Annotated in this window: 51 protein-coding genes and 1 tRNA gene (2 of these 52 running past the window's edge); 20 read left to right on the forward strand and 32 right to left on the reverse strand. The window is 62.8% G+C overall.

Annotated features, from left to right (window positions below):
* Both IRI77_RS30225 and IRI77_RS30230 read left to right on the forward strand, forming a co-directional pair.
* A protein-coding gene (locus IRI77_RS30225; protein WP_194448680.1) for an alkaline phosphatase crosses the window boundary here: on the forward strand, positions 1–647 show its final stretch. 1,366 nt of this gene lie to the left of the window's left edge; 647 of the gene's 2,013 nt are visible here — the last part of the coding sequence; its start codon lies beyond the left edge, outside the window; it ends in the stop codon at positions 645–647.
* Between the two features lie 13 nt (positions 648–660).
* Entirely contained in the window at positions 661–1,212 is a 552-nt protein-coding gene (locus IRI77_RS30230) for a hypothetical protein (RefSeq protein ID WP_194448681.1), read from the forward strand.
* 48 nt (positions 1,213–1,260) lie between these two features.
* Here the strand turns inward: IRI77_RS30230 and IRI77_RS30235 are convergent, their stop codons facing one another.
* On the reverse strand, positions 1,261–1,761 hold the full coding sequence (locus IRI77_RS30235) for a hypothetical protein (RefSeq protein ID WP_194448682.1): 501 nt from the start codon (positions 1,759–1,761) through the stop codon (positions 1,261–1,263).
* On the opposite strand from IRI77_RS30235, the gene IRI77_RS30240 reads away from it, so the two are divergent.
* Together IRI77_RS30240 and IRI77_RS30245 are read left to right on the forward strand one after the other, a co-directional pair.
* Entirely contained in the window at positions 1,756–2,484 is a 729-nt protein-coding gene (locus IRI77_RS30240; RefSeq protein ID WP_194448683.1) for an HAD family hydrolase, read from the forward strand. The genes IRI77_RS30235 and IRI77_RS30240 overlap by 6 nt on opposite strands.
* Positions 2,472–2,855: a hypothetical protein gene (locus tag IRI77_RS30245; protein WP_194448684.1), complete on the forward strand. Its 384-nt coding sequence runs from the start codon at positions 2,472–2,474 to the stop codon at positions 2,853–2,855. Before IRI77_RS30240 ends, IRI77_RS30245 begins: the two co-directional genes overlap by 13 nt.
* A gap of 7 nt (positions 2,856–2,862) precedes the next feature.
* Here IRI77_RS30245 and IRI77_RS30250 read toward each other — a convergent pair whose 3' ends face one another.
* The 6 genes from IRI77_RS30250 to IRI77_RS30275 all read right to left on the reverse strand — a co-directional run bounded on the left by IRI77_RS30250 (position 2,863) and on the right by IRI77_RS30275 (position 8,662).
* Entirely contained in the window at positions 2,863–3,870 is a 1,008-nt protein-coding gene (locus IRI77_RS30250) for a radical SAM protein (protein ID WP_194448685.1), read from the reverse strand.
* A 175-nt stretch (positions 3,871–4,045) separates the two neighbouring features.
* Complete coding sequence (locus IRI77_RS30255) at positions 4,046–4,624, reverse strand: BMC domain-containing protein (RefSeq protein WP_194448686.1); 579 nt, start codon at positions 4,622–4,624, stop codon at positions 4,046–4,048.
* A 32-nt stretch (positions 4,625–4,656) separates the two neighbouring features.
* Complete coding sequence (locus tag IRI77_RS30260) at positions 4,657–5,682, reverse strand: dihydrodipicolinate synthase family protein (protein ID WP_194448687.1); 1,026 nt, start codon at positions 5,680–5,682, stop codon at positions 4,657–4,659.
* A gap of 33 nt (positions 5,683–5,715) precedes the next feature.
* A complete protein-coding gene (locus IRI77_RS30265; RefSeq protein WP_194448688.1) occupies positions 5,716–6,798 on the reverse strand; it encodes a hypothetical protein in 1,083 nt (360 codons plus the stop codon).
* Between the two features lie 4 nt (positions 6,799–6,802).
* Positions 6,803–7,879 (reverse strand): GDSL-type esterase/lipase family protein, encoded by a 1,077-nt coding sequence (locus IRI77_RS30270; protein ID WP_194448689.1) that lies wholly within the window; start codon positions 7,877–7,879, stop codon positions 6,803–6,805.
* A 39-nt stretch (positions 7,880–7,918) separates the two neighbouring features.
* Entirely contained in the window at positions 7,919–8,662 is a 744-nt protein-coding gene (locus IRI77_RS30275) for a DUF3108 domain-containing protein (RefSeq protein ID WP_194448690.1), read from the reverse strand.
* Positions 8,663–8,809: 147 nt separating this feature from the next.
* Between IRI77_RS30275 and IRI77_RS30280 the strand changes: the two genes are divergently transcribed.
* Positions 8,810–9,028 carry a hypothetical protein gene (locus tag IRI77_RS30280; protein ID WP_194448691.1) on the forward strand — a complete coding sequence of 73 codons (219 nt, stop codon included), beginning with the start codon at positions 8,810–8,812 and terminating at the stop codon, positions 9,026–9,028.
* Between the two features lie 4 nt (positions 9,029–9,032).
* Here the strand turns inward: IRI77_RS30280 and IRI77_RS38200 are convergent, their stop codons facing one another.
* From IRI77_RS38200 to ppk1, 3 genes are read right to left on the reverse strand one after another with little or no spacing between them, the layout of a single operon-like run.
* Complete coding sequence (locus tag IRI77_RS38200) at positions 9,033–9,764, reverse strand: hypothetical protein (protein ID WP_228486398.1); 732 nt, start codon at positions 9,762–9,764, stop codon at positions 9,033–9,035.
* Positions 9,764–10,573 (reverse strand): polyphosphate kinase 2 family protein, encoded by an 810-nt coding sequence (locus IRI77_RS38205; protein WP_228486399.1) that lies wholly within the window; start codon positions 10,571–10,573, stop codon positions 9,764–9,766. The genes IRI77_RS38200 and IRI77_RS38205 overlap by 1 nt, the downstream gene beginning before the upstream one ends.
* Complete coding sequence (ppk1, locus tag IRI77_RS30290) at positions 10,567–12,711, reverse strand: polyphosphate kinase 1 (protein WP_194448692.1); 2,145 nt, start codon at positions 12,709–12,711, stop codon at positions 10,567–10,569. The genes IRI77_RS38205 and ppk1 overlap by 7 nt, the downstream gene beginning before the upstream one ends.
* A gap of 154 nt (positions 12,712–12,865) precedes the next feature.
* Between ppk1 and IRI77_RS30295 the strand changes: the two genes are divergently transcribed.
* Both IRI77_RS30295 and IRI77_RS30300 read left to right on the forward strand, forming a co-directional pair.
* On the forward strand, positions 12,866–15,007 hold the full coding sequence (locus tag IRI77_RS30295; protein ID WP_194448693.1) for an ATP-binding protein: 2,142 nt from the start codon (positions 12,866–12,868) through the stop codon (positions 15,005–15,007).
* 47 nt (positions 15,008–15,054) lie between these two features.
* Positions 15,055–17,046 carry an OPT family oligopeptide transporter gene (locus tag IRI77_RS30300; protein ID WP_194448694.1) on the forward strand — a complete coding sequence of 664 codons (1,992 nt, stop codon included), beginning with the start codon at positions 15,055–15,057 and terminating at the stop codon, positions 17,044–17,046.
* Here the strand turns inward: IRI77_RS30300 and IRI77_RS30305 are convergent.
* Positions 17,040–18,596, reverse strand: coding sequence for a serine hydrolase (locus IRI77_RS30305; RefSeq protein WP_194448695.1), 1,557 nt, complete (start codon positions 18,594–18,596; stop codon positions 17,040–17,042). The genes IRI77_RS30300 and IRI77_RS30305 overlap by 7 nt on opposite strands.
* A gap of 5 nt (positions 18,597–18,601) precedes the next feature.
* Positions 18,602–20,122: a histidine ammonia-lyase gene (hutH, locus tag IRI77_RS30310; protein WP_194448696.1), complete on the reverse strand. Its 1,521-nt coding sequence runs from the start codon at positions 20,120–20,122 to the stop codon at positions 18,602–18,604.
* 49 nt (positions 20,123–20,171) lie between these two features.
* Here hutH and IRI77_RS30315 point away from each other — a divergent pair, with 49 nt between their 5' ends.
* The 3 genes from IRI77_RS30315 to IRI77_RS30325 are packed head-to-tail and all read left to right on the forward strand — an operon-like array spanning position 20,172 to position 23,390.
* Positions 20,172–20,627 (forward strand): TrmH family RNA methyltransferase, encoded by a 456-nt coding sequence (locus IRI77_RS30315; protein WP_228486858.1) that lies wholly within the window; start codon positions 20,172–20,174, stop codon positions 20,625–20,627.
* The gene (locus IRI77_RS30320; RefSeq protein ID WP_194448698.1) at positions 20,624–22,387 is read left to right on the forward strand and encodes a gamma-glutamyltransferase family protein; all 1,764 of its coding nucleotides are present in this window, start codon (positions 20,624–20,626) and stop codon (positions 22,385–22,387) included. The genes IRI77_RS30315 and IRI77_RS30320 overlap by 4 nt, the downstream gene beginning before the upstream one ends.
* A gap of 31 nt (positions 22,388–22,418) precedes the next feature.
* Positions 22,419–23,390, forward strand: coding sequence for an alpha/beta fold hydrolase (locus IRI77_RS30325; protein ID WP_194448699.1), 972 nt, complete (start codon positions 22,419–22,421; stop codon positions 23,388–23,390).
* A gap of 2 nt (positions 23,391–23,392) precedes the next feature.
* On the opposite strand, the gene IRI77_RS30330 is transcribed toward IRI77_RS30325, so the two are convergent.
* On the reverse strand, positions 23,393–24,691 hold the full coding sequence (locus IRI77_RS30330; protein ID WP_194448700.1) for a sulfatase family protein: 1,299 nt from the start codon (positions 24,689–24,691) through the stop codon (positions 23,393–23,395).
* Positions 24,692–24,718: 27 nt separating this feature from the next.
* Entirely contained in the window at positions 24,719–25,555 is an 837-nt protein-coding gene (locus IRI77_RS30335) for an ABC transporter permease (RefSeq protein WP_194448701.1), read from the reverse strand.
* A gap of 74 nt (positions 25,556–25,629) precedes the next feature.
* On the opposite strand from IRI77_RS30335, the gene IRI77_RS30340 reads away from it, so the two are divergent.
* The 3 genes from IRI77_RS30340 (at position 25,630) to IRI77_RS30350 (ending at position 28,861) form a co-directional block, all read left to right on the forward strand.
* Positions 25,630–25,986: an NADH-quinone oxidoreductase subunit A gene (locus IRI77_RS30340; protein ID WP_194448702.1), complete on the forward strand. Its 357-nt coding sequence runs from the start codon at positions 25,630–25,632 to the stop codon at positions 25,984–25,986.
* Between the two features lie 92 nt (positions 25,987–26,078).
* On the forward strand, positions 26,079–27,695 hold the full coding sequence (locus tag IRI77_RS30345; RefSeq protein ID WP_194448703.1) for a hypothetical protein: 1,617 nt from the start codon (positions 26,079–26,081) through the stop codon (positions 27,693–27,695).
* Entirely contained in the window at positions 27,692–28,861 is a 1,170-nt protein-coding gene (locus IRI77_RS30350) for an alanyl-tRNA editing protein (protein ID WP_194448704.1), read from the forward strand. The genes IRI77_RS30345 and IRI77_RS30350 overlap by 4 nt, the downstream gene beginning before the upstream one ends.
* Here the strand turns inward: IRI77_RS30350 and IRI77_RS30355 are convergent.
* Positions 28,858–29,952 (reverse strand): hypothetical protein, encoded by a 1,095-nt coding sequence (locus tag IRI77_RS30355; RefSeq protein ID WP_194448705.1) that lies wholly within the window; start codon positions 29,950–29,952, stop codon positions 28,858–28,860. The two genes, IRI77_RS30350 and IRI77_RS30355, sit on opposite strands and share 4 nt — an antisense overlap.
* 647 nt (positions 29,953–30,599) lie before the next feature.
* On the opposite strand from IRI77_RS30355, the gene IRI77_RS30360 reads away from it, so the two are divergent.
* The gene (locus IRI77_RS30360; protein ID WP_194448706.1) at positions 30,600–31,703 is read left to right on the forward strand and encodes an acetate/propionate family kinase; all 1,104 of its coding nucleotides are present in this window, start codon (positions 30,600–30,602) and stop codon (positions 31,701–31,703) included.
* Positions 31,704–31,718: 15 nt separating this feature from the next.
* Here the strand turns inward: IRI77_RS30360 and nuoI are convergent, their stop codons facing one another.
* The 4 genes from nuoI to IRI77_RS30380 form a co-directional block, all read right to left on the reverse strand.
* Positions 31,719–32,228: an NADH-quinone oxidoreductase subunit NuoI gene (gene nuoI / locus IRI77_RS30365; protein WP_194448707.1), complete on the reverse strand. Its 510-nt coding sequence runs from the start codon at positions 32,226–32,228 to the stop codon at positions 31,719–31,721.
* Between the two features lie 69 nt (positions 32,229–32,297).
* On the reverse strand, positions 32,298–32,780 hold the full coding sequence (locus tag IRI77_RS30370) for a peroxiredoxin family protein (protein ID WP_194448708.1): 483 nt from the start codon (positions 32,778–32,780) through the stop codon (positions 32,298–32,300).
* 43 nt (positions 32,781–32,823) lie between these two features.
* Positions 32,824–34,101 (reverse strand): FAD-dependent oxidoreductase, encoded by a 1,278-nt coding sequence (locus tag IRI77_RS30375; RefSeq protein WP_194448709.1) that lies wholly within the window; start codon positions 34,099–34,101, stop codon positions 32,824–32,826.
* Positions 34,098–34,523 carry an STAS domain-containing protein gene (locus IRI77_RS30380; protein WP_194448710.1) on the reverse strand — a complete coding sequence of 142 codons (426 nt, stop codon included), beginning with the start codon at positions 34,521–34,523 and terminating at the stop codon, positions 34,098–34,100. Before IRI77_RS30380 ends, IRI77_RS30375 begins: the two co-directional genes overlap by 4 nt.
* A 23-nt stretch (positions 34,524–34,546) precedes the next feature.
* On the opposite strand from IRI77_RS30380, the gene IRI77_RS30385 reads away from it, so the two are divergent.
* On the forward strand, positions 34,547–36,544 hold the full coding sequence (locus IRI77_RS30385) for an alpha-amylase family protein (RefSeq protein WP_194448711.1): 1,998 nt from the start codon (positions 34,547–34,549) through the stop codon (positions 36,542–36,544).
* 17 nt (positions 36,545–36,561) lie between these two features.
* Positions 36,562–36,638: transfer RNA gene (locus tag IRI77_RS30390), tRNA-Val, on the forward strand.
* A 68-nt stretch (positions 36,639–36,706) separates the two neighbouring features.
* Here the strand turns inward: IRI77_RS30390 and IRI77_RS30395 are convergent.
* From IRI77_RS30395 to IRI77_RS30420, 6 genes are read right to left on the reverse strand one after another with little or no spacing between them, the layout of a single operon-like run.
* Entirely contained in the window at positions 36,707–37,555 is an 849-nt protein-coding gene (locus tag IRI77_RS30395) for a CheR family methyltransferase (RefSeq protein WP_194448712.1), read from the reverse strand.
* A 14-nt stretch (positions 37,556–37,569) separates the two neighbouring features.
* Positions 37,570–38,655, reverse strand: a complete 1,086-nt coding sequence (cheB, locus tag IRI77_RS30400) for a chemotaxis-specific protein-glutamate methyltransferase CheB (protein ID WP_194448713.1) — start codon at positions 38,653–38,655, stop codon at positions 37,570–37,572.
* 5 nt (positions 38,656–38,660) lie between these two features.
* Positions 38,661–39,032, reverse strand: coding sequence for a response regulator (locus IRI77_RS30405; RefSeq protein ID WP_194448714.1), 372 nt, complete (start codon positions 39,030–39,032; stop codon positions 38,661–38,663).
* A 13-nt stretch (positions 39,033–39,045) separates the two neighbouring features.
* The gene (locus IRI77_RS30410) at positions 39,046–41,022 is read right to left on the reverse strand and encodes a methyl-accepting chemotaxis protein (RefSeq protein ID WP_194448715.1); all 1,977 of its coding nucleotides are present in this window, start codon (positions 41,020–41,022) and stop codon (positions 39,046–39,048) included.
* Positions 41,023–41,054: 32 nt separating this feature from the next.
* The gene (locus IRI77_RS30415; protein ID WP_194448716.1) at positions 41,055–41,534 is read right to left on the reverse strand and encodes a chemotaxis protein CheW; all 480 of its coding nucleotides are present in this window, start codon (positions 41,532–41,534) and stop codon (positions 41,055–41,057) included.
* 4 nt (positions 41,535–41,538) lie between these two features.
* Positions 41,539–43,788: a chemotaxis protein CheA gene (locus IRI77_RS30420; protein ID WP_194448717.1), complete on the reverse strand. Its 2,250-nt coding sequence runs from the start codon at positions 43,786–43,788 to the stop codon at positions 41,539–41,541.
* A gap of 308 nt (positions 43,789–44,096) precedes the next feature.
* Here IRI77_RS30420 and IRI77_RS30425 point away from each other — a divergent pair, with 308 nt between their 5' ends.
* Positions 44,097–45,629, forward strand: a complete 1,533-nt coding sequence (locus IRI77_RS30425; RefSeq protein ID WP_194448718.1) for a glycoside hydrolase — start codon at positions 44,097–44,099, stop codon at positions 45,627–45,629.
* Positions 45,630–45,673: 44 nt separating this feature from the next.
* Here IRI77_RS30425 and IRI77_RS30430 read toward each other — a convergent pair whose 3' ends face one another.
* Positions 45,674–46,843, reverse strand: coding sequence for an esterase (locus IRI77_RS30430; RefSeq protein ID WP_228486400.1), 1,170 nt, complete (start codon positions 46,841–46,843; stop codon positions 45,674–45,676).
* Between the two features lie 151 nt (positions 46,844–46,994).
* Here IRI77_RS30430 and IRI77_RS30435 point away from each other — a divergent pair, with 151 nt between their 5' ends.
* Both IRI77_RS30435 and IRI77_RS30440 read left to right on the forward strand, forming a co-directional pair.
* Positions 46,995–48,128, forward strand: coding sequence for an MFS transporter (locus tag IRI77_RS30435; protein ID WP_194448719.1), 1,134 nt, complete (start codon positions 46,995–46,997; stop codon positions 48,126–48,128).
* On the forward strand, positions 48,128–49,534 hold the full coding sequence (locus tag IRI77_RS30440; RefSeq protein WP_194448720.1) for a class I adenylate-forming enzyme family protein: 1,407 nt from the start codon (positions 48,128–48,130) through the stop codon (positions 49,532–49,534). Before IRI77_RS30435 ends, IRI77_RS30440 begins: the two co-directional genes overlap by 1 nt.
* A gap of 199 nt (positions 49,535–49,733) precedes the next feature.
* Here IRI77_RS30440 and IRI77_RS30445 read toward each other — a convergent pair whose 3' ends face one another.
* The 6 genes from IRI77_RS30445 to IRI77_RS30470 form a co-directional block, all read right to left on the reverse strand.
* A complete protein-coding gene (locus IRI77_RS30445; protein ID WP_194448721.1) occupies positions 49,734–50,339 on the reverse strand; it encodes a hypothetical protein in 606 nt (201 codons plus the stop codon).
* Positions 50,340–50,351: 12 nt separating this feature from the next.
* Entirely contained in the window at positions 50,352–50,810 is a 459-nt protein-coding gene (locus IRI77_RS30450; protein WP_194448722.1) for a hypothetical protein, read from the reverse strand.
* A 90-nt stretch (positions 50,811–50,900) separates the two neighbouring features.
* Positions 50,901–51,092: a hypothetical protein gene (locus IRI77_RS30455; RefSeq protein WP_194448723.1), complete on the reverse strand. Its 192-nt coding sequence runs from the start codon at positions 51,090–51,092 to the stop codon at positions 50,901–50,903.
* Positions 51,093–51,372: 280 nt separating this feature from the next.
* Positions 51,373–52,512 carry an aminotransferase class V-fold PLP-dependent enzyme gene (locus tag IRI77_RS30460; protein WP_194448724.1) on the reverse strand — a complete coding sequence of 380 codons (1,140 nt, stop codon included), beginning with the start codon at positions 52,510–52,512 and terminating at the stop codon, positions 51,373–51,375.
* Positions 52,513–53,061: 549 nt separating this feature from the next.
* Complete coding sequence (locus tag IRI77_RS30465; RefSeq protein ID WP_228486401.1) at positions 53,062–53,745, reverse strand: phytanoyl-CoA dioxygenase family protein; 684 nt, start codon at positions 53,743–53,745, stop codon at positions 53,062–53,064.
* 175 nt (positions 53,746–53,920) lie between these two features.
* On the reverse strand, positions 53,921–55,117 hold the full coding sequence (locus IRI77_RS30470; protein ID WP_194448726.1) for a Gfo/Idh/MocA family protein: 1,197 nt from the start codon (positions 55,115–55,117) through the stop codon (positions 53,921–53,923).
* 419 nt (positions 55,118–55,536) lie between these two features.
* Here IRI77_RS30470 and IRI77_RS30475 point away from each other — a divergent pair, with 419 nt between their 5' ends.
* Positions 55,537–56,262: the 5' portion of a Gfo/Idh/MocA family protein gene (locus IRI77_RS30475; RefSeq protein WP_194448727.1), read on the forward strand. 576 nt of this gene lie beyond the right edge of the window; 726 of the gene's 1,302 nt are visible here — the first part of the coding sequence; its start codon is at positions 55,537–55,539; its stop codon lies beyond the right edge, outside the window.

Raw genomic sequence — 56,262 nt, forward strand, 5'->3', positions numbered from 1 at the left:
ACACGATTGAGTTCGACAAGTCGATTGGCGCGGCTCGCGCGTGGGCGGCGAAGCGGTCACTCAAGGATACGTTGATTGTGGTGACGGCCGATCACGACCAGTCGATGCACATCATCGGGGTCAGCAACACGCCGGATTCCGAGTACTTCGACCGGACGAAGAGCGAGAAGATCTCGTACACGACCTCGCACGGCGACCAGAACTTCACGGTGTGGGGTGACGCGTACTCGAACGCGCGCGCCGGGCTGCCGTTCATCAACACCAGCACGACGGCTTCGAACAACGGCGGGGCGGCGGGCATGCCGGGCAGCTTCGCTTCGACTGACAGCACGAGCGATCCGGCGTCGAGCACCTATTCGACCTACTCCGGGTTGACGGCTTACAAGCTGGATGCGGCGACGGGCTATCCGGTGAACTCAGGGACAGGGCTGCGGCGGCTGGCGGTGGGCTTCCGGACGGGCGACCACACGGGCTCCAGCGTGCCGGTGACGGCGGAGGGTCCGGGCGCGTTCCTCTTCACGGGGTATATGGACCAGACCGATATCTTCTTCAAGATCGCGGCGGCTGTCTCCAGCGATACCTCAGAGGCGGACAAGCTGCTGGACCTGCTGGTGAACGGCAAGTATCCCAAGACGGTCGGAAAGTGATCACGGGGCGACGATGAACAGACTGCTTGTTCTGATGGGGGCGCTGCTGACCGCGGCGCCCCCCGCGCTCTTTTCGGCGGCTGAACCGGCGTCGCGATTGCCTGCGCTGGCGGATCCGCAGGTGAAGGCTGCGGGGGTGGTGTGGCTGACGCTGGAAGAGTCGATGGAGGATGTGGCTCGGAGCCTCGGCCGGCCGGCGCTGGTGGCGGAGTCCGGGGCCGGGCTGGTGTCGTGGCAGTTTCAACTGGGCGAGATCGATCACCACGATTTCTCGCATGTGCTGGTGTTCCGGGCCGCGGACCGGAAGCTGTTGAGCGTGACTCGGAATTATGAGCCGGAACGGAAGGTCGAGGCGCTGTTTCCCGCGGCGGAGACGCGCGCTTATGCTGCGCCGGGGACGGGCGCCTACCACCTGAAGGTGAGGAGGCTGCCGGGCGGGCGCCTGCTGATGGCGATGAGCCTGGCGCAGGCAGGTGCGCCGGTAGGGCAGTTGGTGTTGATGAAGGAGACGGAGGTTGGACGGTTCTATCCGTGGCTGGCGGCGGAACTGGCGGGCGGGCGGTAGGCGCCGACCAGGGGGGCCGCCGTCCCAACGGATTTGTGCCGCCTGGCTTTAGCGGGGTGGGGCGTCGACGCGGCCGGCTAGGGGCCGGACCACGGTGGTGGGTCCGCAGATGCCTACGCCCACTTTCTGCAGCGCCGAGAGGAAGTTGAACAGGACCGCGTAGAGCACCTTTTCGTTCAACGGCTGGCGGCCGGGCAGGCGGAAGTGCGAGGGCAGTTCCTTGAAGACCTGCACGGAGAGCGCGCGGGAGTGGGGCCGGCCTCCGGCATCGCGTTTGTTGGCGACGACGAAGGGGGTTTGCAGAACTCCGCCGGTGCGGCCGTCCACATAGAACTGGCAGCGGGAGAACCAGCCGGTGTTGGTGGGGTCGGAGGCGTCGAAGAGCAGCAGCGGGCCGTCGCGGTCGAGCGCGCTGAGTTCGAGCAGGGAACTGCGCGGCGTGTCGGTCACCTCGCAAACGAACCCGGTTTCCTCGGCTCCCTGGCGAAGCAGGTCCGTGTCGAGTTCCAGGACTACTACCTGATGCGTTCCCGCCTGAAGCAATTGCATTCCCTATCATTCTACCCTGAGGAGATGCCCCGTTACGCCAAATCCCGAGTGCTGGTGCTGTTCGATATTGACGGAACGCTGTTGCGCCGGGCCGGGCCGCATCACCGGCAGGTGCTGGAAGAGGCGGTGTGGCAGGTGGCGGGCGTGCGCGCGACCACTGAGGGGATTCCGGTGCAGGGGATGCTGGATGGCGCGATCCTGCAGTGCATGCTGCGGCAGGCGGGCGTGGCGGAGACCGCTCCGGCGCAGATGCTGGCCATCATGAAGAAGGCGCAGGCGCTGTATGTGCGGCGCTGCCCGGACTTGCGCGAGAAGATCTGTCCCGGGGCTCCTGAACTGCTGGAGCGGCTGGCGGCGGGTGGGGCGGTAGTCGGACTGGTGACGGGGAACTTATCGCGGATCGGATGGCGGAAGATGACCCAGGCTGGCTTGCGGGCCCACTTTCGCTTTGGAGCGTTCGCCGAGCAGGCGGAGACGCGGGCGGAGCTTGCGGGGTTGGCGCTGCAGGAGGCCCGGCGGCGCGCCTGGCTGGATACGCCCATGGTGGCGACGCTGATTGGCGATCATCCGAACGACATCCTGGCGGCGCGCGCCAACGGACTGCGCAGCGTGGCGGTCGGGACGGGTGTCGTACCATTGGAGGAGCTTGCGCAACACCGTCCGGACATCCTGGTGCCCGACTTGCGCGCCCTGAAACTGGAGCAACTAATTTGCGCGGATTAGTGATTGTGCTGCTGGCTGCGGCCTGCCTGGGCGGCTGCCGGCGGAATGCAGGCGAGCAACCCAAGGTGATCCTGGACGCCATTCTGATGGATGGATCCGGGCGGCCACCCGTTTCCAGCTCGGTCGTGGTGGTGCAGGACGGGGTGGTGAAGGCGTTCGGCGACAGGGCCCAGACCCCGATTCCCCCCGACGGCGTCGAGTTCCACGTGCCGGGCAAGTTCATCTTTCCGTCGGACCCGGCCGCGCCGCTGCGGGTGGGCGGACCGGCCAACCTATTGATTGTGAAAGTGAACCCGGCCAGCGATCCGGACTATGCCAAGAAGACCAGCGGCCGCATGACGAACGGCCACTGGGATCAGTATCCGCAATAGGCGGAGTTTAGGGGAGAACCCGGAAGGGTTGCTGGACTTCCTGAGGACGGTTGCCGCGGGCGTTCATCTGGCCGATTTTAGCGGAGGCGCGGAAGATGGCGCCGACGGGGATGATGCCGCCGAGTTTGAAGTCGGCTACGGCGCCCAGCACCATCGAGGCGATGCAGCCGCAGGCGGAGCAATCCGGATTGCCACCGAACTGGCAGGGCGTAATCTCGGTTTTGAGATCGGCGGAGACGGTTTGGGTGGTCTGCGCGAAGACGCAATCGGACGGGCTGGACGGCGGGGTGGCGAACTGTTTGATCAGCCGTTCCGGCATGTCGAGCTTGGGGAATTGCTTGCGCAACTGCAGGAGATCCGTGATGACCTGGGCGCGTTCGGCCTTGGTGAGCATCTCCGGCAGGTCGTCGCCGATCTGCGGGGTAAACAGGCTGAACCAGATTTTGCGGATTTCGTCGCGCGGGGCCCAGAACTCCAGGAACTCCTTGAGGTAGCCGGGGCGCTTCATCATCTGGCCGGTGATGGTGCAGTGGACGGTGATGCGCTGGCCCTGGATGTTCTTGAGGATGCGGTCGTAAGTGGCGGGCGTGCGACGGACGTCGTGCTCCTCGCGCAGGCCGTCGATGGAGACGACGACGTTCAGGCGGGGCAGGTCGACCCAGCCGGCCGGGAGCGTGCGGAAGGCGCTGGTGACGATCTGGACGTGGATGCCGCGGTCGAGCAGCAGGGGCACCATCTGCTCCAGTTCGCGATAGCGAACGAGCGGGTCACCCCCCACAATTGACAGATGTAACGGTTTTAGGCGATCCACGACGCCCATGACACCGTCGACGAGAGCCTGGCCTTTGCGGTCAGCCAGTTCCCGCAGGGTGACTCCTCCACCGAGGTGGGATTCGTCGTAGGCGTAACAGCCGGGACAACGCAGCGGGCACTCACGGGTAATTTCGATCGATAGGGTTGGGCGATTTCCCTTTAGAATCATGCCCCAGGCTTGCACTACGTGTTTCGTCTGCACCCGGCTTCACTCCTTCAACAATTTTGTCCAGGAAAGCTATAGGACAGACTCACTCGGCCTCGGACGGAGAAGAAAAGGCCAATGTAAAGGCCATTGAAATGTTCATGATTGGTCACGTGAGCTGCGGGTTTATACCCGCTTATTCCTATTGGATGCGTCGCATGACGGTTTTGTTTCAGAGCTTTGGCAACAGGGAAATCACACCTTGGGAGGGGCTGGGGATGACATGCGCCGCGACGAGCTTGCCAAGGCCCTCGACCTTCTTTTTGCCGGCTTCCACAGCGGCGGAAACGGCCGCCACGTCGCCTTTGATGATCACCGTGATGTAGCCGCCGCCCAGTTTCTCGCGGGCCAGAACCTCGACGGCCGCGGTTTTGAGCGCGGTGTCGATGGCCTCGAAGACTGCCGTAAAGCCCTGGGTTTCAATCAATCCGACGGCGAAACCTGCCTGTTGATCCACGACTTTCTCCTTTTGTTTTGCGCTACCGGGCACTTGCACTGTTGCCTGCGAGAACAGCGGGTTGAAATCCGGCAGGGCTTCGTAGGCTGCCGGGGCCCCTTCGTGCGGCGCGGCGATGACGTCCGCGACGATCTCAACCATCATTTTTCCAGCAATTTGGCGGGCTGCGGCGGCGGCCGACTGCACATCGCCCAACGGTCCGATGACCTTGAGGCAGACGCCGGGCTGGTCGTTCAATTCCGCCTGGAGGACACGGACAGACCCTGTCTTCTCCATGGCGTCCAGAATCACCATGGCCGGCGACCAGCCGCCTACCTCAATCAATGCTAGGGCTTCCGGCAGATCAGACCCCGTTCTTCGAGCTGCTCGACGATCTCGAGCGCGATTTGCGTAATGCGATCCCGCTCTGACTTGCCGGTGCGCGGGGCACACCCGCCGGCGGGCGGTTCGACGATGCCGGAATCGGCCAGCATGCAGCGCAGGGTACGGGCCAGGGCGGCTTTGTTCTCATCCTGCTTGGGCGTGGAGGGTTGGCGGCCCTGACCGAAGTCGAACCCGCGAAGGGCCGCGCCGGCGCGGAAGCCGTCGGGGAACTCGAACGGGTAGAGCATGAGATCGAACAGTTCCAGAATGGTCGTCTGGAGCTTGAGGGCGTCGTTCCACTGGCCGGAGACGGTGAGGTCGTAGAGCTTGCGCATGAGCTCCGGCGCGACGTTGCTGGTGGCATTGGTGCCGCCGTCGGCGCCGATCATCAGCATGGGCGCGAGGACGACGTCCCAGCCGGTGAGGAAGGTGAAGTCCGGGCGGTTGGGGCGAACAGCGGCAATCATGCGCAGCATGAAGGCGACGTCGCCGGTGGAGTCCTTGATCCCGATGATGCGCTCGAACTCGGAGAGCCGCTGGATGGTGGGCACGTCGATGGGGCTGGCGAACATGGGGATGTTGTACAGCGTGACATCGATGGGCGAATTCTTGGCGATTTCGGCGAAGTGGGCGTAGAGCGACTCTGGCCCGAGCTTGTAGTAGAACGGCGAGACGATGGCCACGGCGCGGGCGCCGTATCCGGCGTAGGTTTCGCAGGCCTTGAGCGTCTCGCGGATGTTGGCTTCAGCGGCACCGGCCAGTACCGGGACGCGGCCTTTGGCGACCTCGCAGGTGATGCGGGCGATGCGCTGGCGCTCCTCGGCGGTGAAGCGGGTGAACTCGCCGGTGGAGCCGTTCGGATAGAGACCGTGGACGCCCTTGTCGATCAGCCAGGACAGGAAGCGCCGCATCTCGGCTTCGTTGATTTGACCCTTCTCATCCACCGGGACGAGGGTTGGGGTGAAGACGCCTTTCAGTTTCACTTCCATCCACGATATCAAGTTCCGGCACAGGACAAGAAACTACTGCTGCGGTGGCTTTTCCTTGAGCTTGTCTTCGGGGATGGGGTCCGCGCTGGTGTCGAAGGTGATGGACGATTCGGCGCCGAACTTGCGGTAGTTGCGGAACTGGACTTCGTTCTTCACCAGGATTTTGCCTTCGCGCATCTGCATCTCGGAGCGCAACGGCAGCAGGAACTGGTTGTTCGAGATGGAGGTGAAGTCGTAGTCGAGCATCGTGGTGGCGACCTGGATGGGGAACGAGACCGGAATGTTCTCGGCTTCGAGGGTGACGCGCAGGACGATGGGGGTGGTCTTGTCCACGTAGAGCAGGCCCTTGTAGCCGGGCACGATCTCCATCTGGCGCTGCCAGGAGACATGCCACTTCGAGTGCGACTGGCTGACGCGGTAGGAGTAGACGTGGACGAGGTTGCCGCGCAGCTTGGCCCAGCGTTCCCAATGGAATTCGGCCTCGGTGGAGGGCTCGAAGATCTCGCGCAGCATACTGCCGAATTCACCGCTGGAGGTGGCGCCGCCGAGCTTATCGCGATCCATCTCGGTGAGGTTGCCGTTGACGGAGATGAGTTTGTAGTTTTCCTTCTGCTCGAAGTAGCTGAGGCGCTCGATCACGCGGTCGACCATATGGAACATCTCCAGGCCGGAGGGGTCGACGTAGCGCTGGGTGACCTGGGTGCAGATAAAGTCCGGCAGGCGCTTGGTGTAGTTGAGTGCGACTTCGCGGGCTTCCTCAATCACCTTCGCCTGTTCTTCAGAGCTGGGCGGCGGCATGGGCGGGGGCGGAGGCGCCTTGGCGACCACGGGATCCTTTGGCGGCTTCGACATGGCGGCGGTGGAGGTCACCAGGGCCTGCAAAGCCTCCGATGTCCGGGCGCCGATCCCCTCACCCTGCATTTCCTCAAGGTCGCGAGCCGTGAATTGCTCAGTCAGCTTCACGTTTTTCAGATAGTCGGCGACCTGTTTGTCGGGGTGCTTGAGCTGGATGGACGAGCGGAGGAACGACTTCAACTGGCCCACGGTCAACCGCATGCCCTGACCGAAGGTGAGGGCGGCCGCCAGACAGAACACAAGTAGAGAGCGTAGGCTCATGCCATTAGAATAGACGCCGCTTGCGGCCCGCGGGTTGTGCCGGATTCGACGGGCCGAGCGCTTTTTCGATAGCCGCGGTGGCGATGGGCGCCATGATCCGGTAGCCGCTGGGGTTGGGGTGCAGGCCGTCATCCGCCAGATTCGGGGCGAGTTGTCCATCGGCGCCGGCCATGATGGGGTAGTAGTCCAGATAGGTGTAGCCGCGCTTTTCGCACAGCGCCTGCAGCCACTTGTTCATCTCCAGGATGGCGGCGGGCGGGCGGAGTTTGGTGCGCTCCCACATGGGATTCACCTTCTTGTGGTGATCGGATACGGGGAGGATGCTGGCCAGGATCACCTTGATCTTGTGGAGGTCGGCGAGGTCGCAGATCATCGTCAGGTTGTTCTGGATGACGGCCGGATTGACGCCGCGCCCGATGTCGTTGGTGCCGGCCAGGATCACGACGGCGGCGGGCTTCAGTTGGACCACATCGGCCTGGAAGCGGGCCAGCATCTGGCTGGTGATCTGGCCGCTGATGCCGCGATTGACATAATCCTTGCCGGAAAAGTACTCGTTCAAGCGCCAGAAGTCGGTGATGGAGTCGCCCAGGAAGACGACGCGCGGATTCTTCGGATCGGGCGCGGTGAGCGAGGCGTTGGCATCGCGGTAGCGTGCCGTTTCGTCGCGGTCCGGCGACCTCAGTTCGGCTTGCAGGGAGGCGATCTGCTGCTGGAAGTAGAGTTCGATCCGGCCCAGGTTATCGCGCAGTTCGGCCAGCTGCTGGCGGCCGATCTCCGGGAAAGGCACCGGCTTGGGCACCGTGTCGGAGATGAGGACGAAGGCCCGGAGATTGGTCATGAACCGGTAGTGGAGTTGCGGGTTCCGGATGCCGAGAAACTTCAGGCTCTCGAGCGTCTGGCGCATGTTCTCCGCCAAGGGAACACCGGCCCGGCCGAGTTCGGGGCTGGCCACTCCGCTGGCCTCAATCAACTGCAGGCAGCGTTCATACAGGACCATTACCTGTTGATCATCCGGTACCGCGGAGGCCGCACCCTGCGGCTGGGCGGCCAGTGGCAGAACGGCCGCCAGGAATGTACACATGGCAATCCTCAGCATGAACAATTGTCCCTCTTCTCCGGCCTACTGGGTTTTTTCGAGTTGCAGTGTGAGCGTGCCCACATAGAACGGAAGTTGGATTCTGATCTGCACCGGCAGCCGTTTGTCGTCATCGCTGATCCAGATGAACAGCCGGCCCTTGCGGCCGTACATCACTCCATTGAACAGAAACGCCTCATACCGCGTGGACGGAAACTGTCCCAGGGGTGTCTTGATGGTCTCTTTCTGCTGGGCCTCGACGCGGGCCATGACGACCTTCTTGCCGTCGCTGATGGGGAGTTCCAGGACGGAACCAGGCGCTGGGTGCAGTTGGCGGAGTTTGTGCAGGCCGCCGGTGGCGTCGTGGACGCAGGCGGGTATGTCGATCTCTTTGGCGAGGGCTACGGTGTTGGTATTGAGGTCCTTCTCGAGAAACGTCGAGCGCTTCCTGGTGCGGTCGAAGGTTGCCTTGACCTCGCGGTTGCGGCGGCCTTCGTGCACGTCCCAGGTGATGGACGTGGCGCAGAGGCCGTGGTCGAACATGGCGCGGTAAGAGTCGTTGACGGTGAACAGCGTGGCCACCAGGCCGACACTCTTCATGAGCATGTCCAACTGCCGGTCGCCCTCCGACCATTTCAACTGGACTTCCCCGGCCCGCACGAAGCGCCACTCCACCCCGAAGGTCAGAGTTTCCGGCTGATTGAGCGCGACCGTCTGGGCAAGGCAAGGCCCCGCCAGCAAGAGAGTCCATACTGCAATCGCGCCGCCTGGCGGATTCCACAAGCGCATGTCCACTCCAGTCTTGCAGATGCACTCTGAAAGCCGCAAACGCGGGGATGAGCTTTCCTGCTGAACGCCCGTCCTGGCGGCACTAAAGTTACGAGTCCGCGGAGCCGATGAAGAGGACATGAGCCGAACCGCGTCCGAGGTGCATCCGTGAAGACGACCTGGTGCCTGACGCTGACCGCTTTTCTGGCCCTGGTTTTCGCGCCGCTCACCTTCTCGAAGGACAAGACACCCGCGCAACGGCGTCCGCCATCGAAGCCTCCAACGGTCCAGCGGGCGATGAAGGAGCGCAAGCGGCAGGTGAAGCGGGACAAGCGGAGCCGGCAGCAGCTGGAAGCGTTCCGGGCCCGCCCCAAAGTCCGGCTGTAGGCCCCTATTTCAGCGGATCGCGCGGTTTGTAGCCGAGTTCCCGCGTGAGCACTTCCACTAATCGTTCCAACACTTTGACGCGCGCCCAGTGCTTGTCGTTGCCTTCGACCACAGTCCAGGGAGCGGTGCGGGTGCTGGTCTTCAGCAGCATCTCCTCGACGGCCTCTTCGTAGTCGCTCCACTTGGCGCGATTGCGCCAATCCTCGTCCGTCAGCTTCCACGCTTTGTAGCCGATCTTCTGGCGTTCCTCGAAGCGCCGCAACTGCTCTTCGCGCGAGATCTGCACCCAGAACTTGGCGAGGATGCAGCCGGAATCGCGGAGCTGCCGTTCAAAGGAGTTGATCTCTTTGTAGGCTCGCTTCCACTCGGCTTCGGTACAGAAGCCTTCGACGCGCTCCACCAGGACGCGGCCGTACCAGGAGCGGTCGAAGATGGCGATCTGGCCTTTTTCCGGCAGCCGGCGCCAGAAGCGATAGAGGTAGTGGCGGGTCTTGTCTTCCCCTTGCGGCGCGCTGATGGGGTAAACGACGTAGCCGCGCGGGTCTAATTTCTCGGTGACGCGCTTGATGGCGCCACCCTTGCCGGCGGCGTCCCAGCCTTCGAAGGCGAGGACCACGGGGCGCTTCTGCTGGTACACCTGCCAACCGAGCTCCCTGAGCTGGATCTGGCCGCGGGTGAGCCGTTTCGCATAGTCGGCACGATCGAGTTTCTGTTTGAGATCGAGGGTTTCCAGCATCAGGCTTCTCCGTTACCCTCGTTGTCCAGCGTGTCCATGATGCGCCGCAATTCGGCATCGTGGCGGATCTCCGCGGAGCCTTCCTCCACGGGCGGCACGTGGGGGCCCAGAGCCTTTTCCAGGGCCGCATTGATGGTGAGGAAAACCTTGCGCCGGGCGTACCAGCGGGAGGTTGCCTCCACGATGGTCCACGGAGCGAATTCGCTCTCGGTCAGTTCCAGCATCTCCTCGGCCGCTTCCAGGTACTGGTCGTAGAGTTTGTAGCGCGCCCAATCCTGGCTGGTGACGCGCCAGGATTCCAGCGGGTCGGCCTCGATGTTCTCGAAGCGCCGCTTCTGCTCCTTCTTGCTGATGTGGAACCAGAACTTGAGAATGACGGTGCCGTCGTCGGCCAGCATTCGCTCGAAGTCGAGGATGTCCTTGTAGGCTTTGCGCCAGGTCTTTTCGGGCACCACTTTTTCGACCCTCTCGTCCAGGACGCGGTGGTACCAGGAGTGGTCGAAGATGGTCATCTCTCCGCGATTGGGGGCCTTCAGCCAGAAGCGCCAGAGCCAGGGGTGATTCTGCTCGTAGGTGCGCGGCGGCTGGATGGAGTAGAGCTTGAAGCCGCGCGGATCCAGGCGCTGGGTGAGGGTGGAGATGGAGCTGCCTTTGCCGGCGGCGTCCCAGCCTTCAAAGAGGACGATGGAGGGGATGCGGTGGTCCCAGCAGGCCTTTTCGAGCGTATACAGCCGCCGCTGGAGCGCCGGCATCTCCTGCTTGTAGTCGGCACGCGCGAGCTTCCGTTTCAGGTTGACGTTTTCTAGCATCGGCTTTTCAGCAGGATCGCCTGGGCACTGTACGGTTTCTCGGACTCCTTGCGTTGGATTCGCTCATAGGTGCCGTCGGGCTTCATGCGGCGCGCTTTCACGTTGTCGGCCAAATAGACTGACAGGATTCTATCGCGGATCTGCCTCACCAGCGAGGCCCTTTGAATGGGGAACAGGGTTTCCACGCGGCGGTTGATGTTGCGCGGCATGATGTCGGCCGAGCCGATGTAGATTTCTTCTTCGCCGTCGTTGCGGAAGTAGAGAATGCGGCTGTGTTCCAGGAAGCGGCCCACCACGCTGATGACGCGGATGTTGTCGCTGACGCCGGGCACGCCGGGCCGCAGGCAGCAGATGCCGCGGCAGAGGAGGTCGACCTGCACTCCGGCCTGTGACGCCTTGTACAGCAGGCGGATGACGCGAGGGTCCACCAGCGCATTCATCTTCATGATGATGCGGGCGTCCTTGCCGGCTTTGGCGTGGGCGATCTCGCGTTGGATGAGCCCTTCGAGGCGCTGCCGCAGATTGATGGGCGCCACGAGGAGCTTGCGGTAGTCCGATTTGGCGGAGTAGCCGGTGAGGTAGTTGAAGAGATCGGTGCTGTCCGCGCCGAAGTCCTCGTCACAGGTAAACAGGCCCAGGTCCGTATAGAGATGCGCGGTGACGGCGTTGTAGTTGCCGGTGGAAAGGTGCACGTAGCGGCGCATGAGGGTGCCCTCGCGGCGCACCACCATGGCCACTTTGCAGTGCACCTTCATGCCGACGAGGCCGTACACGACGTGAACGCCCTCTTTTTCCAGGGCGCGGGCCCACTCGATGTTGGACTCCTCGTCGAAGCGGGCTTTCAGCTCCACCAGGACGGCCACCTGCTTGCCGTTCTCGTTGGCTTCGAGCAGGGCTTCGACGACGGGTGCGTTGCGGCCGACGCGGTAGAGCGTCATCTTGATGGCCAGCACCTGCGGGTCGCGCGCCGCCGCGCGGAGGAAGTCCACCACGGGCTGGAAGCTGTCGAAGGGCTGGTGCAGCAGGATATCGCCGCGGCGGACCATGCCGAAGATGTCCTCATCCTCAGCGAGTTGTTTCAGCGGAGCAGGCGTGAAGGGGGCATCCTTGAGTTCCGGACGGTCGAGCGAGGCCAGGTGCCGCAGGCGGACCAGGGAGAGCGGGCCTTCGGTTTTGTAGACGTCGGTGTCGTCGATCTCGAGGTTGGTCTTGAGGATCTCAAGCAGGCGCTCCGGCATTTGCTTTGGCACCTGCAGGCGGACGATGGCCCCGAAGCGGCGTTGGCGCACGCCTTCCTCGATGGTTTCGAGCAGGTCTTCCGCTTCGAGTTCCTGGATGGCCATTTCGGCGTCGCGGGTGACGTGGAAGGGATGCGACTCGACGATCTCCATGCCGGGGAACAGCGCACCGAGGTTGGCCTGGATCACCTGTTCGATCCAGACGAAAGACACGCCCTTGCCATTGCGTTTCAGGGCGCCGCGCTGCAGAGGCACCAATTGGGGCAGGGAATCGGGCACTTTGACGCGGGCGAAGTGTTCGACTCCGTTGGGATCGCGGATCAGCACCGACAGGTTCAGGCTGAGGTTTGAGATGTGAGGGAAGGGGCGGCCGGGATCGAAGGCGAGGGGCGTGAGCACCGGGTAGATGGTGTCGTCGAAGTAGCGCCGGGCATGGTCCTTCTGGTGCTCAGTCAGCTCCTTGTATTCCAGGACGTGGATGCCGTGGGTGCGCAGTTCCTCCAGCAGCAGCCGCCGGCACGCCTGCGCATCCGCAAAGAGGGATTGGCAGTAGGTGCGGATAGCCTCCAGTTGGCGCGCTGGAGACATGCCGTCCGGACCGGCGTCGAGGATGCCGGATTCGATCTGGTTGGCCACGCCGGCCACGCGCACCATGAAGAACTCGTCCAGGTTGGAGCCGAGAATCGAGAGGAATTTGACGCGCTCCAGCAGGGGGTTGCTGGGATCGCGGGCCTCCTCCAGAACCCGGGACTGGAAAGCCAGCAGGCTGAGTTCCCGGTTCAGGTAGAGCGAAGGCGCATTGAGGTCGACCGGCGCCTGCTCCGGTTTCTCTTTCCTGGGGCTTCCTTTGGAGGTCGCGGCCGGAACTACTTTTTCTATTTTCCTTTTGTTGCCCGGCATATACGCTTCTAACAGGGTAGCGGACGGCCGCCACTGGCGCTGGGACGAGTTTCCCGCTCGACAAGATTGTGCGCCACGTTCTCTAATCAAACAAGGAGCCTGTGCCGCAGACAGCTTGAGGATGGCACCTGGCCGGGCAGGCTATGAGTACTTAATGAGAGACGCTGGGAAACTACCCGCCTTCCGTTTGTGGACCAGTCTCCGCGTGCTGTTGAGCGTGGTTGCTGTGGTGGCGTGCGGCGGGGCCGCCGTGCTGATCTGGCATCTCGGTATGTACCGGACGCTCAGCCAGCACGCGTTCCGCGTGGGTGCGGACAATGCTCCACCTTACAGTGTGCTGCGGCCGGGCCAACCGCCTACTGGTCTGGCTGTCGAAGTCCTGAGAGAAGCAGCGCGGCGCAAAGGCATCCGGCTGATCTTCGTGGAGACGCAGGTCGGGGTGGATGAAGCGTTCCGGCGCAATCTGGTGGATCTGTGGCCAGCGGCGACCGACACGCCGGAGCGGCGCAAGTGGCTGCATGTCTCCGATCCCTGGCTGATGAACCGGCTGTGCATCGTTTCCCGCAGCGACAACCCGGTCCACGCGATCGCCGACCTCAAGAACAAGCGTGTCGGCAGCGTTTACCTGCGCATCGTGAAAGAGATCGGCGGGCCGAATCCGCCGCCGGGCATGACCGCGCGAGAGGTTCCGGGCCGTGCGGAAGGGCTGCTTGCCCTCTGCCGGGGCGAGGTGGAGGCGAGCATTATCGAGCAGCGCTTCCTGGAGCAGAAACTGCTTGTCCGGCCGGCCGCCTGCGATGGGGTTTCGCTGGTTGTCATGAATGTGCCGAGCGCCGACCGCATGCTTTCGGTGCTCGCCAATGAACAGAGTGCGGCGGCGGCGATCATGTTGCGCAAAGGGATCACTGAGATGAGCCGCGACGGTTCGTTCACGCACATCCTGGACTTCTGGTCCTCGTTCATGGGGAATGAAATGCGAATCGTTTCGGAGCTGGAGACGAAGGCCCGGCAGTCGCGCATTTCGTTCTATGGCACCGTGCTGCTGGCGATCATGGGCATCGTGCTGGTGGTGCAGAACGGCAGGCTGCGGCACGCCAACCGGCTGGCGGGCGCCGCCACACGGGCCAAGAGCGATTTTCTGGCCTCCATCAGCCACGAGATCCGTACGCCGATGAACGGGATACTGGGGATGTCGCACATCCTGCTGGAATCGCCCCTGCCGCGGGAGCAGCGTGAGCACGTGCAGATTATCGAGAGTTCCGGGCAGTCGCTGCTCCGCCTGATCAATGACGTCCTGGATTTCTCCAAGATCGAGGCCGGCAAACTGACGATCGAGCAGGAGGCCTTCAACCTGCGCCAACTGGTGCAACAGGTGGCGGCCCTGGTGCTGCCGAGCGCGGAAGCCAAAGGGCTCAAGTTAAACCTCTCGGTCGCCGGCGACCTGCCCGCGATGCTGGAGGGCGACCCTGGCCGCATTCGGCAGGTGCTGCTGAACCTGGTGGGCAACGCCGTGAAATTCACTGAACAGGGCGCGGTGAGCGTGGAAGTTTCGATGGGGGAGGCTTCCGGCGAACTGGTGGCCGTGCGGATTGCCGTGCGCGATACGGGCATCGGTGTGGCGGCTGAGAATCTGCCCCACCTCTTTGAGAAGTTCTACCAGGCTGACTCTTCCGCGTCCCGGCGCTTTGGCGGCACGGGCCTGGGGCTCTCCATCAGCCATGAGCTGATCCACCTGATGGGCGGCACGATCCAGGTGGAAAGCCAGCCTGGCACCGGCTCCAATTTCTGCGTGGAGCTCAAGCTGCGCCGGATCTCCGGAGTCTGGCAGGATGAGCTGGTTCCCGAGCCTGCCGCCGCGGCGAACCTCCCGCCGACGCCGCGAGAGGGTTTGAAGGTGCTGCTGGTGGAAGACAACAAGGTCAATCAGCGAGTGGCGACACGGTTCCTGCAGCGCCTGGGCTGCGAGGTGGAACTCGCCGAGAACGGGTTGATCGCGCTGGACCGGGTCCGCGTGCTGGCGGACGGGTCGCGGTTCGATCTCATCCTCATGGATTGCTTCATGCCCGTGATGGACGGCTTTGTCGCCACGCGGAGCATCCGGGCCGTGGAGACTGCCGCCGGATGGCGGACTCCTGTCGTGGCGATGACGGCGTCCCTGCTGGAGGAAGACCGCCGGCGCTGCCGCGAAGCCGGCATGGACGACTACATTCCGAAGCCTGTGGATCCGGCTGAACTGCGACGGGTGGTGGCCCGCTTCGCTCCCGCGAAGGACGCGAGCCGGCCGGAGTCTGCCTGAATCCACCTATCGATTGAGCCCCGGGCCGGATCTTCTAATATCGTAGAGTGACTGAGCCGGACCCCCAACTGCGCGAGCTGACCGTCAAATCGGTTTTCCTCGGACTTTTCCTGGCCTTTGTATTCGGCGCCGCCAACGCCTACCTCGGGATGAAGGCCGGGCAGACCGTGGCCGCCACCATTCCGGCGGCGGTGATTGCCATGGCTTTGTTCCGGATTCCCGCGTTTCGCGGCGGCCTGCTGGAGCAGAACATTGCGCGTACGGCGGCCAGCGTCGGGGAGGCTCTGGTGGCCGGAGCGATCTTCACTCTGCCGGCGTTCCTGCTGGTGGAGATTGACGGGCAGAAGCTGTGGGCGGATCTGCGGGGGCACTACTGGCAAGGCGTCGTGATCCTGCTGGCGGGCGGGCTGGCCGGGATCTTCTTCATCATCCTGCTGCGGCGCGCGCTGTGCGTCGAGGCGGGTCTGCCGTTTCCGGAGAGCGTGGCCAGCTATGAGATCGTCAAGGCCGGGCAGGAGTCCGGCGACGCTCCGCGGTTGGTGTTTGGCGGGATGGCGTTCGGCGGGCTGATCCAGATTCTCAAGAGCGACAAAGGGCTGCAGATCTTCCAGGAGTACGCCGAAGGCTTCATCGCCTTCCCCCGCAGTGTCGTACGCCACTTCAATTTCTCCAAGGCGCCTATCGGAGCGGTCACGCACCAGGGCGGCATTCCCTGGTCGACGCCCGCATTGTCGCCTGCCCTGATCGGCATCGGTTATATCATCGGGCCGGAGTTGGCGTCGATCAACGTGGCGGGCGGGTTTCTCGCGTGGTGGGTATTGATCCCGCTGCTGCTGTTCTTCGATCCGGATCTGTCGAATCGCATCGGCGGAGCCGGGCACGATGTCGCTGCCTACACGCTCTGGTACAACATCGTGCGGCCCATCGCGGTGGGCATGATGCTGGTGGGCGCCGCGAATACGATGTTCTCGATGCGGAAGTCCATCGCGGAGTCGCTGATGGGCGCCTTCCGGGCTTCGGCGAAGTCGGCTCACGCGAGCGGGGAGGTGCCGCGCACGGAACGCGATATTCCGACGAAGTGGGTGCTGCTGTGCATCCTGGCGCTCTTTGTGCCGGTCACGGCGATCTATTACGGGTTCACGGGCGGCATTGGGACGGCGATGGGTACGGCGCTGGTCATGGGTGGCGCGGGGTTCCTGCTTTCGGCGGTCGGCGGGTACCTGGTGGGGCTGGTGGGCAGCTCGAACCAGCCGCTGAGCGGGCTGACGCTCTCCGCACTGATCCTTTCCGCATTGCTGATGCAGGCCATGGGCGTGAAGGGTGCGGCGGGTGTGGCGGCGGTTTTGGGTGTGGCGGCCGTGGTGGCCGTGGCCGTCTCCGTTTCCGGGTCGCTGATCCAGGATCTGAAGGCGGGACATCTGCTGGGCGGTACGCCGTGGAAGATGCAGGTGGTCGAGATCCTGGCCGTGATCCTGCTGTCGGTCTTCCTGATGGGGCCCATCATTGCGCTGCACGAGGCGAATCTGTCCACCGGCGGGATTGGCGGACGCGCGCTGCCGGCGCCGCAGGCCGGACTGATGGCGCAACTCGCCAAGGGCATCGTCAGCGGCGACATGGCCTGGGGGCTCCTGGCTATCGGTGCGGCGTTCGGATTGGCCCTGCTGCTGTGTGGGGCACGGGCCATGATGCTAATCGCAGTGGGCATGTACCTGCCGTTTGATACGAGCTCCGCCATCTTCCTGGGCGGGCTCATCAAGTGGGTGGCGGACAAGGTGATGGCTTCGTATGGTCCCGAGATCAAGGCGAAGGCGGAGGAGGCGGGGACGCTGCTGGCGTCCGGGCTGATTGCCGGAGAGGCCGTTGTCGGCATTCTGCTGGCTGTGCTGTTCCTGACTGGCGTTTCGTCGATTACGCACGTTTTCAGCGGGACGGACCAGTTCTCGTGGTTCCCGGCGTGGGGCGGGTGGCTGTCGTGGCTGCCGATGGCGGCGATCGCCTGGGTCCTGATCCGGGTGCCGATGCGGCGTTCCGGTCAGTAGGGCTTGGCGTCGGCGGCGACCGGCCGCAGGAAGAGATCGTGGAAGTCGAAGCTGAAGTCGGTGAGCGGCGAGACCGCGACCATCTTGGCGGAATCGATCTTGCCGTCGGGCTTCAGTGAAAACGTCATGTAAGCGTCCGCGAGCAGGGTGCGGTCGTTCCAGCGCGCGACAAACGTGTCGTACTGCCAGTGCACCAGTTCGCCGGTCAAGGAGGGGGAATGGCTGAAGCGGATCAGCAGCTTACCGTCCTTCTCCTCGATCAGGACGTCGCCGTACCAGGCATCGCGGAAGCGCCCGGCATAGCTGCTTAAAGGCAGGGCAGGTTTTGAAGCCGGATTGTGGGCAGCGACCGCCTTGCTGATGTTTTCACCGGCCTCGTCCAGGCGCGTGGCCTGGTAGGTGGCATAGGCTCCGACCCAATCCTTGGTCGGGGCGTTGAGATAGTGGTCCAGCACCGTGTAGGTGACTGCATTGAAGGCCGCGCCGACCTCCTGATTGGTGAAAACCAAAACGCCCAGCTTGAGCGACGGGATCATCGTGACGCGCGTGACCATGCCGGCCAGGCCGCCGGTATGATGAATCATCCTGGCGCCGCGGTAGTCTGACACCACCCAGCCTAGCCCGTAGGCCTGGAAGTTCGGCTTGGACTCGGAGAGTTCGCCGGGCGGGTTGCCCAGGGGCATCACCGTTTGGGCCGACCACATCTCCTGGCTCTGTTTGGCGCTGAAGAGGCGGGTTCCGTTGTACTCGCCGCCATTCAACTGCGCGACGACCCAGTGGGCCATCTCATTGACGCTCGAGTTGATGGCGCCGGCTGGTGCGTTGTTGTCGAGATTGGTGAGGGCGATGGGCTCCAGCTTCCCCTCGGCCGCGGCGTGCGGAGTCGCGTAGTCCATGCCCGGCTTGAGGACGGTGGAACTGGTGGTGGAACGGGTCATGCCCAGCGGCTTGAAGAAGCGTTCACGAACGAAAGCGTCCCACGGCTTGCCGCTGACCGCTTCGATCACCTGGCCGGCCACCAGATAGAGCACGTTGTCGTAGGCATAGCGGCTGCGGAAGCTGGTCGCGGGGCGCACCCAGCGCAGGCGCTTCACGATTTCAGCGGAGCTCAGGTTGCTGGTGGGAAAGAACATCAGGTCGCCCGCGCCCAGGCCCAGGCCGCTGCGGTGCACCAGCAGGTCGCGGACGGTCATTTCGCGTGTGACGTAGGGATCGTACATCTGGAAAGCCGGCAGGTACTGGATCACGGGATCGTCCCAGCGGAGCTTGCCCTCATCCACCAGCATGGCCAGCGACGCGGAGGTGAACGCCTTGGTGTTGGAGGCGACGCCGAAGAGGGTGTCAGCCGTCACGGGGGCCGGATCCCCCAGCTTCCGCACACCATAGCCCTTGGCCATCACCAACTGGCCGTCCTTGATGACCCCCACGGCGATGCCGGGCACGTTGAACTCCTTCAAAGCACGTTCTACGACGGAGTCAAGATTCGGCTGCGCGAGGCCGAAGGATGGCAGTGCGAGGGCGAGGGTGAGAAGGGCGGTTGCGAGACGCATTTTGACTATTGTGCGTCAATCTCCGCCACGGCGGTAGGCCTCACCGCGCGCCAGCGTTTCAACCAATCGGCGGCGGCGGCGATGCCGGCGGAGAAGGGCTGGTCGTCCTTGCGCGGAGGACATACGGCGACAAAGGCCGTGCGGATCTCTTCGAGCAGCGGGCTGGTCTTCAACGGGCGCAGGCATTCCAGCGCCTGTGTCGCCGTCATCAGTTCGATGGCCAGCACCTGCCGGGTGAGCTCTACCACCTGGCGCAGTTTCAACGCCGAGGTCATGCCCATGCTGACGAAGTCTTCCTTGTTGCCGCTGGTGGTGATGGAGCCTGGGGATGCCGGCGTGGCCAGCACCCGGCACTCGGCCACCAGGGCGGCCGCCGTCACCTGCAGCATCATGTAGCCGGATTCGAGGCCGGGGTGATGCGCCAGGAAGGGTGGCAGGCCTTCGTTCAGGGCCGGGTTCACCAGGCGGTCGATGCGGCGTTCGCTGATGCCCGCCAGGGCCGTCAGGGCGATCGCCATGAAGTCCATCGCGAACGCGAGATGCTGGCCGTGGAAATTGCCGCCCGAGAGAGTCTCTTCCCCGAAGACGAGCGGATTGTCCGTGGCTGAGTTCAGTTCGATGCCGAAGACGCGCCGCGTCTCTGTCAGGGTGTCGCGAACCGCGCCGTGGACTTGGGGCGCGCAGCGGAGCGAGTAGGCGTCCTGAACCCGCCGGCACGCCTGGTGCGACGCCCGGATCTCGCTGCCTTCCAGCAGGCGCCGCAACAGCTTCGCGCTGGCAAGTTGTCCGGGATGGGGGCGGACTTCGTGGATACGCGGGTCGAAGGCCTTGGGCGTGCCGCGCAGGGCGTCGAGGGAGAGCGCGCAGGCGACGTCGGCGGCTTCGGCCAGATCTTCTGAGTCCAGCAGCGCCAGTGTGCCCAGGGCGAGCATGGCCTGGGTTCCGTTCACCAGGGAGATGCCTTCCTTGGAATGCAGGCGCAGGGGCTCGATGAGGGCGGCTGACAGGGCGGCTCCTCCGCTCATGCGCTGGCCCTGGTAGACGGCTTCGCCTTCTCCGATCAGCACGAGAGCGATGTGGGCCAGGGGGGCGAGGTCGCCGCTGGCGCCGACGCTGCCGCGGGAGGGGACCAGCGGGGTGACGCCTTTGTTCAAGAGACCGCAGATGCGCCGGGCGACGACGGGCCGGATGCCGGAGATGCCCTTGGCCAGCACGTTGGCCCGGATCAGCATGATGGCGCGGACGACATCCTCCGGCAGGGGTTCGCCGACGCCGCACGCATGGGAGCGCACCACGTTGCGCTGCAGTTGTTCGAGTTCCTCGGGCGCGACGCGCGTGTCCGCCAACAGGCCGACGCCGGTATTCACGGCGTAGACGGGGGCTTCGCCGGCGGCGAGGCGGTCGATCACCTCGCGCGCGGCCTTCATGCGCTTGACGGCATGCGGGTCCAACTCGACTTCGCCGCCGTGGCGGGCCACCTGGGCGACATCTTCCAGGGTCAACGCGGATCCATTCAGACTAACCATACCTTCACGCTATCCTAGTCCTTTCATCGTGGATAGCCGATTGCCAGTCGTGGTCGTGCTCGATCATGTACGCAGCATGTACAACGTCGGAGCATTCTTTCGCACAGCCGACGCCGTGAGGCTCGAGCGCCTGGTGCTGTGCGGCATCACCGCGCACCCGCCGCAGGAGGGTATCGGCAAGACCGCGCTGGGCGCCGAAGAGACCGTGCCCTGGGAGTACCACACCGATGCGCTGGTGCCGCTACGCATGATGCGGGCGCGCGGCTACCATGTGGCGGCCATCGAAACCGGGGACTCCGCAACCGATATTTTCGACTGGCAGCCGAGTTGGCCTGTCTGTGTCGTCTTTGGCAACGAGGTGGACGGTCTGGGGGAGGGCGTGCTGTCTTCCTGCGATGCCCACATCCGCCTGCCGATGAATGGTGTCAAAAACTCTTTGAACGTCGCCACCGCGGGCGGCGTCGTGGTGTACGAACTGCTGCGCAAATTCCGGGAGAGACGATGAACCGACTTTTTCTGCTGTGCCCGCTTTTCGTGATGCTTGCCGGAGCTCAACCGGCCACCATGTTTCCGCCCGTGCGCGGGACGCGGGAGATGGTGGGGGCCGGCAACAACTTCCAGGTGGAGGCCGGATGGCGGATGCTGACCACGGGCGGCAACGCCGTGGATGCGGGGGTTGCGGGGATCCTGGCGGCCACGGTGACGGAGCAGTCGCGCATCGGGCTGGGGGGCGAGGTGCCGATTCTGATCCAGATGGCCGGCAAGCCTGCCATTGCGATCAGCGGAGTTGGGACCGCCCCTGCGTTGGCCATACCGGAGTTTTACCGCGCCCGCAAGCCCGAGGCGTGGGAAGAGCCCAGCCGCATGGCTCCGATTCCTTCCATCGGGCTGAAGGCCGCCATTGTGCCCGGCATGTTCGACGGGCTCATCCTGGCGCTTTCGCAGCACGGCTCGAAATCGTATTGCGAGGTAGTCCAGCCCGCGATCGAGGCCGCGCATGGGTTTCCCATTCCGGATGAGTACGCTCGATTTATCGGTGAGCTCCGCAACTTCCTGCACCTGTGGCCTGCCTCCGAGCAGTTCTTTCTGCCCGGCGGGGAACCGCCCAAGCGCGGGGAAATCTTCCGATCGCCCACCCTTGCCGCCACGTTGGAGTCGCTCTGCACCATGGAGAAGAACGCCAAGGGCGACAGGGCCGCCAAGCTGCAGGCGGTGCGCGACGAGTTCTACAAAGGGTCCATCGGGCACAAGCTGGCCGATTTCTCGCAGGCCAACGACGGGCTGTTGCGGTACGACGATCTGGCGAAGTTCCATGCCGAGATCGACAAGCCGGCCGTCGGGACGTATCGCGGGTACGGCATTTTGAAGCCGGGCTTCTGGACGCAAGGGCCCGTCATGATCGAGGCGCTCAACATCCTGGAGCGCTTCGACCTGAAGGCCATGCGGCACAACTCGCCGGAGTATCTGCACACGGTGATCGAGGCTTTGAAGCTGGCCTTCGCCGACCGGGACCGCTATTACGGCGACCCCAAGTTTTCCAAGATCCCGGCCGAGGCGCTGCTTTCCAAGGAGTACGCAGCCGAGCGGGCCAAGCTGATCGACTCCGAACACGCGTCCATTGAACACAGGCCGGGCAACCTGGGCGGGCCGATGGCGCTGGCTGCCAACACCCATGGAGCGTCCATCGACCACGACACGACCTGTATCAACGTGGTCGACCGGTTCGGCAACGTCTTCTCGGCGACGCCCAGCGGGGCCTGGCTGCCGTCGGTAATCGCCGGGGATACGGGGATTCCGTACAGCATGCGGCTGGAGTCGTTTGTTCTCACCGCGGGTCATGCGAACCTGCTGGCGCCCGGGAAGCGGCCTCGCGTCACCTTGAGTCCCACCATCGTGTTGAAAGACGGCAAGCCGTGGCTGGCCATGTCGACGCCTGGCGGCGACAACCAGGATCAGGCGATGCTGCAGGTGCTGCTCAACCTGATCGATTTTGGGATGAGCCCGCAGGAAGCCGTGGAAGTGCCGCGGCTGCAGACGGAACACTTCTACGCCTCGTTTGGGAATCACGAGTTCAGCCCGGGCCGGGTCAATATTGAATCCCGCATTCCCGAGGCCACGGCCAAGAAGCTGCTCGACAAGGGCCACCGGTTGGCCATCCTGGGGCCGTGGTCGAACGGCTCAGCGCCCACCGTCATCCGCATCGACAATGGGGTGCTGGACGGCGGTGCGGATCCGCGCCGGTCGCGGTTCATCTTCGGCCGCTAGCCTGGCGGTTGAGCTATGTTGGGAAGCAGCCATGCTGCTGCCGATTTTGGCGCTCCTGATGGTCAGTCCGCCGGCCGAGACCGAACACCTTCCTTCCGCGGCCGGATTTGTCACCATCTGGCGCACCCATGCGTTATCCGGCTCTGCCCACGCCGGGATTGAGCGAGCCTTCCTCTTGGTCCACGGTGCCGGCCGCAATGCCGAGGATTACTACCGTTGGGCCCTGGCTTCGGCCATGGCCGCCGGTGAGATCGAGAAGACGATCGTCATTGCGCCGCACTTCAAGTCGCGTGCCGGCGGCGATCCCGTCGAGGCCGGCGAGTTGGAATGGTCTGGAGGCGGCTGGGCCTCCGGTGAATTGTCCATCGCAGGCAAGACCACATCCTACGATGTGATTGATCTGGTTCTGGAGATTCTGAACTCTTCTGAACGGTTTCCGGATTTGAAGGAAGTGGTGGTCGCCGGGCACTCGGCCGGAGGCCAGTTTGTCCAGCGCTACGCCGCGGTCAACCGCATGGAGGCCCGGATGCGCGTACCGGTCCGGTATGTGGCGGCCAACCCGTCCAGCTACCTGTACTTGAATGAACTGCGGATGCAACTGGGCGCAACCTGCTCAGAGAATGGGCGATGTACGGGCAAGTTCGTCAAGTATTGGGACGCGGCCAACTGCACCACGTACAATCAGTACCGCTACGGAATGGAGAAGCGCACCGGGTATGCGGCGGGCACGTCGGAAGAGAACATTCTCGAACTCTATCCGCGGCGCAAGGTCACCTACATTGTCGGAGCGCTGGATACCCGCACAGACGACTCGAGCCTCGACCGTTCGTGCCGCGCCATCGCGCAGGGGCCGAATCGGAAGGAACGAGGCCTGATTTTCTACAACTACATGAAAACGCAGTTCAACGCCGTGCACACCCTGGAAATCGCCCCGGGCTGCGGCCATTCCGCGGTGTGCGTGTTTGCCGGACCGGCCGGCGTCAAAGCGGTCTTCGGAAAGTAAGCTCAGGCGTAGGTCTGGCGCCAGTCGGCCAGGCTTTTGGCCATAGTGTCGCGCACCGTCACATAACCGGGGTTGTCGTAGCGATTGTTCTTCTCCAGCGAATCCTGACGGAGATCGTAGAATTCGTTCGAACCCTGGCCGCCGTCGCGGATGATCACCTTGTAGTAGTTGTCGCGGGCCATCTCGGTATCACCCATATCCGCGAACACCAGGTCCGACCAGGATTTCTTCTGCGCCGGTACGCGGTTCATGACGACCTGCAGGAAGTCGCGGCCGCACAAGGACTTGGCGTCGGCCTTCAAGCCTGCCGCCGAGCATAGGGTGGGGAAGACGTCGTAAGCGCTCACGACTTCAGGCCGTGCGGCCTGGACCGGAAACATGCCGGGCCACTGCCAGATCATCGGTACGCCGACCGCCTCGTCGTACATGTTCGGCGGGTTGGAGGCCCGCCCGTCGCCCCAGAGCCCGTGCCGGCCCAGCAGGTGGCCCGACGTGCCGGTGAAGACGACCAGCGTGTTGTCGAAGAGGCCCTTGGCGAGGAGCTTGCCGGGCAAGGCGGCGAGTTGGCCGTCCAGTTCCGTTAGTCCGGCCGCATATTTGCGCAGGTTGCCCAGCGTGTCAGACAGGTATTCCTTGCCGAGCGCCGCATGCGCAGACACCGGCATGGTGCCGTAGCTCTCGAACTTCGCCGAGGCGAAGCGCGCGTGGAACTGTTTGGCGCTGCTCTGCTGGAGCAGCATCGGGCTGGGGTAGGAGAGCGCCAGGAAAAACGGGGCGTCCTTCTTCTGCTCGTCGAGGAAGGCCAGCGCCTGGCTGGTGACGGCTTCCGCACCGGAACCCTTGCCCGAGATAGCGGTTCCAGCCGAGCTGAACCCATGGCCGGGGGCGCCCGATGCGGCGTCCCACAGGCCCGCATAGCCGCAGCGGTAGCCGTTCTGCGACAACACATCCGATAGGAGTTTCTCGCTGGCGAACGAAGCCGGCAGGGCTGCTCCGGCGTCATGTAGGCCGTGCTGCCTGGGCGTCCGCCCGCTGAGCAAGGTGATGCGGTTGGGCGTCGCGGCGGGCGTGCAGGCGAAGCTCCGGACGAAGCGCGACCCGCCGGCCGCCATGCGGTCGATGTTTGGAGTGGGGATCTCCTGATTGCCGTAGCAGCCCAGGACCCACGAAGGGACTTCATCCGCCATGATCAGCAGGATGTTGGGTTTGGGTCCGGGCGCATCGCCCTTCTTGCCGCGCCGTTGGGCGAAAAGAGGCGCAGCGGCGGCGCCGGTCAGGAATGTTCGTCGGGTCCAGTTCATCTTGCGAGCAACTCCAAACTATTTAGCCTACAGGACATCGGCAAAGCCGCGCTTCAGGTGGCGGAAGAACATGCCGCCAATCGCGAAGACGGCGATGGAAACGGCGGCAAGATAGAGGAAATCTTCGAGCGAGGGGATGGTGGCGGTCAGTAGCCGCTCCCGGTAGCCTTTCACGACGTAGGCCAACGGATTCCAGCGGATCAGGAAGCGTGCCCGGACTGGAAAGGCTGTTTCGTCGATAAAAATGGGGGTGATCCAGAACCAGGCCGTCAGCATGACAATCACGACCTGGGCAGTATCGCGCAGGTACACCTGCAGGCTGGCGGCGATCCAACCCACGCCGATCGCGAAGAGCCCCAGAAAGACCGTATAGATGGGCAACAGCAGGATCAGGACACTGAAGTGTCCAGTGGTAAAGCGGACTACGCCGATGGCTATGGCAACGGCGAAGAGGTGGCTCCCCAGGGAGGACAAAAATAGAGTGACCGGAACGATTTCCGAGGGAAAGACCGTTTTCGTAATCAGGTTCGACTGATCGAGCAGCGCCGTGGCGGAGCGTTGGACGGTATCACTGAAGAGCAGCCACGGCAGATATCCACAGAAGAGGCAGAGGGTATAGTTTCCGCCGCAGGCCGCGCTGGGGGCGGGCGCCTTCATGCAGTACTGAAAGACGAAGACCCAACTGGCCAGGGTGACCAATGGATGGATCAGGGTCCAGAGCCACCCGGCGGCGCTACCGACAAAGCGCTGGCCGAAATCGCGGCGCACCATCTGGTAGATGAGGGCCCTGCGTTCGACCAGGACGCGCAGGAACATCGCGCCGGGCAGACGTAGACGGGGAGTCGGGATAGCTGCGGTGCTCAAACTTGAATTCTAGCAGGCCTGTTGAATACGGACCTTCAGGTCCTTTTGAAGGCGTGCGGTGATATATTGGTGTCATGCCCGAAGGGTATCTGCCAATCTTCATCTTCCTGGTCGTTGCGACGCTGTTCCCTTTCATTCTTTTGATGCTCGCTCGCTTCGTCCGGCCCCAATTGCCATCGCTGGCCAAATTGGAGGCCTACGAGTGCGGTATCAAGGCGGCGTCCAACTCGCGCGGCAGGTACACGGTCCGCTTCTACATCGTGGCCATCCTCTTTGTGGTCTTCGACGTGGAAACCATCTTCCTCTTCCCCTGGGCTGTGCAGTTCAAGCAACTCGGCTGGTTTGGAGTGAGCGAAGTCACCGTTTTCCTGGCGATCCTGGTGGTCGGATACATCTGGGCATTCAAAAAGGGAGCTCTTGAGTGGGTCTAATCAGAACTGGATGGGTCCCCGCAGTGTGTGTTGCGCTGGGACTGGCTGGAAGTGTGTCCGCGGCCCCGAGGCTGCGTCTCAGTAGCGCAGCGGTGGGCCCCATCAGCACGGCGAGCGCCGCCGATGCTCCGGCCCAGATGGTGGAAGCCTACAACATCGGCGATGGCCAACTCGCCCTGCAGGTCAGCTCCAATGCGCCGTGGCTGTCCGGGTATCTGGGTGAGGCCGCGAACTGCACCCTGCGCGCCGGACTTTGTACGCCGATCAACATCGCCTTATCCACCGCCTCGCTCGCCAAAGGCCGCTATACAGGCCTGCTCACAGTGGCCGACCCGAATGCTGTGGATGCGCCGCAGACCATCTCAGTGACGGTGCAGGTGGGCGGCTCCGTGCCGGATTCCATCGACTTCCACGTCGCGCCTGGCGGTTCTCAGGAATACGTGATTCAGGCCAACAACCTGCTCGGAATCATCCCTTCAACGGAAACCGGGGGCAGTTGGCTCAGCCTCCTGTCCGAAGGCGGCGGAAGCTTCCGGTTCAACTTCAACTACCGGATTCTGGCCCGGCACCTGGAAGGCATGGCGGACGGCCAATACGCCGGAAAGCTCAACGTATTCAATTCCGTCGTGAATGAGGAGAATAAGCAGGTTCCGGTCACCTTGACGGTGACCAGCGGACCGATCCTCGTGGTGCCGGAGCGGCTGATGCCCCGCCTGGCCGCGGGCGGACCCGCAATGACCGGCCTGCTCGCCCTGGGCAACCGAGGCGGCGGCGATCTGCAGGCATCCAGCGTGACCTGGACCACCGCCACCGGCGGCGATTGGCTGGCGGCGGAACTGGTCAGTGACGGCAGGGCCGTCGCTTATGCGGTGAACCAGGCAGGTTTGGAACCGGGGCTGTATAACGGGGTCCTCGAAATTACTTCCAACGCATCGAAGTCAGTCCAGCAGATTCCCATCACTTTGGACGTGATGGCCGCTGAGTCGCCCATGGTTGCGCCGGCATCGGTGCTGGATATTACTACCCTGGAGGCAGGCGCCGCCTTAGCTCCGGGTTCACTCGCCAGATTGCAGGGCACACAGCTTTCGGCGCAGCCGAAGGCGATCAATGAGGGCGTTCCTTTGCCCGATACGCTGGGTGGTGTTCGCGTGCTTATCAATGGCCTGCCGTCGGCGCTGTTTTCCGTGGCGCAGGACGAGATCCTGTTTCAACTCCCATATGGAATCGAAGCAGGCGAGGCACTGCTGCAGGTGGAGCGCGACGGGCAGCTAGGCAACCAGGTGGAGCTCACGATCATCCCGCAGGCTCCGCGCGTGGAATTGGCCGGGTCAGGCACCTATGCGAAGGCCATGTTCGACGATGGCAGCCTGGCTCTTCCTTCCAGCCTGGGCGGACGTCCGGCCATGGCAGGCGAGACTCTGAATGTTGCCGTCACCGGACTGGGCCGCACGGAACCTGGGACCGCTACCGGCCAGGCGCCCGATCCGGCGAATCTCGTGGCAGCGCCGGTGCGCGTGTCGTTCGGCAGCAACCTGTTCAGCGAGGGCGTGGTGACCGATGCGGTGAGCGCTGGACTGATTCCCGGATTGCCCGGCCACTACAAGGTGAAAGTAACCGTGCCGGAGGGCGTCACCCCCGGCGACAGTGTCAACCTCATCGTCTTTGCGGGCGGTGTTGCCAGCAACAAAGTCCAAATCGCGATTCAATGACCGAACGCCTGTATTACACGGATTCCTCGCTCGCTGACTTCGAAGCCAGCGTGCTGAAAGTGGACGAGAGCCGTACCCGGGTCGTTCTCGACCGGACTGCGTTTTACCCCGATTCCGGCGGCCAACCGCGCGACCATGGCCAGATCAATGGCGTCGAGGTCGTCGATCTCGTGGAAGAAGAAGGCGAGCTGATTCACGTCCTGGGTGCAGCTCTGCCCGCGGTTGAAGCTGTCCAGGGGCGTGTGGACCGGGCACGCCGCTTCGACCATATGCAGCAGCACAGTGGGCAGCACCTGCTCTCCGCCGTGTTCGATGCCCTGTTCGGGTACGCCACACTGAGCTTCCACATGGGCGCCGAGGCCAGCACCATCGAGTTGTCCGCGTCCGCCCTGGATTCCGGGCAGTGCCAGGCGGCTGAACGCCGCGCCAACGAGATCGTGTTCGAGAATCGTCCGCTTTCAGTGGCCTTCGAAGAGGCTGCCGAGGTGGAGGGGTTGCGCAAGGAGAGCAAGCGCGAAGGACTGCTGCGGATCGTATCGATCGAAGGGATCGACCGCTCGGCCTGCGGCGGTACTCATGTCCGGCACACGGGCGAGATTGGCCCGATCCTGCTCCGCAAGCTGGAAAAGATCAGGGGGAACGTCCGAGTCGAATTCCTGTGCGGACATCGCGCCGTACGGCGGGCGCGGCTTGATTACGATGCGCTCTCGCAGATTGCGCGGCTCTTCTCCTCCCCCCTGGATGACACTGCTGCTTTGGTCGCTGCCCAGTTGGAGGATGCTCGGGAGGCGGAAAAGAGCCGCCGTAAACTGGCGCTGGAGATGGCCGCTTGCCGTGGCCGCGAGCTCTACGCTCAAACCAGTGAGGGGCCCGATGGCCGCCGGCGGTACCTGGATCAGCGCGCCTCAGGACCTCTTGACGACGAAACACGGGCCGTCGGGCAAAGCTTCTGCGCGCAGTCCAATGGGCTTTATGTGGCCACTTCCGCCCAGCCTGCAACGATCCTGGTGGTGGCCTCGGCGGATGCCGGAATCCACGCCGGAAATCTTCTCAAACAGGCTTTGGCTGCGGCAGGTGGACGAGGCGGCGGAAATGCTCAGGTGGCGCAAGGCAGCCTCCCCTCGGCCGAGGCGGTGGCTGCCCTGTTACCTCAATTGGGCTTCTAGCGGAGCGGCGCGAGCGAGAGCAAGGCCAACCCGGCAACGAACAGCACAAACATGAGGATCAGGCGAGTCCTGACTCCTCCCTGCGCGCCAGCGAACTCCTTCCAGATCAATAGGCCCCAAAGCGTGCTGACCAGGGTGGCGCCCTGCCCCATCGCGTAAGAGGTAGCCGGCCCGACGTTCACTGATTTCGGGGTACTGGAGGCCACGAAATTCGCGATACAGCCGATCGTCCAGATGATCCCGCCGAGCAGGCCGAGCAAATGCTGCTTGCCCGAGCCCTGGAAGTAGTCGCGCATGCCCAGCGGCGCTCCCTCCACCGGCATATTCATGAAGAAGATGTTGAACACCGGGGTCGACAGGAAGACACCTACTGCGAACAGGAACGCCGCCGCGTAGGGGCCAAGCCCCAGGTCGCTCTGTTTGCTCAATTCCACCAACGGGTAGAACAAGCCCATCAGGATGCCGGCGGCGAGGCTCAACATGATTCCCTTGAGTGGACCCGTCTTGGATCCCTTTGCGGAAGGCCGCTGGATGGCGCGAGCGCCCGGGACCGTCTTCAATTCCTCTGTCGCCACCACGGGACGCTTGGAGGCGTTGTATGCGGCGTGCGCCATGGCCGTGGCCAGGATCGCCAGCAGAATCAAAGCCATTCCGCTGAACACGTAAATCGGGTTTCCGCTGGGCCGGATGATGTGATTCAGGACCGTCCCCACGATCAAGGCCAAGCCGATGCCCACCGGGAAAGCGACAGAAAGTCCGGCAACCGAGATTGCCGCCACCAGCAGGATGTTGGCCAGGTTGAAGATGACGCCTGCCGCGAGAGCATACGCCATCTGGGTCTTGGACGCGACGGTGAGATTATCCACGAACGAGAATGCAGGGCCGGCGAGATCCGTGGTGGGGCCGTCGATGGATCCGAACGTAAAGGCCGCTACGGTAGCCGCGATCAGCACTCCAATCGAATAATCGAAATAATACAGTTCAAAACGCCATTTGCCCGACAGCTTCAGGGTATTCGCCCACGAACCCCAGCAGACCATCGATAGTACGGCCAGCAGGAGCGCGACCGCGTAGGTGGAAGGAATCATCATAAGGATTTAGTTCGTCTCGACGACTTGCCTCAAACTCTGTACTATATAACAGCGAAACCGGGGAGGCCGCGTCCGAAGCGCCTCGGCGATTTGCATCTCTCTTCAGACGGCGTCCGTTCGGGGAGTTGGCGCCGGCTGCGGCACACAGGAATTTCCAGGCCGTCCGGGCACTCGTTGGTGTGTGCGCCACAACTTCATCCTGGCCGTGACTGCCGCGGGCGTTCGAGGTGATCCCCGAGGCCTCGCATCTCCATCCAACCGTTCCAACCGGAGACCGAATCGGGCTCTCCATCCCCCACGCCGCACGGCGCATCAAACCCACTCAGCCCGGACCGGCAATCGGAGCCCGGCGCGCAGGCGGGAGTCCAAAATAAGCACAGCCGCGATGCCTCCTCGCAGACGGCTGACCCGAAACACATTATTGCGCTTAATGGGGTCGAGGAAAAGCTCCATTTTGTTGGACGGGCGCGCGCAGCGGATGGCATTGGCCTCCAGATAGGGGAGCCGTGCGGAGGGTGACCCGTCCGGCTGTTTCACAACCCTGGGTGTCCTTCGTGAAATACTTCAATGGATATGCCGTGGTGCGCTGCCGCTTCCAGGTTGCTGCCTGGAAGGAGTGCGGTGCGATCGCGGCCGGCAGATAGTCTATGCACATCCTAGTTCCCAACCTCGGCTCCACCTCCCTGAAGTACCAGATTCTGGATATGCCGGGCGAGCACGTGCTCGCCAGCGGCCGGTTTGAGCGGGTCACCGACTACCGCTCGGCGATAGGCGACATCCGCTCCGGCGACACCACGGTTGACGCGGTGGCCTTCAAATCGGTCCACGCCGGCCCCCACTACCGGGGCACTTTCGTCATTGACGAGGGAGTGGAGGCAGCCATGCGGGAGTTCCTGCTGGCTGCTCCGGTCCACAACGCCATCTACCTCACGGCGGTGGAGGCGTTCCGCGAAGCCATGCCCGGCGTCCCCCTGGTTGGCGCATTCGAGACGGAATTCCACCGGACCATGCCTGACTTCGCCCGCTTTTATGGCGTGCCGGCCGATTGGCGGACGCAGTTCGGGATTGAGCGGTATGGCTTCCACGGCGCCTCCCACGAGTTCATCAGCGGACGCGCGCCGGAGTTCCTGGGCCGCCCCAAGGACGAGTTGCGGACCATCAGTTGCCACCTGGGCGGCAGTTCCTCGATCTGTGCCATCGACCGCGGTGTGTCCGTCGATACAACCATGGGGTTTTCGCCTCAATCGGGACTCGAGAACGCGACCCGCCACGGCGACCTGGATGTGTTCGCCGTACTGTACATGATGGACCGCAACAACTGGTCCACCGAAGAGGTGCGCGGGCAACTGGCGCGGACCAGCGGTCTGGCCGGTCTCTCCGGCATCCCGTGCGGGGACGTCCGCGACATCTCCGCTGCCGCCCAGGCCGGAAGCCAGGATGCGCAGCTTGCCCTGGATGTGTTCACCTACCAGGTTCGCAAGACGATCGGCGCCTATACGGCGGCGATGGGCGGGGTGGATGCGGTTGTCTTTACCGGCGGGATTGGCGAAAACTCCCCGGTGTTGCGGCGGAAGTCCTGCGAGGGCCTGCTGCACCTGGGCATCGAACTCGATGCTGAGCGCAATGAAAAGGGCCAGGGCGACCGCCTTCTGTCCAGCGATAGCTCGCGGGTGAAAGTGCTGGCCCTGGCCGCAAATGAGGAGATCGTGGTGGCGCGCCGCGCCTACCGGGCTCTGACAGCCTCGGCCTAGCGCGCCGGACGGGCGCTAATGCCCGCCTTCGGAAACATTCACCGGATGATCCAGTTTTAGCTTGCCGTCGGTGCCCGTGGGCGGGGCGGCAAGCAGCTTCTCTTTCCGGTAGACCAGGGTCGACGTGTTGTAGCTGGCGAGTTCGAAGCCATGCCCGTGGGTGATGGCGTCGGTCGGACAGGCTTCCACACAGTAGCCGCAGAAAATGCAGCGGCTGTAATCGATGTTGTAGACCTCGGCGTAGCGCTCGCCGCCACTTATGCGCACCTTTTCCGTGTTGTCGGCGGCCTCAATGTAGATGCACTGCGTAGGGCAGGCGGCCGAGCAGAGGAAACAGGCGACGCACTTTTCCAGGCCGTTTTCGTCGCGCTGCAGCACGTGCAGCCCGCGATACCGTTCCTGGAACTTCGGCGGGGCGTCGGGATAGTCGTCGGTGATGACGGGATTCATCATCTCTTTCAGAGTGATGCCCATGCCCTTGGCGATTGCCGCGGCACCGGAGAGAATGTCGTTGATCGTCGGCATATATTCCCAGCTACTGTCGCTCTCTTCTGCTTCCGTCCGGCTCCACCCGGGAGCCTAGTTCTTCGAACCTCAACCAAACTTTGCTTCCGGCACCTTGTCGGTGGGCCGGAAGATCGCCCTGCCCGCCCGCTCGGCGAGCGTCTCCAACTCGCGCTTGTGAAACCCCGTCCACGTCCACGAGATCCGGCGGTCCGGCTCAATCAGGAACATGGTAGGCACATGCGTAATGCCGTACGCGTTGCTCACCGGATAGCCGTCATCCGCCTTGTCCAGCAGATTCGGCAGCTCCACCTCAAACGCCTCGTTGAACTCCTGCGCCCGGTCTGCTTCGTCCTGGCAGACCGCCACCACCTGAAACTGACTGTCCTGCAAACGCTGCAGATAGGGCAGCGTCAACTGGCACGTGGGGCAGGACACCTTGTAAAAAGTGACCAGCGCGGGACCCTTGGCAAGAATCTGTTCCAGGGAACGGCTGCCACCTCCCGCGAGTTCCAGTTGGAAATCCGGTGCGGTCTCGCCAGTCTCCAGGGTGCGTTCCGGCCCCTTCCCCATACGCTTCCAGTCTAACAACTTGCGAAACAGGAGCAGGGGCTCCTCAATCCAGCGCCTTGCGCAACTGGTGGGCGGCTACCAGCAGCGGATCGTTCACTGTCGCATACGGCGGGGCGTAGGCCAAATCCAGATCCGCGAAATCCTCGACGCGCATTTTCGCCGCCAGGGCGGCGGCCACCACATTGATGCGTCCGGCCGCGTCCTCGTCGCCCGCGATGGCCGCCCCCAGCAGCCGCCGGGAATTCCGGTCGGCTACGAGCTGCACCTGCAACATCTTTCCACGGAAGTACTTAGGCCGGGCGCGCGATTCGATCAGGACATCCACGGGGGAGAAACCGTCGCGCCGAGCCTGCTGCGTGGAAAGGCCCGTCATCGCGACGGCCATGCCGCCCACCCGCACCACGGAAGTGCCCACGATGCCGCTGAAGCGTTCCCGCTGCCCGGCTGCATTCGAGCCCGCCACCCGGCCCATTTTGTTCGCTGTTGTGCCCAGCGGCACCCAGACCGGCCGGCCGCTGACGACGTGGGTAGTCTCGCAGCAATCGCCGGCCGCGTAGACTCCGCTCAGCGTGGTCTCTTGCTGTTCGCTGACGCGCAGGGCGCCGGTCCGGCCCAGTTCCGCGCCGGCTTCGGCCATTACTTCCACATTCGGCTTCAAGCCTGTGGCGCACAGCACCAGGTCGTACGGCAGTTCGGCCGGCGCTGCGGCGCGGGTGTTCAGCCTGACTTCGACCCGGCAGCGCTCCAGTCGCTCGACCAGTTTCTTTGTCAGCCAGTCTTCTTCCCGGTGCAGCAACTGGGTCCCTTCGTGGAACAAAGTGACCGCCAGGCCGCGCGCGCGCAGGGCGGTCGCCATTTCCAGGCCGATGTAGCCGCCGCCGATCACGGCTGCCGTGCGCGGTTGGCGGGTCCGCAGGAACTCCTGCAGCCGTTCGGCGTCGACATCGGTGTGCAGATTGAAGACGCGCTCGTGTTGAATTCGTTCGGCCGGCCGCGCACCGGCCGCCCACACCAGACGGTCGTACCGGATACGTTCGCCACTCCGCAGTGCTACTTCGCGGCGCGAATGCTGCACGGTGGTGACTTCGCAGCCGGTGCGAATCCGGATGTCTCGTTCCCGCTCGAAGAATTCGGGCTTGTAGACGGTGAGCTCGTCCATCGAGCGCACCTGGCCCTCCACCCAGTACGGCATACCGCAGGCTCCGTAGGAGATCCGGTTGCCCTTCTCCAGGACGACAATTTCGAGGGATCGGTCCAGCCGCCGGGCTCGTGACGCAGCGCTGAGGCCGGCCGCCACGCCGCCGACTACCACCAGTCTCATTCGCGGACGCCACCCTTCTTACGCGCTCGCTGCGTCTCGACGAAATTGAGGATGTCGAAGGGCTTGGAATCCCGGTCGGGAAAACACAGGTTCACCGCCTCGACCTCGCTTTCAGCAATGCGGAAGACTGTCGCCAGTTTCGTGATCACCAGCAACTCGATCGTGCGGCGGTTCAGCCCGAACATCGGCATGACCCCGCCGGCTTTGTGGAACTTGGTGTGGGCCACGACCAGGCAGCCGAGGGCGCTGGAGTCGATGTAGTCCACGTCGCTGAAGTCCAGCACCACCTGCGTCCGGCCCTGCGTATATAGCGCGTCGAGCGTGTTGCGGAACGTCTCCACCGCTTCGCCGATCATCAGCCGGCCGTGCGGGGCCAGAATCATGACTCCGTCGTGCTCTCTGCGTTCTATTTCGAATGGCATCGGAAACCTATATTGTATGTGCTATGCAGTCTACCGCCATTACCCGCCGCCAATTTGGGGCGCTGCTGGCCGCTTCGGCCGTTTCCACCGCCGAGGCCGCTCCGCCGCGCCTGCGGCGCTCTGAGAGTTACTTCGGACTCCATTTTGACCTGCATCCGAATGAGAAGGACACGGTTCTGGGGAGAGATGTTACAGAGGCGATGGTGGAGAACCTGTTGGCGCAGGCGCGGCCGGACTTTGTCCAGTATGATTCCAAGGGACATCCCGGCTGGCTCGGCTGGCCCTCCAAGGTGGGTCCGTCGGCGCCCGGCATCGTGCGGGACTCCCTCGAGATCTGGCGCAAGGTGACGGCCCGGCGCGGCGTGGCGCTTTACATCCATTTCTCCGGCGTCTGGGACAGTGAGGCCGTCAGGCGCCATCCGGATTGGGCGCGCGTCGGACCGGCCGGCGAGGCAGAGCCGAATCAGACGTCCACCTTCGGACCGTACGTCGATCAGTTGATGATTCCGGAGTTGCGCGAAGCCGCCTCGAAATACGAACTCGACGGCGCCTGGGTCGACGGGGAATGCTGGGCCACCAAACCGGACTATATCCAGGCGGCCCTGAAGGCCTATGGCAAGCCCGCTCCCAAGTCGTCTCGTGATCCCGGTTGGAACGACTGGTTGGAATTCCAACGGGAGCAGTTCCGTAAGTACGTCCGCCACTACGTAGACGAAGTTCACAAGACGAACCCGGGCTTTCAGATCGCCAGCAACTGGTTGTACTCCACGTTTGTGCCGGAGGAGCCGGACCTGCCTGTCGATTTCCTCTCCGGCGACTACCTGGGCAACGCCAGTATTTCCACCGCCCGGCTGGAGGCACGCTACATGGGGCAGACCGGCCGGCCCTGGGACCTGATGGCCTGGGGCTTCCAGCAGGCTCAGTCGAACGCCATCGGCCACGTTCACAAACCAGCCGTGCAACTGGAACAGGAAGCATCGGTGGTACTGGCCCAAAGCGGCGGCTTCCAGATCTACTACGTCCCCACGCGTGCGGGCTACTTCGAAGAGAGCCACGTCAAGACGATGGCGCAGGTGGGCAAGTTCTGCCGCTCCGTGCAGGCCGTTTCGCAACACACTGAGACGGTGCCGCAGATCGGGGTGGTCTTTTCCCGCGAAACGCTGTACCAGACCTCGAACAAGCTCTTCGGCGGGTGGGGGAAGGCCTCGGATCCGGCTCGTGGTTGGCTCGACCTGCTGCTCGGCTGCCAGTGGTCCGTGGACGTCCTGCCTGATTGGAAGCTCGATCGCGTGGCGGTCCGCTATCCGTGCATCGTACTGCCGGATTGGGCAGCGCCGGGCCAGCGGGTCAAGGATCAGTTGGTGCAGTACGTGAAGGGTGGGGGCAAGCTGATTGTCTGCGGCGCCGGCAACGCGGAGCTCTTCTCGGCCGAAACCGGCATTCGTCCGCTGGGGCCGCCGGCCGACACACCCGCCTTTGTGCAGGGTGCGGTATTGGGCAATGTGACGGGCCGATGGCTCGACTTCGATCCCGGCCTGGCTCAGGTGCTGGCGCGGCGATTCCCCGACTTGGACACCACTGCCGCAGGGACGCCCGCCGCGGTTTCCTTGAGTTTGGGGAAGGGCACGCTGGTGGTCTGCGCCGGCCCGGTGGGTACGGTCTATGCGGCCACGCATGCCGCGTCTGTGCGCACCTTCGCCCGCAATCTGGTCGCGCCCCTCTTCGAGCCTCTCGTCAAGGTAAGCGCACCGCCCTCAGTGGAGGTGGTATTGCGCAGGAAGAACAGCCAACTCCTGGTGCACCTGCTGAACGCCACCGACATGCAGGTGGCGGGAGACTACTCAACGGTGGACTTCGTTCCCCCTCTGGCTGGTTTGAAGCTCTCCTTTGGGGCTCACAAGCCGAAGTCGGTTAAGTTGGAGCCGACGGGGCAAGCGCTCGAGCCAGCGCTGGTCGACGGGAGTTGGACGGTCGGAATTCCGGTCCTGGAGATGCATCTCGTGGCGGTCGTGGTAACATAGAAATGTCCGTGCAACGCGGGCCTGTAGCTCAGTTGGTTAGAGCGCTACCTTGACACGGTAGAGGTCACAGATTCGAGTTCTGTCAGGCCCACCACCCACCCTTCCGCATCGCCTTTAGCAGGCGAACCATGTGCTCCGTCGGCGAATCCGGCCGGAGGTGCCTCACGGGACGCGGTAGAGCACGGCGCCGCAGGCCGGAATCAGTTCGTACCCGTCATCAAGCCCCAGCGTTGTCTCGCTCCCACCCAGCAGCAGATGCCCGCCTCGGAAGAGGGTATTCCGAATCTCGCCCAGGATGCGCCGCTTCGTCGGAACGTCAAAGTAGATCAGCACATTCCGGCAAAAGACCACATCGAAAGGACCCATGGCGCCCATGCCCTGCCGCAGGTCGAATCGTTCAAACCTGATCATGTTCCGGATTTCGTCCCGGATCACCCAGTCCAGCCCATCCCGCCGGAAATACTTCACCAGGTATTGGACCGGGAGCCCACGATTCACCTCGATCTGCAGGAAGCGGCCCTCGCGTGCCCGTTCAAGAATCTGATTGGACAGATCGGTGGCGGCAATCTGGATGTACCAGTCGTCCAGTCCCATCTCGCGCAGCATCATCGCCAGGCTGTAGGCTTCCTGGCCGCTGGACGCGGCGGCGGACCAGAAATTCAGCCTGCGCCGATCGCGGCGCCGCTCCATGAGTTGCGGCAGCACGATCCGGCGAAGGGCGTCGTATTGCACGGACTCCCGGAAGAACATCGTCTCGTTCGTGGTCATGGAGTCCACTACCTGCTGACGCAGGCCTGCCGGGCTGACGGCCCGCAGCAACTTGCAAAGGTCGTTCAGTGAGCCCAACCTTTGTTTGGTTACGATCGGGCTGAGCCTCGCCTCCATCAGGTAGTGCTTGTCCTGATCCAGCACGATGCCCGATTCACGGTATACAAACTCCTGGAGAAATCGATAGTTCTCCGGATCCAGCCGGGCGTCTGCTTTTTCCGGCCCATTCAGCGTCGTGCTCATTCTGCTTATCGTCCTTAGGTTTTCCGGATTCGCCGCACGATTTCCGGCACTATCGAGTCCAGAGGCAGGATGGCGTCTGCCAGCCCGGCGGTGGCCACGGCGCCCGGCATCCCCCAGACAACGCTGCTCGCCTCGTCCTGGGCCAGCACGGTGGCGCCGACGGCCTTCAAGGTGGACGCCCCGCGCAGTCCGTCGAGACCCATGCCGGTGAGTACGGCAGCCAGTACTCCTGCGCCGTACACCTCGCCAGCCGACCGGAACAGTACATCCACCGAGGGCCGGCAGGAGTTCTCCGGTGGCGATTGATCCAGCCGTATGGTGGCCCGGCCGTTCTCCCTCCTGACGCGCATATGGAAATCCCCGGCGGCGAGCACCACGGCGCCCGGCCGGACCGGTTCGCCTTCCGCCGCCTCAACGACGGGAAACGGACAGAGCCCGGACAATCTGTTCGCCAGCAGCTTGGTGAACTGTGCCGGCATGTGCTGGACAACCAGGATGGGCAACGCAAACTTCGGAGGGAAGCTTGGCAGGATGCTGGCCAGCGCCGCCGGGCCGCCCGTTGAGACCCCGATCACCACGGCTTGGCCCAGGCTGCGCTCTGCCTGGAATTGGGTTGGAGGCGCCGTGCCCGCCTGGCCACCTGCCCTTGCCGCCGACACTCGAAAGAATTGCCGGATCTTCGGCGCCAACTCACAGCGAACCCGGGCTGCGTCCTGCTCGGAGGGGGGCTCCTGGGGCGGCTTGGATACATAGTCGTCCACCCCCTGGGCCAGCGCCTCCAGTGTTGCCGGAGCGCCCCGTTCCAGTGCTGCGCTGATCAGGATTACCCGCATTTCCGGATACAGGCTGCGGACCCGGCGCAGGGTGTCGAGCCCGTCTTTGTCCCCGGCTTCCAGATCGAGAGTGAGAACATCGGGATTGATCTGGGGGATCCGCTCCAACGCGACCGTTCCGGTGGCGGCTGCTCCCACCACCTCGATGAGGGGATCTGCCTCAAGGGCGTGTGCCAGCAGCCGGCGCACCATAACGGACTTGTCCACTACAAGCACCCGGATTCTCGACCCGGGTGCCAGTTCCCTTCGCGCTCGGGATGCATGCATGGTCCCTACTCCAGCAACCCGATGATGCGCAACTTGTCCGCGATCATCTCCCGCGTGAACGGCTTCATGAGGTACTCGTTGGCTCCTGCTTCCATGGCCCGAACCATCTGGCCCATGCCCGTCTCGGTAGTGACCATGAGAAGTGCTGTCGATAGGGCCTCGGGCTTTGTCCTTACTGCCTGCACGAACTCCAGCCCCGTGATGCCAGGCATGTTCCAATCGACAAGCACCAGATTCGGACACGAAAGCGGCGGTTCCAGTAACTTCAAAGCCTCGGTGCCACTGGCAGCCTGGGTTACCTCGAACCCGAGCGCTGCCAGTTCCCTGGACAGAATCATCCGCATTGCGCGTGAGTCATCCACCACCAGTGCGTTCATTGCCAGCTCCCCTTCAGATCGTGAATTCGCCAACCAGCTTCTGGAGATGGGCGGCCATCTGGCTGAGCGATCGGGCGGCTTTCTCTGAGTCGGCTGTGCCGGCTGTCGTGCTGCGCGCAGCCTCGGCTACGCCGGCATTGTTCTTGGCGATCTCATTCGTGCCCTTGGACGCTTCCATGACATTGCGCCCAATCTCATTGGTGGTGACCGTCTGTTCCTCCACGGCGGAAGCGATGGTGTTCGAAATGTCGTTGATCTGCGCGATGATGGCGGTGATTTCGCCAATTGCCTTGACCGCGCCGACAGTATCACCCTGAATGGCTTCGATCTTCTGGCCGATCTCCTCAGTCGCCTTCGCTGTCTCCTTCGCGAGTTCCTTGACTTCATTGGCGACAACCGCGAAGCCTTTGCCTGCCTCTCCGGCTCGAGCCGCTTCGATAGTCGCGTTCAGGGCCAGAAGATTCGTTTGCTGTGCGATGGAGGTGATCACCTTGATCACCTGGCCGATCTCGATGCTCGACTCACCCAGCTTAGTGATGGTCTGATTCGTGGTTTCCGCGGTGCTGACCGCGTTGCGGGCGACTCGCGCCGCTTCATTCGCGTTCTTGGCGATCTCGCGAATGGACGACTGCATCTGCTCGCTGCCGGAAGCCACCACGGAAACATTCTTGGAAACCTGTTCGCTGGCTGCGGAAACGACATTCGCCTGAGTCGCGGTCTCCTCCGCATTGCCCGCCAACTGCTGGCTGATCGAGCTCAGCTGTTCAGAGGCCGTCGACAGCGAACTGGCGTTTTGCGCAATCTGATGCAGGCTGCCGCGCAGATCGTCGGCCATCTTGTTGATGTTGTCCTTGATGCTGGCATGGTCGCCCCGATACTGGCCTGCGACCCGTGCCGTCATATCCTTCCGCGCAATCCGCTCCAGCACGACCGCCGCCTCGTTGACCGGCTCCAGAACCGCATCCAGGGTCTTGTTGACACCTTCCACGATCGAGCGGTACCCGCCTTCAAACCGCGTGACGTCGCCGCGTGTCGATAGTTTCCCTTCTACCGCCGCCTTTGTGAGGGTCTCCGTCTCAGTTGCCAGGCGCCGCACCGCTTCCACCACTTTCACGAAGCTCTTGCCCAGCACATCCTTCTCCGAACTTGCCGTGATCTGCACATTGAAATCACCCGCGGCGATGCGCTGTGCTTGTTCAGCTCGCTCGCGAATCACAGCCGTCATCGTTCGAAAGGCGCGTGCCAGCAAACCAAGTTCATCCTTGGTGTCAAGCTCCACATTCACGCTGGCATCGCCCTCAGCCAACTGAGCCGCGGCGTTCTGCATCGCCTTCAGCGGCCGGCCGATCATTACAGCGAAAAGCATGCCCAAACCGATGGAGCTGAAAACGCCCAGTCCCAGGAATGCCATGATCTTGGTCCTGGCCTCACTGGCAGCTACTTCATTCGCCTTGCGGTCGGTTTCTGCTTGTTTGGCGTTGATGTCGATGAGCGCTTGTATGCTATTGCGTACTTCCGACTGCAACACCCGTAGCTGGCCAAACATCATGTCCTTTGCCTGAGCCTCGCGGCCCGCCTGGACCAAGCCAATCACCTGGTCGCGCCCTCGTTTGTACGTGGGCCAGCTGGTGCGGAACTTCTCCAGCATCGACTTTTCCTCATCCGTGAGATTGGTCTTCGAGTACGCGTCGATGCGGGCCTCGAGCTTGTCATTGTCGTCCTGAATGGCGCTTACAGCCCGCTGCCGCTCCTCCTGGCTGTTGCTGAGCAGCATGTTGCGCACCTCGGTGCGAATGTTCAATACCGCTGCATTGGCGTACCCAAGATCACGAATGGGCACAAGGCGGTCAGCGTATAGCATGGACGACCGCTGATTCATTACGCTAAGGCCGGATAACCCAACCCAACCGATGAGCCCGGCAATGCACGCCACCAGGGCGAACCCGGCCTGAAGCTTGGCGCCGATTTTCAAATTGTTAAACCACTGCATGAAACGTCCCCTTCTTCGATCACTTGGCCGGCCTAGCAGGCCAGTTGCCCAACCACCGCGTCGAGATTCAGCGTCTGCCGAATGTCCAGCACGAGCAGCAGGCGGCCCTTGAGTTTGTAAATGCCGCTGACGAGGCTGCGCAGAACCGGGTCGAGGCTCTCGGGAGGAGCTTCGAATGCCTGCTGTTCGCCTTCCACGACGTCCCCGATCTCATCGACCAACAGGCTCACGACCCCGTCTTCCGTCCTGACGACGACGTTCATCGATTCTTCTCCGTCACCCCTGGAAGGCAATCCGAGGCGTTGACGCATCTCTATGGCCGTGACAATCTGGCCGCGCAGATTGATGAGACCTCGGATGACGGGTGGAGCCAGGGGCACCGGGGTCATCGCCTGGTGCCGCAGCACTTCCTGGACCTGGGTCACATCGGTGCCGAAATAGTGGCCGGCCACCACGAAGGTGGCATAGCGGAGAGCTGCCGGACTGTCGATTGTTCTGTTTGCGGACGCCATGGAATCAGACTTTCTCCCTGGACAATTCACTGCTTCTGGACTTTGAATCGATTGCGGCAGCCAGGCAGCTCAGCTCCACTTGCGCCGCGCTTGTGCTGCCGCCGATCCATTCAGCCCAGCCAACCCTGAGCACGGTCTCGAGGTCGAGCAGGTCGGTAAATCGTTGCCCGATGATCGCGGAGCCCAGCAGGCCACGCCGTCCGCTGGCTTGGCTCATGCTGGCGCTGTCCTCCACGATGTCTGCCAGGCCATCGATCAGGAGTCCCAGGGTGCGCTCGCCGGACTGGAAGACCACCGCCTGAACGGGGTCTTTTCCCGACGCTGTATCACCGAGGCCAGGCTCCAGAATCGGCGCCAGGGGGATCAGGGGTAGTATCCGTCCCCGATACTGCACCGCCAGCCGGTTGCCCGCCCGCTCCAATTGGGATTGTGGAAACTCCTCAAGCCTCGAGACCGTGGACAAGGGCACGGCCAGCCGCTCAAATGGCCCTGAACGAAACAGCAGGAACGCCTGCTTGCCAGCCGCTTCCTGGCCGGTCTCAGCGGCCTGCTCGCTGTGCTCCCGTTCGCGGCTGCTGTTCACCATTGCCCCGCAGCGCTGGGCAATGCCCAGTACGTCAAGGATTAGCGCCACACGGCCATCACCCATGATGGTTGCGCCCGCATAGCAGGTCAGCCCCTTCAGGTGCTTGCCCAACGGCTTGACGACGATCTCCTGCGTATCCCGTATTCCATCCACCACCAGCCCGAACTGGCGGTCCCCGGCCTGCAACACCGCAATGTTGACAACCTCGGAATCCTCTTCCCGCGCCGGGCATCCCAGCACCGTGCGCAGGTAAACGATCGGCAGCAGATTGCCGCGCAGCCGGTACACCGCGGTCTCACGGATCCGCTCAATCGAATGACGCGCGGTGTCCCCCTCCAGCCTGACAAGCTCGATCAGGCTTACCTGGGGGATGATGAAGTGCATTGTGCCGCCCAAGGGGCCGGCCCGTTCAGGCCTGGGTGCTGAGCGCCGTTCTCCCAGCGCCACCACCAGTCCGGGAATGATGGCCAGAGTGAGCGGAATCTTCAGGCGGATCGTCGTGCCGGCTCCGGTCCGGCTTGAGACTTCGGCCGCGCCGCCAATCCGCTCGATGTTCGTACGCACTACATCCATGCCGACACCGCGGCCGGAGACGCTGGTGACCATCCGGGCGGTCGACAGGCCCGGCTCGAAGAGCAGGTTCAGTATTTCGCGCTCCGACAGCGATTCCGCCTGCGCTGGCCGCAGCAGGCCTGCTGCAATCGCCTTGGCCTTGACGGCCGCCGTGTCCACTCCACCGCCGTCATCGGCGATCTCGATAATCACCTGCCCGCCTTCGTGGAAAGCGCGCAGCGTGAGACGGCCCTCAATCGGCTTGCCCCTCGTCTTCCTCAGTTGCGGTTTCTCAATGCCGTGGTCGCAGCAATTCCGCACGATGTGCGTAATTGGATCCTTGATCGCTTCAATGATGGTTTTGTCCAGCTCAGTGCCGGCGCCCTCCATCTCGAGCGATATCCGCTTCCCACACGCCATCGCCACGTCGCGCACCAGCCGCGGCATCTTGTTCCAGACCACCCCGATGGGCTGCATCCGCGTCTTCATGACGCTCTCCTGCAGTTCCGAGGTGATGAGGTTCAGGCGCTGCGAGGACGATATCAGCGCGGCCCCTTCCTGGCTGGAGGTGAATTGAAGGATCTGATTCCTGGTGAGCACCAGCTCCCCAACCAGGTTCATGAGCTTATCCAAATGATGCACATCCACCCGTATGGCCGAATCGGCTACAACACTCTGGGCGCGTTGAGGCGCCGAATCGCCTTCCATCGGGGTGCGCGCGCCGGCTGGTTTGCCCTCATCCGTGGCGGCCTCCAGCAGGCGGCAGAGCTCATCATCATTGGTTTCGGCCTCGCGTCCCCCGGCTTCGATAGACCCCAGGTGGAGCCGCATGGCGTCGACAGCCCGCAGGATCAGTGAAGTCAGCCCGGTCGTCAGCTCCAGTTCAAACGAACGCAAGCGGCATAGGATATTCTCCGCCTGATGGGCCACCCGCTCGAGCCGGCCGAAGCCCAGGAAACCACAAGTGCCCTTGATGGTATGGAAAGTTCGAAAGACTCCGGCGAGCAACTCCGGCTCACCTGGGTTCCGCTCCAGTTCCACCAGTTCCTGGTCCAGGCGGCTGAGGTTCTCACTGCTCTCGATCAAAAACTCTTTGATAACTTCCTGATCTTCCATGGGCCTTGCTCGTTCAGAGGGTCGCTGCCCAGCTGGACGGTGGGCGGGCCGGCCATCGCATCTGCGCGCGATGCCGGGCTGAATCAATCTGATTCCAGATACCCATATCGGTCTCCGTCGGGGCTCCGTGAAAAAGAATGATATTTAAGGAGCGGTTATTTCGGTATTATGTAGGTTAAAGTTTATTTATTTTGCAATGCGTGGATCGTCCCTCCTCCGGCGGAGTATGTTCGCCACTTAGCTGGAACATGAAGACGTTGAGGGTGTTAGAGTTCTTAATAGCTGATTAAGAACAAAGCGAGTCCGCCATGAATCGAGCACTGCCTTCTCTTCTGCTGCTTTTCGTTTCGCTTGTTGCCCACGCCCAGCGCGTGGACACCATCTCTCTGGATACCGTCTACCAGCGGATCGACAACTTCGGTGCTTCCGATTGCTGGACCATGCAGAAGCTCTCGAGCTGGAGCCTCTCGTCCCGCGAACGCGTGGCCGATCTGCTCTTCTCGCAGTCCAACGGCATCGGGCTTAGTTGCTGGCGCTTCAATATCGGTGGCGGTACAAATGTGAAAATCACTCACCCCTGGCGGAGTCCGGAGACTTTTGAAGTATCCGAGGGTAAATACGATTGGACGCGCCAGGCGGGCGAGCGCTGGTTCCTGGGCGCGGCCAAACAGCGCGGTGTGCCTCAGTTCCTGGCCTTCGTGAACAGCCCGCCCGGCCGCATGACCCGCAACGGCCTCACCTTCACAACGAAAGGGGAAGGCAGCTCAAACCTGAAACCGGGCATGGAGCCGCAGTATGCACGCTACCTTGGCGACATCTTGAGCCACTTCCGCTCCAATCCTGACACGAGGGAGAGGCTCGATTTCCAGTACATCAGCCCGATCAACGAGCCGCAGTGGCAATGGGATGGCACCTCCCAGGAGGGAACCAGGGCGAGCAACTCCGACATCAAGGCGATCACAAGAGCCTTGGCCGCCGAACTGAGCCGCCAGAAGCTGACTACGCGGATTGCCCTTGTCGAGAGCGGCAGCCTGCCGGATATGGTCCACCCTAATCCTGAGATGACCAAACAGTACGGATCCACCTACGGAAACTACATTGATGAGTTCCTGGGTGACAGTTCCGTGGCTTCGCTGTTGGCGCCCATGTTTGGGTACCACGCCTACGGCTCCGATCGGTTGACAGGCTCCATCGTCGAGGATCGGCGGGTGCTCGCCGAACGGATGAAGAAATATCCACAGCAGCGGCTTTGGCAGACTGAATACTGCATTCTCGTCGGGCCGGAGGGCAAAGGAGGCAATAAGCGCGACCTGACGATGGCTACCGCCCTGGATGTCGCCCGCATCATTCACCTCGATATGGCCGTGGCGAACGCGTCGGCGTGGCAGTGGTGGACAGCTATGTCCCCCGAGGATTATAAAGACGGGCTCATCTATACCGATTACAAGAAACCAGGGGATCCCGAGTCCATCCTGCCGTCCCGGCTACTTTGGGCGCTGGGGAACTACAGCCGCTTCGTGCGCCCCGGCATGTATCGTGTGGTGGTGGCCGGTGAACCGGACGACATCCGCGGACTGATGCGGACGGCCTACCTCGATGCGGAAGGCAGGCGCGTCGTCGTGGTTTACGTAAACGTAGGCCAGGCCCCCCAGAGTGTCACAGCGAAGTTTGATGTGGCGAAGCGCGGCTGGCGGCTGCGCCGGACCACACCCTGGGTCACGTCCGATCTTGAAGGCGACGAACTGAAGGCCTACCCTCGCCTCAAGCCGGGCGAGGCATTCCAGCTTCCTGCACGTTCCGTTGTCACGCTGGTCTCGGAGTTTGAACCTGCCGGGAAATAGCCGGGCTTAGTCGCATGGTCCGACAGGGCGTAGCGGGTCTGCCTTCATTCCCCTCGCCACAGCTTGGGCAGGAACCGGTAATAGAGAAGATGACGCCAGGTCGCCCAGTCGTGCCCGCCGTTGCCTCCGACATAGTATTCGTGGACGATCTTGTGGTTGAGCAGCGCCTGGTGCAGCGCAACGCACCTCTCACCAATCCGCTCATTCGCCTCGCCTGTGCCCTGGCCCACGAACAGGTAGGCCACTTTCCTGTTGACGTCCGGATCGTTGAGGAATTTGCTGCTGGTTTTCTCACTGTCTGTGTCGCCTGCGCTGAGCACTCCGAAGGAGGCGAAGAGATCCAGGCTGTTGAAGCCGACGAACTGGGTGTGCCTTCCGCCCATCGACAAGCCCGATAGCGCGCGGCCTCGTGGATCCTTGCGCGTGCTGTACTGGCTGTCGACCAGGGGAATGATGTTCTGCCGCAGGTCCGCTTCGAACAACGGGAAGGTCAGTTCCGTGTGCCTGGGATGGTTCCGGTGCACCATTTGATTATTCGGGATGGCGATAATCATGGGCAGCGCTTTCCCTTCCGCCAGCAGGTTGTCCATGATGAAACTGACTCGGCCATCGTAGATCCAGTTGTAGGCGAGTTCTCCGCTGCCGCCCAGCAGGTACAGCACTGGATAGCGCTTCGCCCGGTCATAGCCCGGCGGAGTGTAGACGTACAGTTCCCGCTCGCCATTCGTCACGCCGGAATGATAAACGTGCCTGGTCACGTTTCCGTGTGGCACGTTTCTTGCGTCGTAGTACGCGGGCCCGTCGCCCGGCACAACGAGTTGGCTGAAGGCCGGTTGAGCCGCGGTGCCCGCGATCGTGTTGTTCGGATCCGCCATGCGCACTCCGTCCACGGTCAGGGAGTAAACATACATATCCGGCTTCAGCGGCCCAATCGTCAGGGTCCATGCTCCGTCGTCCCCCCTAAGGAAAGGCACCGGCTTGTTGGCCGCGCCCAGGGCGATCAGCAGGGCCGGGCCAGTCAGTTGGACCTCATGCGCCTGGGGCGCCTTCAGGCGGAACGTCACCATCCGGTCGTCCCGTACTTCCGGAGACAGGATGGCTGCGCCAAATGGGATGAGATTCTCAGTGTTCTTCTGCGGGTTATGGTCTAGGTTCACGTTCGCCTGCTGGGCGAACAGGGCGGGCAGGCAGGCAAGCAGGACGAGTGATCGCACTATCGGTTACCTCAGGTTGGGGATCTTCCCTCGTAACGGTATACCCTGCGGCCCATCGCCTGCTAGTCCGTCCGCCAGCCGGGCCCGTGCATAAACCCCGGCGGTTCCACGGAAGGCCCGTTGCCCAGTGGTAGACTGTTGCGACGCTCTTATGAACAAACGCTCGCTGGCTGCTGGTTGTGCCGCCGGATTTGCCTTTTCCGCCAACTACACGAATCATGCGCCCATGGTTCCGGCCCTGCGCGGTGAGTTCGGCTTCGACAATGCCAGCGCCGGGTTGCTCACCACAGGCATCTTCCTCACCCACGCCCTGATGCAGATTCCCGGAGGGCGGCTGGCCGATCGCTTCGGACCTGCCCGCGTGTTGACGTTCGCCCTCGCCTGGGTGGCCGTGGCGAATCTGGCGATCGCCTTCGCGGGCTCTTACTGGATGCTTCTGTTCTGGAAGGCGTTTGCGGGCATCGGAACCGGCGCCTGCTTCACGGCGGGTGCCCGGTACATCGTCTCGTCCTTTGAGGGCCGCGAACTCCATGTGGCGCAGGGTTTCTTTGGAGGTTCGGTGGTGCTCGGCTCCGGCTTCGTGCTGTTTGCGGTGCCGCAATTGCTGGGCGCCTTCGGCTGGCGGGGCGGGTTTGCCGGATCGGCGATTGTGGCGGCGGTCGTGTGGTTAGGTTGGCTCGTCTCCGCTCCGCCTGCCGCCTCTCGAACCCATTCCCCGGGGAGTCTCTCAGAGATGTTGCGGAGCCGCCAGTTGTGGCTGCTGGGGTTCATCCAGATGGCCTCGTTCGGGCTGGTCATCGTGGTGGGGACCTGGATCACCACACTGCTGAAAACCGCCTTTCAAATGCCCCTCAAACAGGCAGGACTGCTGGGGTCTGCCGTACTTCTTCTCGGCATCGTCTCCCGGCCTCTCGGTGGCTGGCTGCTGCACCGCATTCGGATCCACACGCTCATTCAGTGTGCCCTACTGGCGAATGCGGCCGCGTGCGCCGCCCTTGCCTGGGGGCAATGGGTGGAACTCACGCTTGCGGCGGTCGCCGTCCTCGGGATAGGCTGCGGATTGCCGTATGCGGGTCTATTCAATCGGGCCGCCGCGCTCTTTCCTGGGCGCGCTGGGGCCGCCATGGGACTGGTGAACATGGTGGGGATCCTCATGATTCTCGCGGGTGCGCCGGCTGTCGGCTTCCTCGCCGACTGGACTGGCCAATTCCAATCGAGTTTCCTCGTGCTAGGCGGATTCTCTCTGGCGGCAGCCGCGTCGGCATCGGCAATTTCGGAGCAATAATGAACCTCATCCAGTTATTCGATCTCTCCTTGAAGGGCCGCCGCGACGAGGTGGCGCTCGAGTTCAGTGGAGGCTCCTTCACCTTCGGAGAGATCGATGACCGCAGCAATCGCATGGCCGCCCTCTTTCAGCAGCGCGGGCTCGAGAAGGGCGACCGGCTGTGTGTCTACCTTTCCAACTGCGTCGAGCTCATCGACATCTACCTCGCCTGCGCCAAGCTCGGCGTCATCTTTGTTCCAATCAACATCCTTTACCGCGAACGCGAGATTCTGCACATCCTCGCTGACTCCGGCCCCAAGGCCGTGATCACCGCGCAGGAGATGCCGGGCACTGTTCCCGTGTGGCCAATCGCCGGACTGATCACTCCACCAGCAGCGGAGCGGCCCGATGTAGCCCTTAATGGCGATTCGCCGGCGGCGCTGGTGTACACCTCAGGAACCACCGGCGCCTCAAAAGGGGCGATCCTCACACACAACAACTTCGCGGTGAACGCAATCAATCTGAACGCGTGCTGGGACATCACGAAGACCGACCGATTTCTACTGGCGCTGCCGCTTTTCCACGTTCACGCGCTGGGCAACGGCCTGCACTGCTGGCTGATCAGCGGCTGCCGCATGCGCCTGCTGGAGCGCTTCGAGCATCAGAAAGCCGCCGCGGAGTTTCTCGACTACCGGCCTACCCTCTTCTTTGGCGTGCCGACTGTCTATGTGCGCCTTCTCGACTTCCCGGCTGACATCGCAGGTCAGGTGGGCCGCTTCATGCGGCTGTTTGTCTCCGGCTCGGCTCCACTGCCGCCGCAGGTCTTTGAGGAGTTTCACGCCAAATTCGGTCACACCATTCTGGAGCGCTATGGAATGACCGAGACCCTCATGAATATCTCAAATCCCTACGTGGGCGATCGCCGGCCTGGAACCGTGGGGCTTCCTTTGCCCGGCATCTCGGCACGGATCGTGGATGGCGAACTCCAACTCCGGGGACCCAATGTTTGCGCCGGCTACTGGCGCCGCGAGGAGGCGACGAAAGCCGCGTTTGAAGATGGATGGTTCAAAACCGGCGACGTGGCCGAATGCTCGGCCGACGGGTACTACACTCTGTTGGGCCGCAAGAGTGACCTCATCATTTCGGGCGGGTTCAATATCTACCCCCGCGAGATCGAGGAGTTTCTGCTGGAGCAGGAGGAGGTCGCGGAAGCCGCCGTGGTAGGCGTCCCCGACCAGCTACGCGGAGAAATCCCCGTCGCCTACATTGTGCCCCGTGCCGCGATCGACGCCGCCACCCTGGATCTGCGCTGCCGGGCGAAACTTGCATCCTTCAAAGTGCCGCGCGATTTCCTCGCTGTCGACAAACTCCCGAGAACCGCATTGGGCAAGATTCAGAAGCACCTGTTGCCTCCGTGGACGAAGTAGCGGAAAACCGCCCCTCGACGCACGACTCCCTTCCGCCGCGCATCATCTTCGCTGCTGCTTCCGGTGTGCGAGCGGAGGCGGAGTTCTGATCCGGCCGCCCCAGCCAGGCCAACGGCAGGACGTGGGCCGGCTGGGGCGGGTGACTCTTCCGGATCACCCATTCGCTATGAACGCTGGCGATCCTTGCTGCGAAACCGCGCTAAGACTTAGTGACGACGAACTCGCCGTACTCGTGCCCGCACTCGATTCCCTTGGTCTGCACAGTCCGGAATGTCCGCATGCCCTTCTGGCCGGTAACATCGTACGGGCCGCCGTACGCCAGGTCCATGAATGCGGCCGAAATGCCCTGCAGCATGTAGGCTGCGGGTTTGCTGGCGGCCCCGTAGCTGACGATGTCGGCCTCATAGTAGTCGTAGGCGCGCACCACCATTCGCTCCCCCGGAACAAGTTCGGCAATTTCGCACTTCGCCCAGCCCCAGGCGGTAAGAACGGCAAACGCGCCGTGCAGAATGTCTTCCGGCACTTGCTCCACCATCGGAGCGATGACCGCGTTCCACTCTTCCGACGTAATGATCCCGTAGCCTGTGTGGTAGCCACACTCGTGTGCGGCGTTCACCAGCAGGAATTCTGCCGCTTCCGTTAGATCCAGCCCAACCTGCCGGGTCAGCCGTTCGGCAAACGAATTCCAAAGGACTGCCGGGAGCTGGTTCACAAACACGCCGAATGCAGGAATCAATCCTTCCTGATTCCCCCCAATATCGATCTTGGACAGGTTCTCGATGACTTTCTTGCGGTTGATTGACATACTCTGCCTTCCTTAGTTCGCCACCACCTCGAACCGCGAGCGCTCCGCGCCGGCAACAATGCTGGCCACTTCATTTGCGCTGAACGACCGCGGCTTCAGTCCGAAAACCGCCGCGAACAATGCCGTCACATAGCCGCACGTCACGTAGTTCACCGCCTGGTCGCGCTTGCCGAACTTCCTGATCCAGCCGGCATCCAGGTGCGAGGTCAAAAGCTCGACTTCGCCGCCACCTGCGCCTGCGCACGCCACCTTCAATTGCCCCAGGCCGCTGAACGCGTAGTATTGCTCGCCGATCAGAACGCGGTCGGCAATCGTTGCGATGCCTTGCTTGCGGTAGTAGTCCGACAGGATGTGGAAGAACGCATCCTCACTGACCTCTCGCAGCAGTTTCTTCCCATCAAGAAACGCACAGTCCTCCGCGAGTTGCGTGTACAGCGTCAGGTAGTGATGGCAGTGTAGAACATGAGTCACCCCGTTGATGTTGTGCCGCGACCGAACTGGGTCAAAAGTCCGCTCTATGATAAGTTCAGTTTTCTTATTAACCGGCATTGCTTCTCCTCCTCACACGTTGGGGGCTTCCAGGCCCGTTACTTCGCGGATTGCGGCGCGGAATTTCTCAATAAGCTCCGGAGAATCCGGCGTTTGCTCCGCCTTGTTGGACGGCACCAGCGTCTTCATAGCGACCCGCATCTTTGCAGTCGCTCCGCCATGGTCGTGAACAAAATCGTAAAGTTTGACTAGCTTTTGTGCCATAGACACTCCTCCACAGGTATTGCCTCAAGCGCATCGTTCCATGTGCGTCGAATTTCTTCTTTGTTCCGGCGCGGGAACGTGGCCCGGCAACTTGATTCGCCCTCCACTCCCTGTGCAATCAGTCCTTGTGCTGATCGCAAGCGGAAGTAGGGACGAGGGAAACTTGAGAAGTACTGAACTTCCCCGAGATGGCGCAGAGCGAGGATATTCTCCCTGGTCCACGCGGATGCGAGCAGATATCGATAGACGGCGCTGCCGTCAAAACAATCCTCCAATTTCACTACTTCAACGATGTGCATCGGGATACTCTTGACACCGCGTCCAGTGCCTCCCCAACCTCCTCTTCCGTTGTGAAGCCCGAGATGCTGAACCGGACCGTTCCCTCTGGCGCGGTTCCGATCGCCTTGTGAATCAACGGCGCGCAATGGAGTCCGCTCCTGCAGGTGAGGCCAAAACTCTGCTGTAGACAATGCCCAAGTTCGGCTGCGGGCCATCCTGCGAGCTGCATTGAAACGATGCCCCCACTCTCGTTGCCCCCGCCTGCGAGAAAGACTCCTGGAATCTGCTTCAGTCCCCTGCGGAGCGCTGCAGCTCTTATGCTCTCCAGACTCCTGTGATCTGCGCTGTTCTGCGAATGCCATGCGAGAGCCGCCCTAAACCCCGCCAGCCCGGCAAGATTAGGTGTGCCGGCTTCCAGGCGCATGGGCATCTCTGGCGGATGCTCAGCCAGGTCGCTTCGTGCGCCTGTGCCGCCGACTACTGTCTGGTGCAGTTCTAATCCAGGTGCGACATACAGCGCGCCGACACCGGTGGGTCCATGGAGCCCCTTATTTCCATTGAAAGCAATCATGTCAGCGTGAAGCTCACTGGCCTTGCAATCCAGATGGCCCACAGATTGGGAGGCATCCAGCAATGTAAGGGCCCCCGCGAAGTGTGCTTGGGCAAACAGACGAGGAACGTCTTCAACGTGTCCGGTTACATTGCAGCGGTGGTTCAGGATCACCAGTCGCGGCTCAAGCCGCAAGATCGATGAGTAGTCCTCTTCCAGCACGGCGCCTGTGGCATCACAGGCGACCACTCGCACCCGGATTCCTGTTTCGCGCCGCAGTCGCTCCAGGGGACGCAGTACGGAATTGTGCGCTGCTGCGCTCACAGCCACCAGAGACCCATTGCCAAGCTTCATGCCCAGAATCGACAGGTTCAGGGCATATGTCGCATTCGCGGTGAACACGATCCGGTTGCAGTCAGTTATGCCGAGCAACTCTGCTGCCTGCATCCTGCATGCGCGTATGAGCCCCGATGCAGAGCCTGCATCCCTGTCGATGTCACCGACGGGAGTGGTCAGGGCGTCAGTCACGGCTTGGGCAACGCCCGGGGCTTTGGGCCAACCCTCCGCCGCATTATTGAGATAGCTCGACACGCTTCCTTCGGTGTTTGGTGATCGGCTATATTGCGATTGAACTTTAGCGGCGAAATGCAAAAAGCGAGCAGTAGTGATGTGGCGCGGAGTTTGAATCTTTGAGTGAAAGTAAAGGAAGAAACCTTCTCCAATGTGTCGCACCAGCTGGTACGTGAATCTGAACAGATCTATAAGCTAAGTGCGTACTCGTAATTATGCAGGATGATAGCGTATCGCGGTTGATTCGGCCGGCTGGGTCGGCGAGGCTAGCTATGTGCGCATGTCCGGTTGAACGCGTGAAAATGCAATACATGGAAGATGTACATTATGTAAAAGACGAGAGGTTAATTGGTGAAGATTGCCGAGAGCCGATCTGGTATTGTGGCAATGATACAAAGAACTACTCGAAGCTTAGGGTGCGAGCTTGGCCGGTCGATGGCGCAGCGTGCGTGAATTCAGATAGGAGGACGGCGGATGGGGAGGCCCGTTTCTGAATCATCCAGGCTGAAGTGGCGTCATTACAGCTTCCCATGCTTCTCGCGAAAGGCTATCGGACTGGCGCAGGCTGGGTTAGTCCTCATGCCAATGAAGGCCGCCGGGGAGTGCGCCGGAAGAGTACTCGATGTGAATGACTCTCCGGCGAGCGGGCTTTGCGGACGCCGAGGAAGCGTGCAGCAGCAGCGGCCTTAGGATCAGTACACTGCCGCGCGGACTTGCACACGTCTCCACTTGAATTTCCTTCGCGAGAGTCGTGATTTTCGCCGGACTCAGCCGCCCCAGCAGATGAGTTCCAGGCAATACGCGCAGTGCTCCGTTGTCCGCCGGCGCATCGTCCAGGTGGATCCTCAGGGCCACCATCTCTTCCAGGACGCGTGCCGGCGGCTGGACGTGAACCACTCCCGCCTTAACACTCCATGGGCCGAACCCCTCAATCTCTCGGCGTTCCTTCACGCAGATCGTCAAATCCTGGTGCCAGGGCACCAGCCAGTTGGCCTCCGGGCGCTTGTCGAACAACAGGCCGCGAACGGGGCGCGCAGTATCGCCCAGAACAGACCGGGCCAGCGCGATCAGCGGTTCCGCCTCGGCCAGCTTGCGGACGGCCGGAGCGGCCGTCAGCAGATTGCGGATCGCATAGACACTTCCGCGGGAACGAACGTTGGTACTTCCTTCCACGTCCGCCAGCGCGCCCTCAAACGCAGCCAGCAGGCTTGGATCAATCGCGGATGGGCAGATCGCAAACCCCAGATCCTTCACGTGCGCCGCGATTTCAACTGGGCTGGCTGGATACTTCCTGGTCACAACAACAAGGATAAGCGGTGCGCTCCGGTTAGCATGTCAGTGCCGGCTCTGCTCCCCTCTCCGTTCCGGAACCAACTGGGGCAGCACCGTGGTAGCAGCGGCGCTCCAGGTGCTTGCCCGGCCTCTTCCTCTAAATGACCTTCCCGTCCGCGGTTCTCTTCACCTTGCGCTCTTCCTTGAAGGCGAGATTCGCCATGTGTGGGCCGGCCACGGCGGCCGCCGCGATCTCAATGGGACAGTTCGGTTCCTGCCGGCTTCGAATACAGTCCAGGAAGTTCTGTTGGTGCGCTTCGGGCTGGTCTGTGTCGCTCAATTCCCGGCTCGGCTCAGTGGGTACTTTCTGCGTCCAGGGCGTTGCCGACGCGCCCGCGTCCTGGTACACCCGCAACCCTTTGCGATCGAGCATCAGCGTCCCCGCTTCGCCCTGAAATCGGATCGACCAGTCGAAGTCATACGTGCTCCTGTAGTCCAACGTCCATGTCGCCAGGAACTCCGGATACTCAAAGGTCGCGTTGAAGACGTTGGGGACCTCGACGCCGGTGGCCTCTGTGATCCGCCCCTGGCACACCGCCGATAACGGAGCGCCCGAGTTTGTCATCCACTGGACCACGTCCATCAGGTGAGTCCCCTGGTCCGTCATGTTCCCGCCCGAGTAATCCCAGAAACCGCGCCACCACCGGAACCGCATCGGGTCCAGCGGCCTCTTCGGAGCGGAACCGAGGAACCGCGTCCAGTCCAGCTCACCAGGCAGCGGGGACTTGTCCAGCGGCAGGTCGAAGTGCCAGTTCCACCGCGCCTGCACCATCGAGATACGGCCGATGACGCCATCCTCGATCATTTTCTTGGCCTGCCGCACGAAGCCCATGCTGCGCCTCTGCATGCCGATCTGCACCACCTGCTTCGTCTTGCGTACGGCCGCGATCATCTCGTCACTCTGTCTCAGCGTCAGCGAAAGCGGCTTCTCCAGGTAGAGGTCTTTGCGAGCGGCGAGCACTTTCTTCAGCATGGGGCAGTGCTGGTGATCCGGCGTAGCCACAACCACGAAATCGAGGCCCGGCTGCGCCAGCAATTCCTCATAGTCGCGGTAAGCCTTCACACCGGCTGGAGATTCACTGCGCGCCTTGTCCAGATAGGGCTGGTACACATCGCACAACGCTGCGCACTGCGCGCCGATCTTCTGGAACGCTCGATTCAGCCCGCCACCCCGGTTGCCCGTCCCGATGAGCCCGTAAGAGAGGCGGTCGTTCGCGCCCCAGGCGCTGGCGGGAACAATGATCGGCGCGGCGCTGATTGCGCCCGCAAGAAACTCTCGTCTGCTGGATGACATGACAACGCCCTCTCACTCGGCTGCGCGAAGCGTGGAAGTCCGCTCCGCTCTAGTTCATCTGTTCTGGGGGGCGCTGCTCCTTTTCCAGACGGAGCCAGCCGCCCCACCGTGCGGCACTTCGAACGTATCAAATAGACACGGCAAATTCTGGTCTCCCCCCCTGGAGCATCCGCTTCGGCTGCTCCGTTCTCCATGCGGAGTAAGATGAGGTGGAAGCATCAGACTCTGGCGCTGAGGCGGGATTCCATTCAACTGAACCTCACCTATTGCAGTACGGGACAGCGGATGCACGGCGTGCTCCGTCGGCTGCTCTGCAGCCCGTGGCAGTTCTCCATTTCCAGTCTAGGCATCCGCACCGTCGCATCTGGTTTCAACAATCGATCGCAAACCACTACGCTCTGGCCGGTAAGGGGGAATCAATGAATCGTCGCTATTTCTTCATGGCGCCGCTGGTGGCAGTCGCCGGCCGCCGTCTGGCCGCCGCGCCCAGCGACAAGGTCCGGGTCGCTTGCGTCGGGGTCCGCAGCCAGGGTTGGGTGCACGTCCGCAAGTACGCCCAGCGGCAGGATGTCGACCTCGTTGCCCTCTGCGATGTCGACGACAACATCCTCAATGGACGCCTGGGGGAAGTCGAGAAGATGGGGCGCAAGCGCCCACAGGCCTACAACGACATTCGCAAGCTCCTCGAAGACAAGAGCATCGATGCGATCTCCATCGCCACCCCCAATCACCACCACACTCTCCAGACGATCTGGGGTTGCCAGGCGGGCAAGGACGTCTATGTGGAGAAGCCCTGTTCCCACGACATGTTCGAAGCGCGCCAGATTATGGCCGCGGCAAAGAAGTACGGGCGTCTCGTACAGCACGGCACCAACAGCCGCTCCAGCATCGCCCGCGAAGCGGTGAACCACCTCCACACAGGCTTGATCGGGGATGTCTACATGGCGCGCGGGCTGTGCTTCAAGCGCCGTGACACCATCGGACACGCGCCGGTGGAACCCGTTCCGGCGGGTGTCCATTACGACCTCTGGCAGGGGCCGGCTCCGCAGCACGCGTTCACTCGCAATCGGTTTCACTATAACTGGCACTGGTTCTGGGACTACGGCAACGGCGACCTCGGCAATCAGGGCATCCATCAACTCGAC

This window comes from Paludibaculum fermentans, from assembly GCF_015277775.1.
GTDB lineage: Bacteria > Acidobacteriota > Terriglobia > Bryobacterales > Bryobacteraceae > Paludibaculum > Paludibaculum fermentans.

What these genes read in the sequence shown, in the direction of transcription:
- IRI77_RS30230 (WP_194448681.1), top strand. Translation starts at nt 661, where the DNA reads ATGAACAGACTGCTTGTTCTGATGGGGGCGCTGCTGACCGCGGCGCCC.
- IRI77_RS30235 (WP_194448682.1), bottom strand. Translation starts at nt 1,761, where the DNA reads ATGCAATTGCTTCAGGCGGGAACGCATCAGGTAGTAGTCCTGGAACTC.
- IRI77_RS30255 (WP_194448686.1), bottom strand. Translation starts at nt 4,624, where the DNA reads ATGGTGATTCTGGACGCCATGGAGAAGACAGGGTCTGTCCGTGTCCTC.
- IRI77_RS30260 (WP_194448687.1), bottom strand. Translation starts at nt 5,682, where the DNA reads ATGGAAGTGAAACTGAAAGGCGTCTTCACCCCAACCCTCGTCCCGGTG.
- IRI77_RS30265 (WP_194448688.1), bottom strand. Translation starts at nt 6,798, where the DNA reads ATGAGCCTACGCTCTCTACTTGTGTTCTGTCTGGCGGCCGCCCTCACC.
- IRI77_RS30270 (WP_194448689.1), bottom strand. Translation starts at nt 7,879, where the DNA reads ATGTGTACATTCCTGGCGGCCGTTCTGCCACTGGCCGCCCAGCCGCAG.
- IRI77_RS30275 (WP_194448690.1), bottom strand. Translation starts at nt 8,662, where the DNA reads ATGCGCTTGTGGAATCCGCCAGGCGGCGCGATTGCAGTATGGACTCTC.
- IRI77_RS38200 (WP_228486398.1), bottom strand. Translation starts at nt 9,764, where the DNA reads ATGCTGGAAACCCTCGATCTCAAACAGAAACTCGATCGTGCCGACTAT.
- IRI77_RS38205 (WP_228486399.1), bottom strand. Translation starts at nt 10,573, where the DNA reads ATGCTAGAAAACGTCAACCTGAAACGGAAGCTCGCGCGTGCCGACTAC.
- ppk1 (WP_194448692.1), bottom strand. Translation starts at nt 12,711, where the DNA reads ATGCCGGGCAACAAAAGGAAAATAGAAAAAGTAGTTCCGGCCGCGACC.
- IRI77_RS30295 (WP_194448693.1), top strand. Translation starts at nt 12,866, where the DNA reads ATGAGAGACGCTGGGAAACTACCCGCCTTCCGTTTGTGGACCAGTCTC.
- IRI77_RS30305 (WP_194448695.1), bottom strand. Translation starts at nt 18,596, where the DNA reads ATGCGTCTCGCAACCGCCCTTCTCACCCTCGCCCTCGCACTGCCATCC.
- hutH (WP_194448696.1), bottom strand. Translation starts at nt 20,122, where the DNA reads ATGGTTAGTCTGAATGGATCCGCGTTGACCCTGGAAGATGTCGCCCAG.
- IRI77_RS30320 (WP_194448698.1), top strand. Translation starts at nt 20,624, where the DNA reads ATGAACCGACTTTTTCTGCTGTGCCCGCTTTTCGTGATGCTTGCCGGA.
- IRI77_RS30325 (WP_194448699.1), top strand. Translation starts at nt 22,419, where the DNA reads ATGCTGCTGCCGATTTTGGCGCTCCTGATGGTCAGTCCGCCGGCCGAG.
- IRI77_RS30330 (WP_194448700.1), bottom strand. Translation starts at nt 24,691, where the DNA reads ATGAACTGGACCCGACGAACATTCCTGACCGGCGCCGCCGCTGCGCCT.
- IRI77_RS30340 (WP_194448702.1), top strand. Translation starts at nt 25,630, where the DNA reads ATGCCCGAAGGGTATCTGCCAATCTTCATCTTCCTGGTCGTTGCGACG.
- IRI77_RS30350 (WP_194448704.1), top strand. Translation starts at nt 27,692, where the DNA reads ATGACCGAACGCCTGTATTACACGGATTCCTCGCTCGCTGACTTCGAA.
- IRI77_RS30355 (WP_194448705.1), bottom strand. Translation starts at nt 29,952, where the DNA reads ATGATGATTCCTTCCACCTACGCGGTCGCGCTCCTGCTGGCCGTACTA.
- IRI77_RS30360 (WP_194448706.1), top strand. Translation starts at nt 30,600, where the DNA reads ATGCACATCCTAGTTCCCAACCTCGGCTCCACCTCCCTGAAGTACCAG.
- nuoI (WP_194448707.1), bottom strand. Translation starts at nt 32,228, where the DNA reads ATGCCGACGATCAACGACATTCTCTCCGGTGCCGCGGCAATCGCCAAG.
- IRI77_RS30370 (WP_194448708.1), bottom strand. Translation starts at nt 32,780, where the DNA reads ATGGGGAAGGGGCCGGAACGCACCCTGGAGACTGGCGAGACCGCACCG.
- IRI77_RS30375 (WP_194448709.1), bottom strand. Translation starts at nt 34,101, where the DNA reads ATGAGACTGGTGGTAGTCGGCGGCGTGGCGGCCGGCCTCAGCGCTGCG.
- IRI77_RS30380 (WP_194448710.1), bottom strand. Translation starts at nt 34,523, where the DNA reads ATGCCATTCGAAATAGAACGCAGAGAGCACGACGGAGTCATGATTCTG.
- IRI77_RS30385 (WP_194448711.1), top strand. Translation starts at nt 34,547, where the DNA reads ATGCAGTCTACCGCCATTACCCGCCGCCAATTTGGGGCGCTGCTGGCC.
- IRI77_RS30395 (WP_194448712.1), bottom strand. Translation starts at nt 37,555, where the DNA reads ATGAGCACGACGCTGAATGGGCCGGAAAAAGCAGACGCCCGGCTGGAT.
- cheB (WP_194448713.1), bottom strand. Translation starts at nt 38,655, where the DNA reads ATGCATGCATCCCGAGCGCGAAGGGAACTGGCACCCGGGTCGAGAATC.
- IRI77_RS30405 (WP_194448714.1), bottom strand. Translation starts at nt 39,032, where the DNA reads ATGAACGCACTGGTGGTGGATGACTCACGCGCAATGCGGATGATTCTG.
- IRI77_RS30410 (WP_194448715.1), bottom strand. Translation starts at nt 41,022, where the DNA reads ATGCAGTGGTTTAACAATTTGAAAATCGGCGCCAAGCTTCAGGCCGGG.
- IRI77_RS30415 (WP_194448716.1), bottom strand. Translation starts at nt 41,534, where the DNA reads ATGGCGTCCGCAAACAGAACAATCGACAGTCCGGCAGCTCTCCGCTAT.
- IRI77_RS30420 (WP_194448717.1), bottom strand. Translation starts at nt 43,788, where the DNA reads ATGGAAGATCAGGAAGTTATCAAAGAGTTTTTGATCGAGAGCAGTGAG.
- IRI77_RS30425 (WP_194448718.1), top strand. Translation starts at nt 44,097, where the DNA reads ATGAATCGAGCACTGCCTTCTCTTCTGCTGCTTTTCGTTTCGCTTGTT.
- IRI77_RS30435 (WP_194448719.1), top strand. Translation starts at nt 46,995, where the DNA reads ATGAACAAACGCTCGCTGGCTGCTGGTTGTGCCGCCGGATTTGCCTTT.
- IRI77_RS30440 (WP_194448720.1), top strand. Translation starts at nt 48,128, where the DNA reads ATGAACCTCATCCAGTTATTCGATCTCTCCTTGAAGGGCCGCCGCGAC.
- IRI77_RS30445 (WP_194448721.1), bottom strand. Translation starts at nt 50,339, where the DNA reads ATGTCAATCAACCGCAAGAAAGTCATCGAGAACCTGTCCAAGATCGAT.
- IRI77_RS30455 (WP_194448723.1), bottom strand. Translation starts at nt 51,092, where the DNA reads ATGGCACAAAAGCTAGTCAAACTTTACGATTTTGTTCACGACCATGGC.
- IRI77_RS30470 (WP_194448726.1), bottom strand. Translation starts at nt 55,117, where the DNA reads ATGTCATCCAGCAGACGAGAGTTTCTTGCGGGCGCAATCAGCGCCGCG.